The 53,404-nt window shown below is 67.3% G+C and carries 60 protein-coding genes, 1 tRNA gene and 1 pseudogene (1 of these 62 cut by a window edge); 34 read left to right on the top strand and 28 right to left on the bottom strand.

Features of this window, described 5'->3' with window-relative positions; translation table 11 throughout:
• The 5 genes from CEF10_RS06690 to CEF10_RS06670 form a co-directional block, all read left to right on the top strand.
• Positions 1–665, top strand: the 3' portion of a protein-coding gene (locus tag CEF10_RS06690; RefSeq protein WP_101067355.1) for an Ldh family oxidoreductase. Its footprint begins 319 nt before the window's first position; only the last 665 of its 984 coding nucleotides appear in the window; the start codon falls outside the window, past its left edge; its stop codon occupies positions 663–665.
• An 87-nt stretch (positions 666–752) separates the two neighbouring features.
• Positions 753–1,175 carry a c-type cytochrome gene (locus tag CEF10_RS06685; RefSeq protein WP_232796426.1) on the top strand — a complete coding sequence of 141 codons (423 nt, stop codon included), beginning with the start codon at positions 753–755 and terminating at the stop codon, positions 1,173–1,175.
• 68 nt (positions 1,176–1,243) lie between these two features.
• A complete protein-coding gene (locus CEF10_RS06680; RefSeq protein ID WP_101067353.1) occupies positions 1,244–1,648 on the top strand; it encodes a c-type cytochrome in 405 nt (134 codons plus the stop codon).
• A 61-nt stretch (positions 1,649–1,709) separates the two neighbouring features.
• Positions 1,710–2,111 (top strand): DUF4864 domain-containing protein, encoded by a 402-nt coding sequence (locus CEF10_RS06675; protein ID WP_101067352.1) that lies wholly within the window; start codon positions 1,710–1,712, stop codon positions 2,109–2,111.
• 168 nt (positions 2,112–2,279) lie between these two features.
• A complete protein-coding gene (locus CEF10_RS06670; RefSeq protein WP_101067351.1) occupies positions 2,280–4,571 on the top strand; it encodes a glycosyl hydrolase family 28-related protein in 2,292 nt (763 codons plus the stop codon).
• Between the two features lie 16 nt (positions 4,572–4,587).
• Here CEF10_RS06670 and CEF10_RS06665 read toward each other — a convergent pair whose 3' ends face one another.
• Positions 4,588–5,244, bottom strand: a complete 657-nt coding sequence (locus CEF10_RS06665; protein ID WP_101067350.1) for a hypothetical protein — start codon at positions 5,242–5,244, stop codon at positions 4,588–4,590.
• Positions 5,245–5,356: 112 nt separating this feature from the next.
• On the opposite strand from CEF10_RS06665, the gene CEF10_RS06660 reads away from it, so the two are divergent.
• The 7 genes from CEF10_RS06660 (at position 5,357) to CEF10_RS17165 (ending at position 11,080) form a co-directional block, all read left to right on the top strand.
• Positions 5,357–5,677, top strand: a complete 321-nt coding sequence (locus CEF10_RS06660; protein ID WP_101067349.1) for an antibiotic biosynthesis monooxygenase family protein — start codon at positions 5,357–5,359, stop codon at positions 5,675–5,677.
• 68 nt (positions 5,678–5,745) lie between these two features.
• Complete coding sequence (locus tag CEF10_RS06655) at positions 5,746–6,153, top strand: universal stress protein (protein ID WP_101067348.1); 408 nt, start codon at positions 5,746–5,748, stop codon at positions 6,151–6,153.
• 28 nt (positions 6,154–6,181) lie between these two features.
• Complete coding sequence (locus tag CEF10_RS06650) at positions 6,182–6,772, top strand: rhodanese-like domain-containing protein (protein ID WP_101067347.1); 591 nt, start codon at positions 6,182–6,184, stop codon at positions 6,770–6,772.
• Positions 6,773–6,843: 71 nt separating this feature from the next.
• Positions 6,844–7,080: a TFIIB-type zinc ribbon-containing protein gene (locus CEF10_RS06645; protein ID WP_101067346.1), complete on the top strand. Its 237-nt coding sequence runs from the start codon at positions 6,844–6,846 to the stop codon at positions 7,078–7,080.
• Between the two features lie 153 nt (positions 7,081–7,233).
• Positions 7,234–9,156 carry a hypothetical protein gene (locus CEF10_RS06640; RefSeq protein ID WP_101067345.1) on the top strand — a complete coding sequence of 641 codons (1,923 nt, stop codon included), beginning with the start codon at positions 7,234–7,236 and terminating at the stop codon, positions 9,154–9,156.
• Positions 9,153–10,256, top strand: a complete 1,104-nt coding sequence (locus CEF10_RS06635) for a hypothetical protein (RefSeq protein ID WP_101067344.1) — start codon at positions 9,153–9,155, stop codon at positions 10,254–10,256. Before CEF10_RS06640 ends, CEF10_RS06635 begins: the two co-directional genes overlap by 4 nt.
• A 95-nt stretch (positions 10,257–10,351) precedes the next feature.
• Positions 10,352–11,080, top strand: a complete 729-nt coding sequence (locus CEF10_RS17165) for a hypothetical protein (protein WP_232796425.1) — start codon at positions 10,352–10,354, stop codon at positions 11,078–11,080.
• Here the strand turns inward: CEF10_RS17165 and CEF10_RS06620 are convergent.
• The 11 genes and pseudogenes from CEF10_RS06620 to CEF10_RS06565 form a co-directional block, all read right to left on the bottom strand.
• Positions 11,077–11,577 carry a YdcF family protein gene (locus CEF10_RS06620; protein ID WP_101067343.1) on the bottom strand — a complete coding sequence of 167 codons (501 nt, stop codon included), beginning with the start codon at positions 11,575–11,577 and terminating at the stop codon, positions 11,077–11,079. The genes CEF10_RS17165 and CEF10_RS06620 overlap by 4 nt on opposite strands.
• Complete coding sequence (locus CEF10_RS06615; protein WP_101067342.1) at positions 11,574–11,786, bottom strand: DUF2905 domain-containing protein; 213 nt, start codon at positions 11,784–11,786, stop codon at positions 11,574–11,576. The genes CEF10_RS06620 and CEF10_RS06615 overlap by 4 nt, the downstream gene beginning before the upstream one ends.
• Before the next feature lie 47 nt (positions 11,787–11,833).
• Positions 11,834–11,909 (bottom strand) — tRNA-Ala (locus CEF10_RS06610).
• 125 nt (positions 11,910–12,034) lie between these two features.
• Positions 12,035–12,394 carry an SPW repeat protein gene (locus CEF10_RS06605; RefSeq protein ID WP_101067341.1) on the bottom strand — a complete coding sequence of 120 codons (360 nt, stop codon included), beginning with the start codon at positions 12,392–12,394 and terminating at the stop codon, positions 12,035–12,037.
• A 120-nt stretch (positions 12,395–12,514) separates the two neighbouring features.
• Positions 12,515–12,781 carry a hypothetical protein gene (locus CEF10_RS06600; RefSeq protein WP_101067340.1) on the bottom strand — a complete coding sequence of 89 codons (267 nt, stop codon included), beginning with the start codon at positions 12,779–12,781 and terminating at the stop codon, positions 12,515–12,517.
• Between the two features lie 11 nt (positions 12,782–12,792).
• Positions 12,793–13,257 (bottom strand): aminoacyl-tRNA deacylase, encoded by a 465-nt coding sequence (locus CEF10_RS06595; protein ID WP_101067339.1) that lies wholly within the window; start codon positions 13,255–13,257, stop codon positions 12,793–12,795.
• Positions 13,258–13,937: 680 nt separating this feature from the next.
• The gene (locus tag CEF10_RS06585; RefSeq protein ID WP_101067338.1) at positions 13,938–15,017 is read right to left on the bottom strand and encodes a bestrophin-like domain; all 1,080 of its coding nucleotides are present in this window, start codon (positions 15,015–15,017) and stop codon (positions 13,938–13,940) included.
• 197 nt (positions 15,018–15,214) lie between these two features.
• Complete coding sequence (gene uvrB, locus CEF10_RS06580; protein ID WP_101067337.1) at positions 15,215–17,410, bottom strand: excinuclease ABC subunit UvrB; 2,196 nt, start codon at positions 17,408–17,410, stop codon at positions 15,215–15,217.
• Positions 17,411–17,469: 59 nt separating this feature from the next.
• Positions 17,470–17,577: a DUF2474 family protein gene (locus tag CEF10_RS06575; RefSeq protein ID WP_101067336.1), complete on the bottom strand. Its 108-nt coding sequence runs from the start codon at positions 17,575–17,577 to the stop codon at positions 17,470–17,472.
• Positions 17,577–18,579: pseudogene (cydB, locus tag CEF10_RS06570) on the bottom strand (cytochrome d ubiquinol oxidase subunit II). The gene CEF10_RS06575 and the pseudogene cydB overlap by 1 nt, the downstream one beginning before the upstream one ends.
• Before the next feature lie 14 nt (positions 18,580–18,593).
• On the bottom strand, positions 18,594–20,006 hold the full coding sequence (locus CEF10_RS06565; protein WP_101067476.1) for a cytochrome ubiquinol oxidase subunit I: 1,413 nt from the start codon (positions 20,004–20,006) through the stop codon (positions 18,594–18,596).
• A gap of 172 nt (positions 20,007–20,178) precedes the next feature.
• Here CEF10_RS06565 and CEF10_RS06560 point away from each other — a divergent pair, with 172 nt between their 5' ends.
• From CEF10_RS06560 to CEF10_RS06540, 5 genes are all read left to right on the top strand, one after another.
• Positions 20,179–20,490 carry an ETC complex I subunit gene (locus tag CEF10_RS06560; RefSeq protein ID WP_101067335.1) on the top strand — a complete coding sequence of 104 codons (312 nt, stop codon included), beginning with the start codon at positions 20,179–20,181 and terminating at the stop codon, positions 20,488–20,490.
• Between the two features lie 205 nt (positions 20,491–20,695).
• The gene (gene ppk2 / locus CEF10_RS06555) at positions 20,696–21,601 is read left to right on the top strand and encodes a polyphosphate kinase 2 (protein ID WP_101067475.1); all 906 of its coding nucleotides are present in this window, start codon (positions 20,696–20,698) and stop codon (positions 21,599–21,601) included.
• A 71-nt stretch (positions 21,602–21,672) separates the two neighbouring features.
• Complete coding sequence (locus CEF10_RS06550; RefSeq protein ID WP_101067334.1) at positions 21,673–22,314, top strand: DUF1007 family protein; 642 nt, start codon at positions 21,673–21,675, stop codon at positions 22,312–22,314.
• On the top strand, positions 22,296–23,183 hold the full coding sequence (locus CEF10_RS06545; RefSeq protein WP_101067333.1) for a nickel/cobalt transporter: 888 nt from the start codon (positions 22,296–22,298) through the stop codon (positions 23,181–23,183). Before CEF10_RS06550 ends, CEF10_RS06545 begins: the two co-directional genes overlap by 19 nt.
• A gap of 41 nt (positions 23,184–23,224) precedes the next feature.
• Positions 23,225–24,613 carry an MATE family efflux transporter gene (locus CEF10_RS06540; protein WP_101067332.1) on the top strand — a complete coding sequence of 463 codons (1,389 nt, stop codon included), beginning with the start codon at positions 23,225–23,227 and terminating at the stop codon, positions 24,611–24,613.
• Between the two features lie 45 nt (positions 24,614–24,658).
• On the opposite strand, the gene CEF10_RS06535 is transcribed toward CEF10_RS06540, so the two are convergent.
• Both CEF10_RS06535 and CEF10_RS06530 read right to left on the bottom strand, forming a co-directional pair.
• Complete coding sequence (locus tag CEF10_RS06535) at positions 24,659–25,066, bottom strand: hypothetical protein (RefSeq protein WP_101067331.1); 408 nt, start codon at positions 25,064–25,066, stop codon at positions 24,659–24,661.
• Positions 25,067–25,077: 11 nt separating this feature from the next.
• Positions 25,078–26,280 (bottom strand): pyridoxal phosphate-dependent aminotransferase, encoded by a 1,203-nt coding sequence (locus tag CEF10_RS06530; RefSeq protein ID WP_101067330.1) that lies wholly within the window; start codon positions 26,278–26,280, stop codon positions 25,078–25,080.
• A gap of 86 nt (positions 26,281–26,366) precedes the next feature.
• Between CEF10_RS06530 and CEF10_RS06525 the strand changes: the two genes are divergently transcribed.
• The 3 genes from CEF10_RS06525 to CEF10_RS06515 all read left to right on the top strand — a co-directional run bounded on the left by CEF10_RS06525 (position 26,367) and on the right by CEF10_RS06515 (position 27,620).
• Positions 26,367–26,771 carry a helix-turn-helix domain-containing protein gene (locus tag CEF10_RS06525; protein ID WP_101067329.1) on the top strand — a complete coding sequence of 135 codons (405 nt, stop codon included), beginning with the start codon at positions 26,367–26,369 and terminating at the stop codon, positions 26,769–26,771.
• 37 nt (positions 26,772–26,808) lie between these two features.
• On the top strand, positions 26,809–27,033 hold the full coding sequence (locus CEF10_RS06520) for a succinate dehydrogenase assembly factor 2 (RefSeq protein WP_232796434.1): 225 nt from the start codon (positions 26,809–26,811) through the stop codon (positions 27,031–27,033).
• A gap of 89 nt (positions 27,034–27,122) precedes the next feature.
• Positions 27,123–27,620, top strand: a complete 498-nt coding sequence (locus CEF10_RS06515) for a MarR family winged helix-turn-helix transcriptional regulator (protein ID WP_101067327.1) — start codon at positions 27,123–27,125, stop codon at positions 27,618–27,620.
• Here CEF10_RS06515 and CEF10_RS06510 read toward each other — a convergent pair.
• Genes CEF10_RS06510 through CEF10_RS06500 form a run of 3 tightly spaced genes read right to left on the bottom strand, consistent with a single transcriptional unit; the run spans position 27,614 to position 29,471 of the window.
• Complete coding sequence (locus tag CEF10_RS06510) at positions 27,614–28,348, bottom strand: DUF1194 domain-containing protein (protein ID WP_232796424.1); 735 nt, start codon at positions 28,346–28,348, stop codon at positions 27,614–27,616. The genes CEF10_RS06515 and CEF10_RS06510 overlap by 7 nt on opposite strands.
• A complete protein-coding gene (locus CEF10_RS06505) occupies positions 28,345–29,049 on the bottom strand; it encodes a DUF1194 domain-containing protein (protein WP_232796423.1) in 705 nt (234 codons plus the stop codon). The genes CEF10_RS06510 and CEF10_RS06505 overlap by 4 nt, the downstream gene beginning before the upstream one ends.
• On the bottom strand, positions 29,043–29,471 hold the full coding sequence (locus CEF10_RS06500) for a VOC family protein (RefSeq protein ID WP_101067326.1): 429 nt from the start codon (positions 29,469–29,471) through the stop codon (positions 29,043–29,045). Before CEF10_RS06500 ends, CEF10_RS06505 begins: the two co-directional genes overlap by 7 nt.
• A gap of 198 nt (positions 29,472–29,669) precedes the next feature.
• On the opposite strand from CEF10_RS06500, the gene thyX reads away from it, so the two are divergent.
• The 3 genes from thyX to CEF10_RS06485 all read left to right on the top strand — a co-directional run bounded on the left by thyX (position 29,670) and on the right by CEF10_RS06485 (position 31,461).
• Positions 29,670–30,575, top strand: coding sequence for an FAD-dependent thymidylate synthase (thyX, locus tag CEF10_RS06495; RefSeq protein ID WP_101067325.1), 906 nt, complete (start codon positions 29,670–29,672; stop codon positions 30,573–30,575).
• Positions 30,576–30,815: 240 nt separating this feature from the next.
• Positions 30,816–31,076 carry a hypothetical protein gene (locus CEF10_RS06490; RefSeq protein ID WP_101067324.1) on the top strand — a complete coding sequence of 87 codons (261 nt, stop codon included), beginning with the start codon at positions 30,816–30,818 and terminating at the stop codon, positions 31,074–31,076.
• A 73-nt stretch (positions 31,077–31,149) separates the two neighbouring features.
• The gene (locus CEF10_RS06485; RefSeq protein ID WP_101067323.1) at positions 31,150–31,461 is read left to right on the top strand and encodes a hypothetical protein; all 312 of its coding nucleotides are present in this window, start codon (positions 31,150–31,152) and stop codon (positions 31,459–31,461) included.
• Positions 31,462–31,480: 19 nt separating this feature from the next.
• On the opposite strand, the gene CEF10_RS06480 is transcribed toward CEF10_RS06485, so the two are convergent.
• Entirely contained in the window at positions 31,481–31,687 is a 207-nt protein-coding gene (locus CEF10_RS06480; RefSeq protein ID WP_101067322.1) for a cold-shock protein, read from the bottom strand.
• A gap of 221 nt (positions 31,688–31,908) precedes the next feature.
• On the opposite strand from CEF10_RS06480, the gene CEF10_RS06475 reads away from it, so the two are divergent.
• Positions 31,909–32,223, top strand: a complete 315-nt coding sequence (locus CEF10_RS06475; RefSeq protein WP_101067321.1) for an arsenate reductase family protein — start codon at positions 31,909–31,911, stop codon at positions 32,221–32,223.
• Between the two features lie 47 nt (positions 32,224–32,270).
• A complete protein-coding gene (locus CEF10_RS06470) occupies positions 32,271–32,639 on the top strand; it encodes a hypothetical protein (protein WP_101067320.1) in 369 nt (122 codons plus the stop codon).
• On the opposite strand, the gene CEF10_RS06465 is transcribed toward CEF10_RS06470, so the two are convergent.
• From CEF10_RS06465 to thrS, 5 genes are all read right to left on the bottom strand, one after another.
• Complete coding sequence (locus CEF10_RS06465; protein WP_101067319.1) at positions 32,572–33,174, bottom strand: DoxX family protein; 603 nt, start codon at positions 33,172–33,174, stop codon at positions 32,572–32,574. The genes CEF10_RS06470 and CEF10_RS06465 overlap by 68 nt on opposite strands.
• Positions 33,171–33,932 carry an HvfC/BufC N-terminal domain-containing protein gene (locus tag CEF10_RS06460; RefSeq protein ID WP_101067318.1) on the bottom strand — a complete coding sequence of 254 codons (762 nt, stop codon included), beginning with the start codon at positions 33,930–33,932 and terminating at the stop codon, positions 33,171–33,173. Before CEF10_RS06460 ends, CEF10_RS06465 begins: the two co-directional genes overlap by 4 nt.
• Positions 33,929–34,789: an MNIO family bufferin maturase gene (gene bufB, locus CEF10_RS06455; RefSeq protein ID WP_101067472.1), complete on the bottom strand. Its 861-nt coding sequence runs from the start codon at positions 34,787–34,789 to the stop codon at positions 33,929–33,931. Before bufB ends, CEF10_RS06460 begins: the two co-directional genes overlap by 4 nt.
• A 78-nt stretch (positions 34,790–34,867) precedes the next feature.
• On the bottom strand, positions 34,868–35,170 hold the full coding sequence (locus tag CEF10_RS06450; protein ID WP_101067317.1) for a BufA1 family periplasmic bufferin-type metallophore: 303 nt from the start codon (positions 35,168–35,170) through the stop codon (positions 34,868–34,870).
• A gap of 205 nt (positions 35,171–35,375) precedes the next feature.
• Entirely contained in the window at positions 35,376–37,322 is a 1,947-nt protein-coding gene (gene thrS / locus CEF10_RS06445; RefSeq protein ID WP_101067316.1) for a threonine--tRNA ligase, read from the bottom strand.
• Between the two features lie 190 nt (positions 37,323–37,512).
• Between thrS and CEF10_RS06440 the strand changes: the two genes are divergently transcribed.
• The 3 genes from CEF10_RS06440 to CEF10_RS06430 all read left to right on the top strand — a co-directional run bounded on the left by CEF10_RS06440 (position 37,513) and on the right by CEF10_RS06430 (position 39,498).
• Positions 37,513–38,265, top strand: coding sequence for an alpha/beta fold hydrolase (locus CEF10_RS06440; protein ID WP_101067315.1), 753 nt, complete (start codon positions 37,513–37,515; stop codon positions 38,263–38,265).
• A 202-nt stretch (positions 38,266–38,467) separates the two neighbouring features.
• Complete coding sequence (locus tag CEF10_RS06435; protein WP_101067314.1) at positions 38,468–39,199, top strand: alpha/beta fold hydrolase; 732 nt, start codon at positions 38,468–38,470, stop codon at positions 39,197–39,199.
• 8 nt (positions 39,200–39,207) lie between these two features.
• Positions 39,208–39,498, top strand: a complete 291-nt coding sequence (locus CEF10_RS06430) for a hypothetical protein (RefSeq protein ID WP_101067471.1) — start codon at positions 39,208–39,210, stop codon at positions 39,496–39,498.
• A 24-nt stretch (positions 39,499–39,522) separates the two neighbouring features.
• Here the strand turns inward: CEF10_RS06430 and phaZ are convergent, their stop codons facing one another.
• A complete protein-coding gene (gene phaZ, locus CEF10_RS06425) occupies positions 39,523–40,794 on the bottom strand; it encodes a polyhydroxyalkanoate depolymerase (RefSeq protein ID WP_101067313.1) in 1,272 nt (423 codons plus the stop codon).
• A 106-nt stretch (positions 40,795–40,900) separates the two neighbouring features.
• Here phaZ and CEF10_RS06420 point away from each other — a divergent pair, with 106 nt between their 5' ends.
• The 4 genes from CEF10_RS06420 (at position 40,901) to CEF10_RS06405 (ending at position 45,019) form a co-directional block, all read left to right on the top strand.
• Positions 40,901–42,706, top strand: a complete 1,806-nt coding sequence (locus CEF10_RS06420; RefSeq protein ID WP_101067312.1) for a PHA/PHB synthase family protein — start codon at positions 40,901–40,903, stop codon at positions 42,704–42,706.
• A gap of 143 nt (positions 42,707–42,849) precedes the next feature.
• A complete protein-coding gene (locus CEF10_RS06415; RefSeq protein ID WP_101067470.1) occupies positions 42,850–43,296 on the top strand; it encodes a phasin family protein in 447 nt (148 codons plus the stop codon).
• A gap of 172 nt (positions 43,297–43,468) precedes the next feature.
• On the top strand, positions 43,469–44,050 hold the full coding sequence (phaR, locus tag CEF10_RS06410; protein ID WP_101067311.1) for a polyhydroxyalkanoate synthesis repressor PhaR: 582 nt from the start codon (positions 43,469–43,471) through the stop codon (positions 44,048–44,050).
• Between the two features lie 6 nt (positions 44,051–44,056).
• Positions 44,057–45,019: a LysR family transcriptional regulator gene (locus CEF10_RS06405; RefSeq protein WP_101067310.1), complete on the top strand. Its 963-nt coding sequence runs from the start codon at positions 44,057–44,059 to the stop codon at positions 45,017–45,019.
• 10 nt (positions 45,020–45,029) lie between these two features.
• Here CEF10_RS06405 and CEF10_RS06400 read toward each other — a convergent pair whose 3' ends face one another.
• Together CEF10_RS06400 and metF are read right to left on the bottom strand one after the other, a co-directional pair.
• Positions 45,030–45,521: a PaaI family thioesterase gene (locus CEF10_RS06400; protein WP_101067309.1), complete on the bottom strand. Its 492-nt coding sequence runs from the start codon at positions 45,519–45,521 to the stop codon at positions 45,030–45,032.
• Positions 45,522–45,593: 72 nt separating this feature from the next.
• Positions 45,594–46,460 (bottom strand): methylenetetrahydrofolate reductase [NAD(P)H], encoded by an 867-nt coding sequence (gene metF / locus CEF10_RS06395; RefSeq protein ID WP_101067308.1) that lies wholly within the window; start codon positions 46,458–46,460, stop codon positions 45,594–45,596.
• A gap of 100 nt (positions 46,461–46,560) precedes the next feature.
• Here metF and CEF10_RS06390 point away from each other — a divergent pair, with 100 nt between their 5' ends.
• Positions 46,561–47,487 (top strand): LysR family transcriptional regulator, encoded by a 927-nt coding sequence (locus tag CEF10_RS06390; protein ID WP_101067307.1) that lies wholly within the window; start codon positions 46,561–46,563, stop codon positions 47,485–47,487.
• Between the two features lie 113 nt (positions 47,488–47,600).
• A complete protein-coding gene (locus CEF10_RS06385) occupies positions 47,601–51,272 on the top strand; it encodes a glycosyltransferase (RefSeq protein WP_101067306.1) in 3,672 nt (1,223 codons plus the stop codon).
• A 19-nt stretch (positions 51,273–51,291) separates the two neighbouring features.
• On the opposite strand, the gene CEF10_RS06380 is transcribed toward CEF10_RS06385, so the two are convergent.
• Positions 51,292–52,236, bottom strand: a complete 945-nt coding sequence (locus CEF10_RS06380; protein WP_101067305.1) for a sulfotransferase family protein — start codon at positions 52,234–52,236, stop codon at positions 51,292–51,294.
• 149 nt (positions 52,237–52,385) lie between these two features.
• Positions 52,386–53,090, bottom strand: a complete 705-nt coding sequence (locus CEF10_RS06375) for a sulfotransferase family protein (RefSeq protein WP_101067304.1) — start codon at positions 53,088–53,090, stop codon at positions 52,386–52,388.
• Positions 53,091–53,404 lie beyond the last annotated feature (314 nt).

Raw genomic sequence — 53,404 nt, 5'->3', positions numbered from 1 at the left:
TGGCCAGCCTCGCCGTCGGGCATGCGCACACCTGCACGTCGGTGGGGTTCTTCACCGAGCAGATCGCGCGCGCCGGGCTGATCGGGATGGGCATGACGAACGCCTCGCCCATTGTCGCGCCCCCGGGCGGCAAGACGCGGGTCATCGGCACCAACCCCATCGCCTTTTCCGTGCCCGACGGGCAGGGCGGGGTGGCGATGCAGTTCGACCAGTCCACCACCACCGTCGCGCTGGGCAAGATCACCATGGCCCGCGACGCGGGCGAGCGCATCCCCGAGGGCTGGGCCGTGGACGCCGACGGCTACCCCACCACCGACCCGGAGGCCGCGCTGGGCGGGTCGCTGGTCAGCATGGGCGGTTACAAGGGGTGGGGATTCGGTTTGATGGCCGAGCTTCTGGCCGCGGGGATGACCGGCAGCGTCATCAGCCGCGACGTGCAGCCCCTCAAGGCGCCGCGGGGTGCGCCGCACGACCTTGGCCAGTTCTACCTCCTGATGGATCCCGACGACCCGGACGCCTTTCACGACCGGGTGGCGCGGGTCGCGGCGGCCGTTGGACAGGACGAAGGCGCGCGGATGCCGGGGCAGGACAAGCGCGAGGACAACCCGGTGACACTGGACGACGGCCTGTGGAGCCGTGTTCGCGCGCTGGCAGGGGCGACGTGATCCAGATCAATGCGCCGTGCCGGGCCCGGCTTTTGGATGAAGGTAGCCACCACGAGGGAACAGCCCATGCCGTCAAAACCTGCAATCGTGTTTCTCGCTCTCCCGCTGGTGGCGCTTGCCGGTTGCCTTGGTGCCCCCGAGCCCGACCGCGCGGTTGATCTTGATCCGGCCGCAAGCGTCTCGCGTGGGGCGGTGTCCTACCAGAACTACTGCGTGGCATGCCACGGGCGCGATGGCACCGGCGACGGGCCCTACGCCGCGCAACTGCCCGTGCCCGTTGCTGATCTGACCGGGTTGTCCGCCGACAACGGGGGCACCTTTCCCCACGCGCGCGTCATGGCGCAGATCCACGGCTATCCCGGCCGTTACCAGGGGCAGGTCATGCCGGAGTTCGGTCCTCTTCTGGCAGGCGAAACGGTGCAGTGGCGCGATGCGGACGGCACCATGGTGCCGACGCCGCGCGCGCTCGTTGACCTCGTGAATTATCTGGAGACGATTCAGGATGGCTGATCGCGCGGCGTGCGGTCACCGGAAGACGCGCCCGGGCGACCGGGCGACAGGGAACAAGGAGAACGACGATGCAGAGATTTCTGGGGGCCGCGGCGGTCATGGCCGGCCTCGTTGCCGGCGGGGCCGCGGCGCAGGATGCAACCGAAGGTCAGGCGCTGTACGAGGAATTCTGCGCCGCCTGCCACGGCATCGAGGGCACGGGCGAAGGCCCCATGTCCGCCGTCCTGATGGTTTCACCAACCGATCTGACCGCGCTTTCGGCGCAGAACGGCGGCGAATTCCCGCTGTCGCGCGTCGTGCGGCGCATCGACGGGCGCGATCCGCTTGTCGCGCACGGCAGCCCGATGCCCGTCTACGGCGATTTCTTCGAGGGCGAGGATACATCGCTGAAGACGGCCAGCGGCCAACCGATCATGACCAGCGTTCCAGTCGCGGATCTGGTGGCTTATCTCGAGACATTGCAGGATCAATAGGGAAAGGCGCCTTTGAAAGGTCGCGCCCGCGGGCTACCTCTCTAATGATGGAGGGTTCGCCATGCGACATGTTCTGCGTTCAATCGTGCTTCTTGCCGGGCTGGCGATGCCGGCCCACGCCGACGAAAGCGCCATCCGGTCGGTGATCTCGCAACAGATCGACGCCTTTCTGGACAGCGATCTGAAGGAGGCCTTCACCTACGCCAGCCCGACGATACGCTCGCGTTTCGGTACGCCGGAACGCTTCGGCGCCATGGTGCGCAGCGGGTACCCGATGGTCTGGCGTCCCGAGGACGTGCAGTTCCTCGGCGCCGAGACCGTCGGCGGGCGTTTCTGGCAAAAGGTCCTGGTGCGCGATTCGGAGGGAACGCCCTTCGTGCTGCGTTACCAGATGGTCGAGACGGAAAACGGATGGAAGATCAACGCTGTGCGGGTTGAGCGGCCGCCGGCGGGCATGGTCTGACCGCTTCGGTGCGGGCCACCACCGTCACGGTGCCCTCAGCACCGGTTAATGCTCATTCATCTATTGCCTTGCGCCGTCCGGGGTGCCCCGGGCTGGCGAAACTCGTGGCATCCGCGCCCGCCGGCGACACATGCGCGCGGCGAAGGCCGGATGCGGAAAGGGAACTGGATGAACAAGGCGATTACCGATGGCGTGATCTTCATGCCCCCGGCCTTCGCGGACGGCCTCGACGTCTGGTCGAGCGGCAACGGCACGCCCGGCTCGGACACCTACGAAAACGCGGCCAACGCCGCCATCGTGCCTGCCGACCAGGATTTCGGCGGCGCGCTGGAACTGGTCAAGACCGACGCGGTGCAGCGGCTGCGCTACATGGGCGAAACACCGCTTCTGCCGGGGTGCTACCTGCGCGTGCGCGCCCGCGTGAAGGCCGTTAGTGGCAACATGCCCGCGGTGCGGATCGCCGCCTGGGCCGGCGGTGCCGGGGGCGTGCACGTGGAGGACGTGACCGAGGTCGGCCCCTCGACCACGCTCGATACATACGGCCGGGTGGTCGAGGTCTCGGCCATCGTGGGCACCGGCCAGCGCGCCGGCGTCGACATGGTCTGGGGGCCGGCAGCGCAATACGGTCATTTCGGGCTGGATCTGACGGGATTGAACGGCGGCACGGTCCGCGTCGACGACCTGATCATCGAGGATGTCACCCACGTCTTCCTGCGCGAGATGATGGACTGGGTCGACGTGCGCGACTACGGTGCCCTCGGTGACGGCGTGACGGACGATACCGCCGCCTTCGAGGCCGCCGACGCCGCCGCGCAGGGCGGTTCGGTCGTCGTGCCGCCGGGCAGCTATCACCTTGCCGACAGCGTGACGATGCAGGCGCCGACGCGGTTCGAGGGCACCGTGACCATGCCCGACGACAAGATCCTGACCCTGACGAGGAACTATCACCTGCCGGCCTACATCGACGCCTTCGGCGACGAGGAACTGGCGTTCAGGAAGGCGTTCCAGGCGCTGCTGAGCAATGCCGATCATGAGTCGCTGGATTTCCGTGGCCGCATGATCACCATCAACGAACCCATCGACATGCAGGCGGCCGTGGCCAACCGCACCACCTACGCGCAGCGCCGGCACCTGACCAACGGCCAGATCTCGGTCAACCCCGGCGCGGCGTGGGACACCGAGGTGGTGACGTCACAGGCGAGCTATTCGCCGACCGATCCCCTCACGCTGTCCAACGTGCCGAACGTGGCCAACGTGCCGGTCGGCGCGCTGGTGGAGGGCAACGGCGTGGGCCGCGAGGTCTACGTCAAGGCGCGCAACGTGGCCGCGCAGGAACTCACGCTGAGCGTGCCGCTTTACGATGCCGCCGGCACGCAGACCTATACGTTCCGCCGCTTCAAGTTCATGCTGGATTTCAGCGGGTTCGAGAAACTCAGCAAGTTCGCGGTCTCGAACATGGAATTCCAGTGCGGGGGACGGTGCAGCGGTATCCTCCTGCCCACGGCCGGCATCGGGTTCCACCTGCGCGACTGTTTCGTCACCAAACCCAAGGACCGCGGTGTGGCCAGCCACGGCAGCGGCGACCAGGGGCTGCTGGTGGATCGCTGCCAGTTCCTGTCCGACGAGAACCAGGCCGAGGCCACGGCGCGCACCTCGATCGCGCTGAACGCCAACGCCAAGGACATCAAGCTGCGTGACAACCGGGTCGTGCGCTTCCGCCACTTCGCCGTGATCTCCGGATCCAGCCCGATCATCTCGGGCAACCACTTCTTCCAAGGCGACGGCGAACCCAACGGCGTGCGCACGGCCGGTCTGGTGATCGCGCGGACGAACGCGCGGGCGACGATCGGCAACAACTACATCGACAACTGTTTCATCGAGTGGACGAACGAGCACGATCAGGCGCCCGGGTTCTCGTCTGAGTTCTCCTTCAGCGGGCTGAGCGTGACCGACAACATCTTCCTTGCCGGCCACGTGGCCCCCTGGTTCAAGTACATCGTCGTGAAGCCGCACGGCGCGGGGCATTTCCTTGATGGCGTGCAGGTCACCGGCAATTCGTTCCGGGTGATCGGGGACAAGATCGACCGCGTGGATGGCGTGGACACCAGTTTTGCCGATCTCGATTACAACCGGGTGGCCAACATCGCGTTCCACAACAACAGTTTCAACCTGATCGAAAACCCCGTCGCGAACCCGCTGGTGTTGAAGTACTCGCAGAACGACACCGCCAAGACATGGGTCATCGACTGTGCGAACAAGCTGCCCTTCGACGGCTGGACGCAGACGGTGGAGGCCGCGATTCCCGCCGGTCCGCTGCGCGACGACAACAACGACATCCATTTCGGCGCGCCCTACTACGAAACCAAGCAGGGGCCGGACCGTGACCGGGTCAAGCTCCAGTGGGAAAGGCCCGTGAAGGGGACCGCGATCGTCACCATCCGGATCGACGACGTGTTCTGACCGCCCGCGCGCGTCTTCAGAACGAATGCCAGGTTCCAAGCTTGAGGGCGACCGAATCGTCGCCCTCGATCCCCGTTGTCACGCCCACCTCGATGTGGCGGCCGGGGCGCTGCTCGAACAGGACGGATGGCGCCAGCCGGGCATAGCCCGACCCGCCGTCATCCCGCCCCGTCTGCATCTGCACGACCATTTTCGTGCGGGTGCCTGTGTTCAGGCCGACGGTGAAATCGGCCTTCAGGTCGATCGCCCCCGTCTCGAGCGAAACCTCGCCCAGCGTCTCGACGGTCAGCCAGCCTGCGCGATCGCCCAGTGAAATGCCGCGCCCGGCCGAGAAACCGGGCCGCACCACGGCATGGTCGTCGATCTGCCCGACGCCGAGCTGATAGGCCATCCGGGTGTCCGCCGGCGTGCGTTCAAACGGCAGGCGCAGGAACCCCACGGCCTTGTGCGTGTTCGTGCTGCCGTATCCGAGGTCCACGCCGAGCGTGGTGCGTTGCGTCAGCCCGTATTCCCCGTATAGCGTCGTGTAGCTGTCCTCGCCCGCGCCCGGACCGTCGACGGCCAACCGGCCGGCGAGGGCGGTGAAGAACGCCCCCTCCTCGCGGGGCCAGGGGCCGGCGGCGGCGTGGCCCGCCAGAAACATGATCACGGTGGCGACAAGGGTGCGCGGCATGGGTTACCTCCGCCTTAACCGTGGCGGAAAAGGGTAAAGCAGCGGTTAATTCCGTCGGGATTTGCCCGGGACGATCAAGGTGCTAGGCTGGCGGTGACGAAGGAGGTGCGCCATGCCCGAGATCAAGAAGACGACCGACCGCCAGACTGTCATCACCACGTTCGAGATGACGCCGGGCACCTGTCAGGACCTGCTTGAGGAACTGACGAAGGCTTACGAGGAGTTCATCTCCAGGCAGCCGGGGTTCATTGCCGCGGGGCTTCACGTCAACGATGCGCAGACGCGGATCGCCAACTACTCGCAGTGGGAGCGGCGCGAGGATTACCTCGCGATGCTGCGCAGCGACGAGATGCGCCAGCGCAACCGGCGGATCAACGAACTTTGCAAGAGCTTCGCGCCGGTCATGTATGACGTGGCGGCGACCTTCGACTGACCTGTATCAATGCCCCCGTCCGGGGCGCCTGTCATCATCTCCCGACAAACCACAGCAGGAGCTGGCCGATGTACCAGAATATTCTCGTTCCGATTTCCTTCGACGAAGACCGCGACTCTGCGGGCGCGATCGAGGTCGCCCGCACGCTTGCCGGCGAGAAGGGGCACATTACCCTGATCCACGTGATGGAGGAGATCCCGGGATACGCCATCTCCTACATGCCGCCCGAATACCTGGCCGAGAGCCGTCAGGCGATCGAGGCCGAGCTTTCGGACATGGCAGAGCCGTTGCCCAACGCGCAGGGCGTGCTGGTCGAGGGGCATTCGGGGCGCACGATCCTCGACTGGGCCCAGGAGCATAACGTCGACTGCATCGTCATCGCCAGCCACCGCCCCGGAATGCAGGACCTGCTGCTGGGCAGCACCGCGGCGCAGGTCGTGCGCCATGCCAGCTGTGCGGTGCACGTGTTGCGCTGATCCGCGAAATCCGAAGGGAGGAGAACCCATGCGTCTTTTCATCGCCGCCTTGGCCGCGGCTGTCATCACCGCGCTGCCCGGGCACGCGCAGGAACCGGTCAACATCCGCCCCGACACGCCCACCGTCACGGTCGAGACCGAAGACGGCCCGGTGGAGATCGGCCGGATCCAGGATAACGACAACCACGTCACGGGCGAATGGGCGCGCACCTCGCGGCCCTGTCCGCCGTTCTGCATCCAGCCGATGACGCCGGCGGAGGGCGTTACCACCATCGGCGAGTTGGAACTGATCGAGATGCTCCAGGATCCCGAGGCGATCGTCGTCGACAGCCGCACGCGCGACTGGTTCGCCGGCGGCTCGATTCCCGGTGCGATCAACATCCCCTACCTCGAAGCCCCCGACCGGCTGGATGAACTCGGCTGCGTGATCGATTTCGACGGCTTCGACTGTACCGAAGCCAAGCCTGTGGCGTTGTTCTGCAACGGGTTGTGGTGCGGGCAGTCGCCGTCGGCCATCCGCCGCATGATCGCCGCCGGGTTCCCGGCTGACAAGATCCACTACTACCGCGGTGGCATGCAGAGCTGGCGCGTGCTGGGGCTGACCGTCACCGGCCAGTGACACAGGGCTTGCAGGGGCGGCCGTGCCGCCCCAAATCCCGAAGGACTGGATCGAACGAAAGGAGTGCCCCAATGCAGTGCCCCATCGACGGGACCGAACTGGTGATGAGCGACCGCGCCGGCGTCGAGATCGACTATTGCCCCAAATGCCGGGGCGTGTGGCTCGACCGTGGCGAACTCGACAAGATCATCGAACGCTCGGCGCCACAGGCCGAGGCCCCGCGGGGTGGTCGTGAGGATCACGACGATCGCGGGTACAAGAAGAAAAAGAAGCGGGGCGGTTTCCTCGAGGAGATATTCGACTTCTGAACACGGCCGGCGGCGTGGCGGCGGGTCCGGGGCGCCGCCTTGATCCAAGGCAAGGACCGGGCGCGCGCTCTGGCCTAGCCTTGTGCCATGTGCTGTTCCGTCCTACCACGTCTTTTCGGCGCAGTGGCGGCGCTTTGCGCCCTTGTCACCGTCATGCTGTCCGCTGGCACCCCGCCGGGCCGGGCCGCGCATACCCATGGCGACGCAACGACGGGGTATCGTGTCGATTTTCCTGAAAGCTGGCAGGTCAGCCGGCATGACGAGACAGGGTTTCATTCCATCGTCGGGCTCAGCCCGGACGACATGCTGGCCGTGTCGGTCGTGGCCGTGCCGGGCGACCGGCCGGTCACCCCGGTGCAACTGCGCCACGCGGTCGAGCCGCAGTTGCTGGCCGACAGCTTTGACGGAGGGCAGGTGCTGTATACCGGGGCGGACAGCCTTGCCGGACTGGAGGGGCTGCGCGTGGGCTACGGCGGCACCTGGGCGGCCGACGGGCGGCGCTTCCCGGCGCGGATGCAGGCATTCTATACCGCCTCCGGCAACACCGCCTTCGTCCTTTGGTGGATGACACCGGCGGAAATGGTGCCGCGCCGGCGTGCCGAGGCCGAGGCCGTGCTGCGCAGTTTCCGCCTCGCCGGACCGGCTGATACCCTGATCGAGGTCGACCCGCCCGTCGCGTCATCGTCTGTGCCGGATGCGCCGGAGCACCGGGTGGTCATCGGCAGCGCGCATCTGCCGGGCGAGACACACTACACGCTTCGCTACGCCGGCCACATCGAGAAAATCGAGGGCCGGTTGGACGGCTTCGGCGTGACCATCGACGATTACGACAAGGTGTCGGATGGCGAGGTTCGCGGATTCGTCCGCGACGGCAACGACGGGTACCGCGTGAAAGGGCAGGTGCTTTCGATCGACCTGGATGTGCCGGCCAATGCCGACATCTACATCGACGGTCGGAAAATCGGGAAAACCGGGGCGGCGGCCACCACCGAAGACGCCTGCGGCAAGCAAAAAGGGACATACGCCGATGCGGTGCGCGCGTGGCATGCCAGCGGCCGCGACGCCGGCCACCGCCGGCGGATGCTGCTGGCCCGTAAGGCATTCGAGGATTGCCTCGCTCAGGCGAGGGCCATGGAGGCCGACACCGTCGAGACCACGCACTGGCGCACCCGCGGGCTGGAGGGGCGCGACTGGGATCTCGAGGCCGCGATCACCATCTCGGGCCGTCAGGTCAGCATCGCGGCACAGACTTTCTATCAAGGCGCGTGGCGGCCGTGGCAGGGCAAGGGCACGCGCGAGGGCGACACGATCCGTTTCGATTATACCGTGGAGGACGGCAACACCTACGGTTGGCGGAACGGCTCGGGCGCGCTTTCCTTCAACGCCGACCGCACGATGCTCAGCGGACAGATGCGCTCGGACAACGCCGCATGGTCCACGCCCGTGGTGCTTTTCCGTCAGCCCGCGCCAGATGCCGCACGGGCGGCGCCGGAGCAGGGACCGCGGGGCGATGAAACGCAGGCCCCTTTGTTGGCCGTACCCGAATCCGGCACGCAGAGCCGCGCGGCGTCCGATCCCGACGACGGGCAGGCGCCGCTCGTCACCGTCGGCAAGTCGGGTCCCGACACCCCCGGTGCCCGGGCGGATGCCGATCCCTCCACGCCCGGCGGCCTGCTGCCGAACCGGGCCGATCTGCCCGCCGGGTGGTGGCTGGACGGCACGCTGCCCGAGGCGGTGCTCAGCGCGCCGCGGTCGGACGGGCTGCGCACGGCATACGCCGTCTATGCGCCCGCGGAACCGGATCCGGATGAAGCCCCGCCCGGCGTGGCCGTGCAGGTCTACATGGGTTCGGAGCAGCGCGTCGCCGCGCTGTTCGAGTCCGCTGCTGGCCGTCTTGGCGCCAAGATCCGGCGGGATGTTCACGGGCGCAAGGCGATCGCGTCGGCAGGTGCGGGCAGTTACGAAGTGCTGCGTCAGTCGGGCGGTGTACTGGTACGGGCGACCGGGGCGCCGCGCGCGCAGGTGATCGGGCTGGCGCAGGTGCCGATCATGCGTGCAAGGGAGGCAATGCAATGAGCCGCATTCTCGCAGTCCTCTGCACCGTGTTGCTGTGGGGGGGCGCGGCCTCGGCGGATCCGTCGGCGGCGCTCGCCCGGCTGGAGGCGCAGGCCGCCGCGCTCGACCGGGTGGACCGGGCGATCCGACAGGGGCGCACGGCCTATGCCGCGTTGCACGAACGCGCGGGCCGGAACATCCGCAACAACTCGCTCAAGGTGCTGATGCGCACGGCGCTGGAGGCGGCCAACCAGGACATCCCCTCGGCCGACGACCTGTTGATGGCCTCGCTCGATGCGGCCTGGCAGGTCTATGCCGACATCGAGTTCGGCGGCGAGGTCTGGCAGGTCCGTCACGAAAAAATCGACCCGCTGGCGTTGCACGACCGGGCCATGCGCCGCAGCGCCAGGCTGCGCCGGATGACCGCAGACCTCGACGCGCTGATCCGCGCGCCCCTTGACGCCTTCGACGACGATGCGCCGCCGCCGCGCTCGGCCAAGCCGTGGTGGAAGGCCCCTGACGACGAACCCGACGCGACGATCGAACGGCTTTTTCGCAAATCCAACGTGATCCACCAACTCAGCGGCCTGATCGTCAAGCAACTCGATTACGAAGCCGCGCGCGTGCGCGAGGAACAGGCCCGCGTCGACGCCGAGATCGCCGCGATGCGCGCGCGCGTCCCCCCGCAGGCGGAGGACGATACCGGGGCGGCGGGATGGCGGTTCTCATCTGTCGAGACCGGGGACGGCATCAAGACGTTCCATGGCGTGCGGTTCCGCGGCATGGCCGTGGCAGACACCAGCGGGCTCTGCGCGGCAGCGGCCTTCTGCCGCGCCCAGGGACTCGCGCACATGGTTGCCCAGCCCGCCGCGAACGTCGTGAAGCGTTGCACGTTGTTTGGGTACGAGTGGAACACCGACCCCGTGCCGCCGGAATGCCGCGGGCCGACGGTGTACTGGACCGGGCGCATCGCATGCACCGCGGAGGCCTGCAATCAGTTCCGCTCGATTACCTGCCGTGACCGGCCGGCCGAACCGAACGCGGGGGAGCCGCCGATCTGCCAGCAGCACCGTCTCAGGCTGGAACGCGAGCATGGGGCGCACGGAACCGGGGGCGACTGAATGGCCGCCGTGCGTGTGCCGGAATGGCAATGGCGGACGGAAACCGGGCCGGGCACAGGCGCTGCGCCCGGACCGCCTGAACAGGAGGAGGAAAGATGACGTTTCTCAAGGGTTTTCTGGTCGCGGTGGTGCTTGCGCTCGCCGGGCCGGCCGGGGCGGCGGACCTTGTCGCCAGCTATACCGCGCGGATCGGCAACGCCGATCTCTACAACTCCAATGGCGCGCGCCTGACCGAGGCCTGGCAGGTCCTGCGACAGGACCGTGCGAATTATCACCGCTTCGGCATCTCGCAGCCGGGGGACGAATGGGACCCGGTGTTCGGCAACATCGACAACCGGGCTGCGCTGGAGCGCATGATCATGCGCGGCGGCATGGCACCCGAGGTCCGGCGTCGGGTCATGCAGGGCGGCACGCTGGTCGACGTGCGGATCTACGGTAGCGGCGGACAGGGCCGATGGGCCGAGGTGACGCTGGCCGGCCCGGCCGGGTCCGCCGGCGCCGCGAACCTCGTTGCCAGCTATGCCGCCTATATCGGCAACGCGGACCTCTACAATTCGAAGGGGATGCGGCTGAGCGAACCGTGGCAGGTGCTGCGGCAGGACCGCGCGAATTTCCACCGCTTCGGCATCTCGCAGCCCGGGGACGAATGGGATCCGCTGTTCGGCAGCATCGACAATCGCGCTGCGCTGGAGCAGCTGGTGATGCGCGGCTCCATCGATCCCGCGGCCCGGCGCAACCTGATGCAGGGCGGTGCCACGGTATTCGTGCGCGTCTACGGCAGCGGCGGACAGGCGCAACGGGTCGACGTGACAGTGGTGCGCTAACGCCGCAGCCCGCGCCAGAGTTGGAGCGCGAGCGCCGGGATCTCGCGCAGGGCGGCCGGCACCGCGCGCGCCCAGGCGCGCGCGGAAAGCCGCGGACAAGAGATCCGCACGCGGAGCCCCAGGCCGCGGGCGGCGAGCCGTGCGCGCGGCGCGTGATACGGGTCGGTCACCACGAGAACGGAGGCGACGCCACGGGCGGCCAGCAGCGGGCGCGCACGTTCGAAATTCCCGGCCGTGGTCGCCGCGAGGTCCTCGAGCACGAGCGCCGTGGCGGGAACGCCCTCGGACCGGCAGATTTCGGCGATCGCCGCTGCCTCGGACCGGGGGGCGTCAGCCGGCCCGCCGCTGGCGAGGATCATGCCGACACGGCCCTCATGGTAAAGGGCCGTGGCGTGCAGCGCACGCCGCCGCAATGCCTCCGACGGGGTGCCGTCGGGCCGCACCGCCGCTCCGAGAACCAGTGCCGCATCGGCCCCCGGGCCCGCGGGCACGGTCATCGGCCTAGGATGTAGCGGATCACGGTGACCACGACCGACAGCACCACCGAGACCAGGATCGCGCTGGTCACCGGGATGTACAGCGTGAAGTTCTCGCGCTCGATCACGATGTCGCCCGGCAGCCGGCCCAGCCCCAGCCGCGACAGCGGCCCCCAGAGCAGCCCGGCCAGGATCAGCACGATACCGGTGATGACAAGAAAACGTGCCATGGTCCCTGATGATACCGGCGTGGCAAGAAAAGGGAAACGGTTGCACGTGGTGGAGCCGAGGGGAATCGAACCCCTGACCTCGTCATTGCGAACGACGCGCTCTCCCGGCTGAGCTACGGCCCCGCGTGCGGCATTGCACGTGCCCCGGCCGGGCAGAAAATTCAAGGGCTCGGCGCATGAAAACGCGCCGGGCGCAAGGCCCGGCGCGCTTCGGGACGCCCTGAAAAGGGCTTCGCCCTCGGGGCGGGTCAGGCCATCTTCAGGCCGCCGTGGCTATACAGCGACCATGCGGCCAGGGCGATCGCCAGCACGCCCACGACGACGAACGTCCAGGTTGCCGCAGCGGTCCCGGCAACGCCGAGGACCCAGGGCGACACGATCAGCCACAGGCCGATGACCATGCTCAGCCACTCTTCCCATTTGCGGAAGTTGACCAGAGCGGCCAGGCCCATCAGCGCGATCAGCGCACCGATGACGATCGCGTTGCCCATCGCGGCGTTCAGGCTCGCGAACTGCAGAACCCAGGGCGATGCGATCAGCGCCAGCCCCAGGATGATGTTCAGGGCGTCGGCCCAGTATTGCTTTGCGGTTTTCACGATCTCTGCCATGATACAACCTCCCTTCTACAGGAACCTGCTCTGACACTCGCGGGGCCGTGATGCCCCGGCGCAGAGCCCCGGAGTCCCGGGGCTCTCCACATGACGATCTGGGAAAAACCCGCGGCGATTTCAAGAGGCTGGCGCGCGAGCGGTGACGCGGAACCGCCCTGGCGCGGGGGTGCCGACGGCCAACTGCCAGCCCCGGGCGCCGATCCGCGTGCCGGCGGCGGTGGTATAGTGGGCAAGCCGCAGCAGCCCGCCGGCGAGCGTGCCCTCGGCCGCGCCGCCGTCGGCAAAGCGCACCACCGCGGCGCCGCCCTTGCCGGGGTTGCCCGACAGAACGCGCCCCGTGGCCCCGGGATAGAGGTGGCTGTGATCCGCCTCCAGCTCGATCATCCCGGCGCCGGTCAGTGGCAGACCGCGCCCTCGCGGGCATCGGCCATCAGCACGTCGAAATCGGCGCCGCGCATCCGCACCAGCGTTTCATGGTCGCCGGCCTCGAACCAGACGGTGGCGAGGCCCTTCAGGCGCTCGTCCAGCACGGTGGGCAGGTCATGGGGCGCGCCCACGGGCGGGACGGCGCCGGTGGCGCAGTCATCGAAGACCGCGGCCACCTCCTCTTCCGAGGCCAGCACGACGGGGGTTTCGAGGATCCATTGCAGCCCGTGCAGGTCGACCTGCCGGGTGCTGGGCACGACGGCCAGCGCGCGCCCGCGGTCCATGTCGACAAGCACCGACTTGGCAAGGCAGTCGCCGGGCACATGCGCGGCCTCGGCCGCCTCGGATGCGGTGGTGGTGTGCGGATGCGTCACGACGTCATAGGGCAGCCCGCGGGCGTCGAGATGCGATTTCAGGCGGGGTGCGATGGTCATGATGTCCTCCCTCGTGGCGAGGGCGCCCCGACCGCGGCCCGTCACCGGCGCACGCGGGGCGCCGTGGTGAGTGGCGCCATTGTGCGCGCATGGGGCGGGTCTTGCAAGGCGGGGGCGTGCGATGTGCGGCGGCCTGCCCCGGTCACACCGCGCGATGTCCTGCCGTAGGGCAGGGGGCATCCCGCCGCCCCGGTGGGCCGGGCGCATGGCGGGGAGAGGCCGCCCTGTGGCGGACGGGCGTCGTTGCAGCATGGACGGCCCCCAGCGCCGGGGGAGGGCGAGTGCACGGATTGGCCCGCGCCGTGGTCGGGTGGGTTCGAGACCCATCCTGCGGGTGCCGGCAATCCGGTGAAGCACGGGCGTGTCGCGCAGGCGATGGCGTGGCCGATTTTCTCGATCCACCGGGATATAAGGCTGAGGCGGGTTGACCCGGGATGTGCGGGCGGCGTGGTGGAGGGGAATTGGGGGATTAGTGTGGGCAATTTTGCCCACCATGGATGGTGGGGATGTGCCGGGGTGGTGCGCAGGTTCCCGGAAGTGCGTCGGGTCGGTGGGTAGCCCATGGGCGCGGTGGGCAGAACTGCCCACCCTACGCTTGCTGCCCGAACCGGTTGACCCGCGCGAGGACGGCGCAACGAGATCAGGTCGAAAAACGCGGATTCGAGGAAAAACAACACTGGTCATGCAACAGCGTGGCTTATGAGAGCGTCCGATCTCGCATCCGTGCCCTTTGCCAGTTTTTTTCGCACGCTGTCGACTGCCTCCAGCTTGATTGCCCAGTACCCGTCAAAGGGAGAACTTAGATCAAGAAGTGTCATGAAGATCGAAGTATAGAAGGTCGGAAGCAGAAACACGTAGACATAATCGATACTGAGTTCGCCCGTCGCGTTACCAAAAAACGAAAGTACCATGGTGGTCGACATCAAGAACATTATTACCAGGATAAACGGTGACATTCGTTTCTCGATGCAAACCGCCCGTTTGCTACGAAGCGTTGCGACTCGGGTCAGAGCTTTCATCACTTCCTCAAGCGCAAATTCGTCGTTCTTGTCGCCAATCTTCAAATCCGATACAACGGCAATCCCCTCTTCGAGGATTTCTTCATTTCTGGCGGCAGTTACAACTCGCCCGTCTTTTAGGATATTTTCTACGTACTCAAGAAGCAGAGAGCGCAATCTATGAACGGCCAAATAGTTCGCCTCCGGTGCGCCGCCGGACATAAAATATTCCGTGAAATCCGCAATCGACCGGATCGTACCGGCTTCTTCGTAGAGAATATGCTTCAATTCATCGAAATCGGACAGCCCTTTCCAAAGAAGAAACGCAGCACATACCGCATAAAGTACGGTTACTGAATCCTTGAAAATGGGATTGACTTGGAAAAGGGCTTGGTCGATGCTTTCACCAGCCGCCCCAAAACTCTCGATGCCCTGTTTGTCAAGGTAGCTTGCCAATCCACTGGCGTTGCTTGTCTCCAATAGATGTGGAAAATAGTGAAATAACGCAACGCAAAACAGGCCGACGGATATTGGAAAAAGAATTCGAACGTTTAATGTATATGAAAGGCTGCTTGTACGTGGCAAAAAGGAAAGAACCAGCGGAAAACCAATAGCCAACACGACATACCAAGTGGTAACGTCCGCCCTCTCGGCAATCCAGGCAGTAGCTAGGACCACGGCAAGGTGGATTGCGTAGATTGAGTTGATCCTTGTTCTTTTCATCCCAAGCCCCGTTTTCTTGCAACCATAGGTCGTACGCATTGAAAATGCTAGTCCCTGTTACCATCCGAATTTCTGGATCGTGCACCCATTGGAGTACACAAAAAAACAAGCAAGCGTAGGGTGGGCAGTTCTGCCCACCGCCCCGGCGCAATTCCGATCCCCCGGTCACCACCGCGAAACATCTTCGCCATCCGTGGTGGGCAATATTGCCCACCCTACCGCCCGAACGTCCGTCGTCACCGCTCCCTCTTCTTCACCCCACCCCGCTGCCCCGGCTTTCCGGCCGTTGAGCGGCCCTTGGCGCCCACGGCCTCCTCGGCGGCCTTCTCCACCGCCTGTTGGCGCGCGAGCGGGTCGTCGTGCACGGCGAGGTCCACGGCCTCCAGCCGCTTGACCTCGTCGCGCAGGCGGGCGGCCTCCTCGAACTCGAGGTTCTCGGCCGCCTTGCGCATCTCGGTGCGCAGCCCCTCGAGGTGCGCCTCGAGGTTGGCGCCATGCGTGGGCTTGTCGACCTTGGCGGTCACGCGGTTCATGTCCACGTCGCCCTCGTAGAGGCCGGCGAGCACGTCGTCCACGTTCTTGCGGATGGTCTCGGGCGTGAGCCCGTGTTCGGTGTTGTAGGCGATCTGCTTGGCGCGGCGGCGCTCGGTCTCGTCGATGGCGCGCTGCATGCTGCCGGTGACCTTGTCGGCGTACATGATGACGCGCCCGTCGGCGTTGCGCGCGGCGCGGCCGATGGTCTGGATCAGCGAGGTTTCCGAGCGCAGGAAGCCCTCCTTGTCGGCATCCAGAATGGCCACCAGCCCGCATTCGGGGATGTCCAGCCCCTCGCGCAGCAGGTTGATGCCCACCAGCACGTCGAAGGCGCCGAGGCGCAGGTCGCGCAGGATCTCGATGCGCTCGATCGTGTCGATGTCGGAGTGCATGTAGCGCACCTTGACGCCCTGTTCGTGCAGGTACTCGGTCAGGTCCTCGGCCATGCGCTTGGTCAGGGTGGTGCACAGCGTGCGATACCCGGCGGCGGTGACGCGCCGCACCTCGTCGAGCAGGTCGTCGACCTGGGTGGTGACGGGGCGCACCTCGACCTGCGGGTCCAGCAGGCCGGTGGGGCGGATCACCTGCTCGGTGAAGACGCCGCCGGTCTGTTCCAGCTCCCACGCGGCCGGCGTGGCCGAGACGAAGACCGACTGCGGGCGCATGGCGTCCCATTCCTCGAACTTGAGGGGGCGGTTGTCCATGCACGAGGGCAGGCGGAAACCGTGTTCGGCCAGCGTGAACTTGCGGCGGTAGTCGCCCCGGTACATGCCGCCGATCTGGGGCACGCTGACGTGGGATTCGTCGGCGAAGACCAGCGCGTTGTCGGGGATGAACTCGAACAGCGTGGGCGGCGGTTCGCCCGGCGCGCGCCCCGTGAGGTAGCGGCTGTAGTTCTCGATGCCGTTGCACACGCCCGTGGCCTCCAGCATCTCGAGGTCGAAGTTGGTGCGCTGCTCCAGCCGCTGGGCTTCCAGCAGCTTGCCCTCGCCCACGAGCTGGTCGAGGCGCGTGCGCAGCTCCGCCTTGATGCTGGCGATGGCCTGCTGCATCGTCGGCTTGGGCGTGACGTAGTGGCTGTTGGCGTAGACGCGGATCTTGTCGAAGCCGCCCGTCTTGGCCCCGGTGAGGGGGTCGAACTCGGTGATCGCCTCCAGCTCCTCGCCGAAGAACGACAGCTTCCATGCCCGGTCCTCGAGGTGCGCCGGCCAGATCTCGAGGCTGTCGCCGCGCACGCGGAAGGTGCCGCGCTGGAACGCCTGGTCGTTGCGCTTGTACTGCTGGGCCACGAGGTCGGCCATGACCTGCCGCTGGTCATATTCCTTGCCCACGATCAGATCCTGCGTCATGGCCGAGTAAGTCTCGACCGAACCGATACCGTAGATGCACGACACCGAGGCGACGATGATCACGTCGTCGCGTTCCAGCAGTGCACGGGTGGCCGAGTGGCGCATCCGGTCGATCTGCTCGTTGATCTGCGATTCCTTCTCGATGTAGGTGTCGCTGCGCGGGACGTAGGCCTCGGGCTGGTAGTAGTCGTAGTAGGAGACGAAGTATTCCACCGCGTTGCCGGGGAAGAAGCCCTTGAATTCGCCGTAAAGCTGGGCCGCCAGCGTCTTGTTGGGCGCCAGGATGATGGCCGGGCGCTGGGTTTCCTCGATCACCTTTCCCATGGTGAAGGTCTTGCCGGTGCCGGTGGCGCCCAGCAGCACCTGGTCGCGTTCCCCGGCCTGCACGCCCCGGGACAGTTCGGCGATGGCCGTTGGCTGGTCGCCGGCGGCGGTGAACTCGGTCTCCATCACGAACCGCTTGCCGCCCTCCAGCTTCTCGCGGCGCGTCGTCTCGGGCGCGGCGTTGGCGAGCGCCGGGGCGCTGCGGTCGGAATGGGCGTAGGGCATGGACGGGCCTCCTTCGTTCGCCCCTAGACTTGACCCCTTTTCCCGGCGGTTCAACCCGGTCAGGCGATCATCAGGCGGATGACCCAGGCCACGATCGCTAGGGTGCCCACAGAGGCCGCCCAGAGGGCGACGAACCACGCCAGCCGCCGGACCGTGTCACGCCGCATCAGTGATACCCCGCGTCCGGGTCGACCTTGCCTCGGAACACCCAGTAGGCATAGGCGGTGTAACCCAGGATCACCGGGATGAGGATCACCGTGCCCACCAGCGCGAAGGCAAGGCTGCTGTCGGGCGCCGCGGCCTCCTGTATGGTCAGCGCCGGCGGCACCATCATCGGGTAGAAACTGATGCCGATGCCGACGAAGCTGATGACGAACAGCGCGAGGCTGGCCAGGAAGGGCGCGCGGTCGCTGCCGGTCATCAGCCCCCGGAACAGGAGCATCGCCGCGAGGAACAGCATCACCGGCACCAGCGCCGAGTAGAGCGCGGCGGGAAAGCTGAACCAGCGGTCGAAATAGACCGGGTCCTGGAACGGGGTAAGCAGGCTGACCACGCCGATCAGCCCCAGCGTGGCCGCGCCGAGCGGCCAGGCGAGGCGGCGCATGGCGCGCTGGAGCGCCCCTTCGGTCTTCATCACCAGCCACGTCGCGCCCAGCAGCGCGTAGCCGATCACCAGCGCCACGCCGGTGAGCAGCGAGAACGGCGTCAGCCAGTCCCACCAGCCGCCAGCGTAGGCGCGGTCCGCGACCTCTATGCCCTGCACCAGCGCGCCGAGCGCGATGCCCTGGCAGGCCGCCGCGACGGTCGAGCCGCCGATGAAGGCCGCGTCCCAGACCGGACGCCAGGCTTGCGTGCGCCAGCGGTACTCGAACGCCACGCCGCGGAACACAAGCGCCAGCAGCATCAGCACGATCGGCATGTAGAGCGCGGGCATCACCACCGCATACGCCAGCGGGAAGACCGCGAACAGCCCCCCGCCCCCCCATCACCAGCCAGGTCTCGTTGCCGTCCCAGACGGGCGCGACCGAGTTCATCATCACGTCGCGCTCCTCCTTGCTGCGGGCGAACGGGAACAGGATGCCCACGCCCAGGTCGAAACCGTCGAGGATGACGTAGGTAAGCACGGCGAAGGCGATGATCGCTGCCCATATGGTCGCGAGATCCAGCATGGCTCAGCCTCCTTTCATTCGCCGGGAACGGCGTTCGGGTCGAGCTGTGGTGCCGGGGTAATGCCGCTGCCGCGCAGCGGACCCTCCGCGGCCGGGTCGGCCCCGGTGTCGCCCGGCGCCTTGCCCATCAGCCGCAGGATGTAGACCGTCCCGGCGCCGAAGATGAAGAAATAGACCACGATGAACACCAGAAGCGAGGTCGCCACCGCCGGCGCCTCCACCGGCGAGAGCGAGTCGGCGGTGCGCATAAGCCCGTAGACGGTGAAGGGCTGGCGGCCGACCTCGGTCGTGATCCAGCCGGCAAGCACCGCGACGAACCCGGCGGGGCCCATGGCCACGGCCGCGCGCTGCAGCCAGCGGCCCTCGAACAGCGTGCCCTTCCAGCGGCGCCACAGGCTCCAGGCGCCCAGGCCCAGCATGGCGAAGCCAAGCGCCACCATCACCCGGAACGACCAGAAGACGATGGCCACCGGCGGCTCCTCGTCATCGGGGACGGTGTCGAGGCCGGGCAGGGGGGCGTCCAGATCGTGCTCGAGGATCAGCGAGGAGAGGCCGGGGATCTCGATGGCGTGGTCGATCTCCTTGTTGTCGGGGTCTGGGATGCCGAACAGGATCAGCGGCGCGCCCTCGGGGTGCGACTCGTAATGCCCCTCCATCGCCATGACCTTGGCCGGCTGGTGCTCCAGCGTGTTGAGCCCGTGCATATCGCCGGCCACGATCTGCAACGGCGCGGTGATCGCCACCATCCACAGCGCCATAGAGAACATCTTGCGGCTGGCCGCCGTCGCGCGGTCGCGCAGCATGTGCCAGCCCGCGGCGCCCGCCACGACCAGCGCGGTCGTCAGGTAGGCGGCCAGCACCATGTGCAGCAGCCGGTAGGGGAAGGAGGGGTTGAACACGATCGCCCACCAGTCCTCGGGCACGAACTGTCCCGCCTCGTTGATCGAATACCCCGCGGGGGTGTGCATCCAGCTGTTCACGCTCAGGATCCAGGTTGCCGACAGCAACGTGCCGAAGGCGACCATCGCCGTGGCGAACATGTGCAGCCGCGCGCCCACCTTCTCGCGCCCGAACAGCATGATGCCCAGGAAACCGGCCTCCAGGAAAAAGGCAGACAACACCTCGTAGGCCATCAGCGGCCCGATCACCGGGCCGGCGCGGTCCGAGAACACGGACCAGTTCGTGCCGAACTGGTACGACATCACGATACCCGACACCACGCCCATGCCGAAGGCCACCGCGAAGATCTTTTTCCAGTAGTCGAACAGGTGAAGGTAAGTGCGGTCGCGCGTGCGCAGCCATTGCGCGTTGAGCACCGCCAGGTAGCTCGCCAGCCCGATCGAGAAGGCCGGGAACACGATGTGGAAAGAGACGGTGAAGGCGAACTGTATCCGCGCCAGCGTCTCGGCCGAGAATGCCTCGAGCATGGGGGCCTCCATTCGATGCCCTTGTTCATATGTTGAAATTAGAATGTATGTTTGCACGGCAAGGGGACGGCCGCGGCCCGCGTCCGGATGACGCGCCCCGTGGCCCCGGCCCCTTGCCCCGCCGGCGTGAATGGCCGATATTGTGCCCGGTGACAGACAGCAGGGGAGCGCCATGACCGCGCGTATCTACAGGCCGGCCCGCAACACGATGCAATCGGGCAACGCCCGCACCAAGCACTGGGTGCTGGAGTTCTTCCCCGACACGCGGCGCGAGGTCGATCCGCTGATGGGCTGGACCTCGTCGGCGGACACGCAGGCCCAGGTGCGGTTGACGTTCCCCACCCGGGAAGCCGCGCTGGAATATGCCCGGGAGCATGGCATCGATGCCGTGGTGCAGGAGCCGCACCGCCGCCGCCCCAACGTGCGCCCAGGAGGCTACGGCGAGAATTTCTCGGCCAGGCGGCGCGAAACCTGGACGCATTGACGTTGCATTCGCAATGAAACTTGACACCGATCAACGCGGCTGACGCCGGTTCGCGATAGCCTTTCGCATATCTTGTGAAAGGAAGAGCATGACGAAACCGACGACTGCCGCCACGGCGCCCGTTTCCGGAAATGAAAACGTTGCAGACGATGCAGGGCCCGGCGCCGTAACGGGCGGGTCGGCGGTTGCGGTGGGGGGCGCCACGATGCCGACGCCCGGAGATGGCGATGAAGACACCGGTCGCGACATCAAGGCGACCGATCGCGTGGCCGACCTGCGGCAGGCGTTCGAGAACGGCGATTATCCCTACGACAAGAAACTCGGCCGCCGCGCCTACGAGCGGCAGAAGGCCCAGTTGCAGGCCGAGCTGCTGAAGGTCCAGCTCTGGGCGCAGGAGACCGGCCAGCGGTTCGTCCTTCTGTTCGAGGGACGCGATGCCGCCGGCAAGGGCGGTACGATCAAGCGCTTCACCGAGCATCTCAATCCCCGTGCGGCCCGCGTCGTCGCGCTCAACAAGCCCACCTGGGAGGAGAAGGGGCAGTGGTTCTTCCAGCGCTACATCGAGCATCTGCCGACGGTGGGCGAAATGGTGTTCTACGACCGTTCCTGGTACAACCGCGCGGGTGTCGAGCGCGTGATGGGCTTCTGCGAGCCCTGGGAATACCTGGAGTTCATGCGCCAGACGCCGGACCTCGAACGGATGCTGGTGCGCTCGGGGATCCGGCTCTTCAAGTACTGGTTCTCGGTCACGCGCGAGGAGCAGCGCCGCCGCTTCGCGGCGCGGGCGAACGACCCGCTCAAGCAGTGGAAGCTGTCGCCGATCGACAAGGAAAGCCTTGACAAGTGGGACGACTACACCGAGGCGAAGGAGGCGATGTTCTTCTACACCGACACCGCCGACGCGCCGTGGACGGTCGTGAAATCCAGCGACAAGAAGCGCGCGCGCCTCAACTGCATGCGCCATTTCCTGAACGCGCTCGATTATCCCGGCAAGGATCCGAAGGTGGTCAAGGGCCCCGATCCGCTGATCGTGTCGACGGCACAGCACGTGTTGCACGGCGCAGATCACATCCTCGGCAAGTCCCTGCACCCGGAAGTGCGAAAGGTCTGACACCCGCCCGCGGGCTGCAAATCGCGGCACGATCTTGCCGTCCTGACACGTGCGTCTTAAGACGGAGGCAGATGCGGGGACTGTTGTTTGTCATCTGCGGGGCTTGGCTGGCCTGCGCATCGTCGGGTGCGCGGGCCCACCCGCATGTCTTCGTGGACGTGGCCCTGCGCTTCGAGGCCGACCCGCGGGGCCGGGTGACGGGGGTCGAGGTCACCTGGAGCTACGACGCGTTCTATTCCCTTCTGGTCCTGTCTGACCGAGGGCTGGACGCGGACGGGGACGGTGCCCTGACGCCCGGGGAACGTGCGCGCCTCGAAGGGTTCGACCTCGTGGACTGGCCCGACGGCTTCGATGGCGGCCTTTTCATCACGCGCGATGGCGGACGTGTCGCGCTGTCCGCGCCGCGTGCCACGGGTGTGCAGCTGCGCGACGGCCGTCTGGTTTCGTCCCACACGCGCGACCTCGGGCCGATCGCGCCCGATGGTTTGGTGATCCGGCCCTATGACCCCAGCTACTATGCCGCGCTGACGCTGACAGACGTGCGCGGGCTGCCCGGTGGCTGCGCGACGGATGTGGAGGCTGCCGACGACACGGCGGCGGACGCGAAGGTCGCCGACCTGATGGGCACGCCGACCGAGGCGGGGTTCGCCGAGGTTAAGGTCGGCCGCTTCTACGCCGATACGCTGACGGTATCATGCGCGCCGTCCTCCTGATCGCCGGCCTTGCGCTGCTCGCGGTGGCCGGTTGGCTGTGGGGCCTGGGCGGGGCGGCAGAGGTCGCGCGCTGGGCGGCCGAGGGCCAGAGCGAGGTGCAGACCGCGCTGGCGGGGGTCCTGCGGGATCTGCGCGCCGGCGACACGGCCGCGCTGAGCGGCCTTTTGGGGCTGTGTTTCGCCTACGGCTTCCTTCACGCGGCCGGGCCGGGGCACGGCAAGCTGCTGATCGGTGGCTACGGTGTGGGCCGCAAGGTGCCGCTGCTGCGGCTGTCGCTGCTGGCGCTGGGCGGCAGCCTTGCCCAGGCGGCGACGGCGGTGGGGCTTGTCTACGCGGGCGTGCTGGCCTTCGAACTGACGCGCCAGCGCATGGTGGGGCTGGCCGAGCAGGTCATGGCCCCCGCCAGCTACGGTGCCATCGCCCTGATCGGGCTCTGGCTGGCGGCACGGGGCGCGCGCCGGCTGTTGGCGGCGCGTCGCGGGCCGGCCGCCGCGCCGGGCGCGTGCCAGGGCTGCGGGCACCGACACGGGCCGACGGCGGACGAGGTGGCGCGCGTACACGGGGCGCGTGACGCCGTGGCCCTCGTCGGCGCGGTGGCGCTGCGGCCCTGCACAGGCGCGCTGTTTCTTCTGATCGTGACATGGCGCATGGGGCTGGAAGGCGCCGGCATCGCCGGTGCCTTCGTCATGGGGCTGGGAACGGCGAGCGTGACCGTGGCGGTCGCGGTCGCCGCGGTCACACTGCGCGAAGGGCTTGTCGCGCGCCTTGCGGCGCGCGCGCCCGGGGCGACCGCTCTGCCGGTGATCGAGATCGGCGCGGGGGCCGTGGTGGCGCTTCTGGCCGCGCAGCTTCTGGCCGCCGCGCTCTGAGCGGGCTTGCGCCCGTCGCGTGCCGGCCCTAAGCGGCGGGTATGCGACGCGTTGTCCCATACCGCCAACACGCGCGGGCCGTCTTCAGGCTAGGGCTGCCACTGGTCGGCAGCCACCTTGCGCAGTTCGCGATCACGCTGACCGACACCCTCATGCTGGGCTGGTACGGCGTCGCGGCCCTGGCCGCCGGCGTGCTGGGGACCGAGATGTTCTTCGTCCTGTTCATCATGGGATCGGGCTTTGCCTGGGCGGTCATGCCCATGGTGGCCTCGGCCCGCGCGGCGGGTGACGAAACGCGGATCCGGCGCGTCACGCGGATGGGGCTTTGGGCGTCGGTCCTGTTCGGGTTGGCGGCGCTGCCGGTGCTGCTCACGAGTGCGCCGATCCTGCGCACGCTGGGCCAGGCGCCCGCGACGGCGGCGCTGGCCGGCGACTACACCCGGATTGCCGGCTGGGGGCTGGTGCCGGCGCTTCTGGTCATGGTGCTGAAGTCGTACCTCGCGGCACTGGAACGCACGCAGATCGTGCTGTGGGTGACGCTGGGTGCCGTGGCGGTGAACGCTGCCGCGAACTACCTGCTCATCTTCGGCAACCTCGGCCTGCCCGAGATGGGCATACGCGGCGCCGCCGTGGCGTCGCTGGTCGTGCATGGCGGGTCGCTGGCCGTCCTTGTGCCGATCGTGCTGCGCCTGGCGCCCGAGCATGCCCTGTTCGCCCGGTTGTGGCGCCCCGACGGCACAGCGCTGGGCGAGGTCTTCCGCCTGGGCTGGCCCATCGGGATAACCAACCTCGCCGAGGTCGGATTGTTTGCCGCGACGTCGGTGATGATGGGCTGGTTGGGCACGCTGCCGCTGGCCGCGCATGGTATCGCGCTGCAGATCACCTCGGTCTTCTTCATGGTTCACCTGGGGCTGTCGAACGCGGCGACCGTGCGCGCGGGGCAGGCGGTGGGCCAGGGCGATGCTGTCCAGCTGCGCGACGGGGCGCGGGTGGTGATCGCCGTGTCCGGGCTGGCGGCGCTGATCACGGTGGCGGTGTTCCTTCTGCTGCCCGAGCATTTGATCGGCCTGTTCCTCGACCCCGGCGACCCCGACCGCGACGCAGTCATCGCCATCGGCACCGGGCTGCTTGCGGCCGCGGCGCTGTTCCAGTTCGTGGATGCGGCCCAGGTGCTGGCGCTGGGCCTGTTGCGCGGGGTCCAGGACACCCGCGTGCCGATGGTGATCGCCGCGCTGGCCTACTGGGCCGTGGGCGTGCCCGCCAGTTACGCGCTGGGGTTCATGGCAGGCATGGAGGGCGTGGGCGTCTGGCTGGGGCTGGCGATCGGGCTGGCGCTGGCGGGGGTTTTCATGATGGCCCGTTTCTGGCGCCGGGCGCACCGCGGTGCCCTTGGCATGTCGGCACCGCCCGGCGCGCGCGAGGCCTCGTGAACGCTATCGAAACCTGGGTTGCGCGAAAGAGCCTTGCCGGCTGCCTCAGGAATCGCCCCGCCCCATCCTTTCGGCCTTCTTGCGGACCAGCACGCTGCGCAGGTCGTGCATCGCCAGAAGAAGCGAATCCGTCACCGCCTCGAGCTGGTCGTCGGTCGCGCGGCTTTGCGCCCAGTGCGCAGTGGTGTTGAGGTGATCGACCGTGCGCAGGATGTCGTCGATCGCGCGTTCCTCCAGCACCTCCTGCCGGTCCTGCATCCAGTCGCGGATCGCCTGAAGGTCGCGCTCGGACAGTTCGCGCTCGCCGTGGGGCTTGATCTGGCCGTTCCGGATGTTGACCACGGCGATCTGGTCCATCTCGATGCGCCGCTGCCGGTTCTCCGTGTCCACGCGAAAGACGAAGGCGCCGTTTTCCCGGACGCGGAAGTAGTACTCGGGCAGGTCTCCGGCCATCAATCGCCCCCTCAGCTCAGTGCCGCACAGAACCCCCGGATGCGGTCGCACGCCTCTTCCAGCGCGGCGTCCGAGGTAGCGTAGCTGACCCGGAACGCCGGTGAAAGCCCGAAGGCCGCGCCGAAGACGACCGCCACGCCGGTTTCCTCCAGCAGCGCGGTGGCGAAGGCCTCGTCGCTGTCGAGCAGCGTGCCGGCCGCGCTCTTGCGGCCGATCAGGCCGACGATCGAGGGGTAGACGTAGAACGCGCCCTGCGGCCGCGGGCATTCGATGCCGGGGCAGGCGTTCAGCCTGTCCACGACAAGGTCGCGCCGGCGCCGGAACACCCGGTTGTTGTCGGCGATGAACCCCTGCGGCCCGGTCAGCGCCTCGACGGCGGCCCACTGGCTGATGGTGCAGGGGTTCGAGGTGGATTGCGACTGGATCTTGCGCATCCCCGCGATGAGGTCTTCCGGCCCCCCCGCATAGCCGATGCGCCAGCCGGTCATGGCATAGGCCTTGGATACCCCGTTGACGGTCAGCGTGCGCCCGTAAAGCCGCGGTTCGACCTGCGCGGGCGTGCAGAAGGCGAAGTCGTCATAGGTGAGGTGTTCGTAGATGTCGTCGCTGAGGACGTGCACCTGCGGGTGGCGCAGCAGCACCTCGGCCAGCGCGGCCAGTTCCGCCCGGGTGTAGCCCGCCCCCGTGGGATTCGACGGCGCGTTGAAGACCAGCCACTTGGTCCGCGGGGTCAGCGCGGCCTCCAGCGCCTCCGGGGTCAGCTTGAACCCGGTGTCCAGCCCGCAGGAAACCGTCACCGGCGTGCCGCCGGCCAGCAGCACCATGTCGGGGTAGCTGACCCAGTAGGGCGCGGGAATCACCACCTCGTCGCCCGGCTCCAGCGTGGCCATCAGCGCGTTGTAGAGCACCTGCTTGCCACCGGTGCCCACGCTGATCTGGGCCGGGGTGTAATCGAGGTCGTTGTCGCGGGCGAATTTTTCGCGGATCGCTTCCTTCAGGTCCGGGATCCCGTCGGGGGCGGTGTATTTCGTGCGCCCGTCGCGGATCGCGCGGATGCCCGCCTCCTTGATGTGCTCGGGCGTGTCGAAGTCGGGCTCGCCCGCGCTCAGGCCGATGACGTCGTGGCCTTGCGCCTGCATTTCGCGCGCCCGCGCGCTCATCGCGATGGTGGGGGACGGTTTGACGCGCGATAGTGTCGCGGAAAGCAAGGACATCACGGCCTCCGGTTTGTATTGGACAGGGGATTGTCTTAGGGTCCGCCCCGACGACGATCAAGCGCGATCACCGGAAAGGACTGACGATGGACACCGAAAAGACCGAAGGCTGGTTCGACCCCGAGGCGACGACCTTTGGCGACCGCGTGGCAGGCGCGCGCGAACAGGCGGGCATGACGCAATCCCAGCTCGCCAAGCGGCTGGGCGTGAAGCTCAAGACGCTCAAGGGCTGGGAAGAGGACCTGTCGGAACCGCGCGCCAACAAGCTTTCGATGATGGCCGGGCTGCTCAACGTCTCGCTGCTGTGGCTGCTGTCGGGCGAGGGGGACGGCCCCGACGTGCCCGGCGAGGAGGGGGAGCTTTCGCGCGATGTGATGGACATGCTGACCGAGATCCGCGACGTGAAGACCCAGCTGGCGCAGGCGGCCGACCGCCTCGGACTGCTGGAAAAGAACCTGCGCATGACCCTCAAGGATGAAGCGGGTGAGTGACGCCGAGGACCGCGCGACGCGGCTGAAGCGGCTGCACATGCGCGCGATGCGCCGCGGCACCAAGGAGATGGACATCATCATGTCACGCTTCGCCGGCGCCGAGCTGGAGGGGCTGGACGCCGCCGGCCTGGATACCTTCGAGGCGCTCCTGTCGGAGAACGACCAGGATCTTTACCAGTGGGTGACCGGCCAGGCGCGGCCGCCTGCCCGGTTCGACGCCATGGTGAGCCGGATCGCCGAGGTGTCCGCGCGCCGGGGCTGACGCGCGGCCGCGGGGCGGGCCGCGTTTTACGGATTGTTGGGCTTTTTCGTTCAGTGTCCCTGTCCGAGCGTCATCGCACGGAGAAGGACATGAGCTTGCATACCAATGTCAGCCCGGTGGCCGACCGCGGCTTCATGCAGGGCTATCTCGACACGCTGGCGCTGGTGGAGCGGCTCCACCGCCTGCTTCTGGACGTCATAAAGGACGAATTCGAACGCCTCGGCGTGCTGGACGTGAATGCCGTCCAGGCCCTGCTGCTGTTCAACATCGGCAACAACGAGGTCACCGCCGGCGAACTCAAGACGCGCGGCTACTACCAGGGCAGCAACGTCAGCTACAACCTCAAGAAGCTGGTCGAGATGGGATACATGCACCACCAGCGGTGCGAGATCGACCGCCGCGCCGTGCGCGTGCGGCTGACGGCCAAGGGACGCGCGATTCGCGACATCGTCGCGGCGTTGTTCGAGCGTCATGCCAAGGGGCTGGAATCGCGCGGCGTGCTGGGCGCCGACGGGATGGACCAGATCACGACCGCGCTCGGCCGCGTGGAGCGCTACTGGTCCGAGCAGATACGTTACATCTATTGATGTGCCGGCGCGGGCAGCTGCGACACCGCGGCCGGGCGCATCTCTCGAACGAGTTTCCGGGTCATCGCCGCGCGAAAATCGTCGAAGTCCCGCGCCGTTTCCACGAAGGCGCCGGGGCCGCGGCTGACGAAGGTGCGGTAGTAATCCAGCAGGCTCTTGACCCGGCTGAGGTCCTTGGTGACGTTCGCGCGCCCCGCCGGGCCGATCACCAGCCCGTTGACGGTGACGCCCGACAGGGCGCTGGTGGACAGATCGCGGGGATGCGGCCCGCGGTTCGACGGCCCGTCGCCCGAAACATCCAGGACGTGCCGCCAACACCCCGGTCGGCGCGCCAGCAGTTCGGCGCCGAACAGCATCGCCTGCCCGATCGCGGTGTCGGGATCGTCATGCAGGCTGCTTGTCCCGCGCAGGTGCCGCGCGATCCGGCGCAGGTCGGCCGGCCCACGCAACGCCGTCCAGTTCACCAGCAGCCGCTGCTGGCCCGGCCCGCCCCATTCGTAGACGGCCAGTGCCACCTCGGCCCCCGGCACCGCCAGCGCGGCGGATTGCACCGACGGCGACTCGACCGCCGCCGCAAGGCCGTCGAGCTGCAACCGGTATTCCCGCGCGTCCACCGAGCCGGAAACGTCCAGCGCCAGAGCCAGGGCCAACCGGCACTCCGCCGCCGCCGTTACCCCCGGCCACAGCAACGCGCACAGCGCGATGGCGAGATGGCGCGCCGCCCTCACCCGCGCGGCCCCCGCGCCGGCCGCGCACCGCCCAGCACGATGTCGTTGATCTCGCGGAACAGCTTGCGCGTCATCGCAGCGCGGTAGTCCGCGAAGCCGCGCGCCGTCACCATGAAAGCGCCGGGGCCGTGCAGCACCTCGTCGCGATAGAAGGCGCGCACATCCGCGTCGTCGCCCAGGATCACCAGCCCGTTGACCGTCACGCCTTCGAAGGGGAAGTGCCGGTACGCGTGGCGCGGCCCGTAGCGGAAGTTGTTGACCCCGTCGCCGGAGACATCCACCACCCGCCGCGCGCATCGCGGCGCGCGCGCCAGAAGGCCCGCGGCGTATCCCAGCGCCTGGCCCATGGAGGTGGGAAAGTTCTCATGCGCCCGCGTCATGCCGGCGAGCGCGGCAACGGCGCGGTCGATGTCGCCCGGCCCGCGTAGCGCCGTCCAGTCGAGGTGCAGCGCCTGCTGCTCGAAACCGCTCCACTCGAACGCCGCCAGCGACACGTGCCCCGGCGCGCCCGACAGGATCGCGTGGCGCACCTCGGGCGCGTCCAGCGCGGCGGCCAGACCGCGGCGTTGCAGGTCGTACTCGGCCGCGTCCACCGAGGACGAGACATCGAGCGCCAGAACCAGCGCCAGCCGGCAGGCCGCGCCCGCGGCGCCGGCCCCGGCGCCCCATAGCGCCAGGGCAAGACAGGCCAGCCTCACCAATGGCCCGTGTTCTCCATGCTGGCCCAGGGCTCGGCCGGTTCCTGCGGCTCGCCCATCTGCAACAGCTCGATCGAGATGTTGTCGGGGCTGCGCACGAAGGCCATGCGCCCGTCGCGGGGCGGGCGGTTGATGGTCACGCCGTTGTCCATCAGGTGCTGGCACATGGCATAGACATCCTCCACGGCATAGGCCAGGTGCCCGAAATGCCGGCTGTCGTCGGGCAGGGCGTCGTCGCCGTCCCAGTTCCAGGTCAGCTCGATCGGGCATTCCTCCTGCCCCGGCGGCGCCATGAACACCAGCGTGAAGCGGCCGCCCTCCACGTCCATGCGGCGCGTCTCCTCCAGCCCCAGCAGGTTGTAGAAGGCGATCGATTCGTCGAGTTCCTTCACGCGGACCATGGTGTGCAGGTAGCGGATCTTCATGGCGACACTCTCCGTTGGTGATGCGCCGGCCCGCGGGCCGGGCCGGTGTCCCTCGTCATCCTAGGCGCGTGGCGCGCGGCGTCCACCCCGCGCGGTGCGGGGGATGCGCGGCAGGGGCATCCATGGCGGTTCCGCCCGGGGCGGCACCCAGATATAGTGGCAGACGACTCGCAAATGTCGCCAGAAGGATTCGCCTCCATGCCGCTCAGCCCCGACCAGCAGGCCGAAATCGACGCCCAGCGCGCCGCCCCGCGCGAGACGCTGCGCACCACCGCCCCGGGGATGGAGGCGCACCTTTACACCGCCCACCCCGTGCTGGACCACGGCTTCGTGCGGGTGATCGACTACATGGGCGACGACGCCGCGATCTGCCAGGCCGCGCGGGTAAGCTACGGCCGCGGCACGAAGTCGGTCAGCAACGACGCCGGCCTGATCCGCTACCTGATGCGGCACTGGCACTCCACGCCCTTCGAGATGTGCGAGATCAAGCTGCACGTGAAGCTGCCCGTGTTCGTGGCGCGGCAGTGGGTCCGGCACCGCACCGCCAACATCAACGAGTATTCCGCGCGCTACTCGATCCTCGACCGCGAATTCTACATCCCCGCGCCCGACGCGCTGGCCGCGCAGTCAACCACCAACAGCCAGGGCCGGGGCGAGACGCTCGACGGCGAGGAGGCCGCGCGCGTCCTCGACATCCTGCGCGGGGACGCCGCCCGCTGTTACGACCACTACGAGGAAATGATCGCGACCGAGGGGCAACAGGGCCTCGCGCGGGAACTCGCGCGGATGAACCTGCCCGCCAACGTCTATACCCAGTGGTACTGGAAGACCGACCTGCACAACCTGCTGCACTTCCTGCGCCTGCGCGCCGATACCCACGCCCAGTACGAAATCCGCGTCTACGCCGAGGCCATCGCGGCCATCACCGCCGACTGGGTGCCACTGGCCTACAAGGCGTTCGAGGACTACCGCCTGGGCGGCGCGACGCTGTCGGCCACGGCCCTCGATTGCATCCGCCGGATGCTCAGGGGCGAGGAGGTGACGCAGGAAACCTCCGGGATGTCCAAGGGGGAATGGCGGGAGTTTCGAGAGGTGATTGAATGACGCGTGACAAAGGCTTTGTGAATTGAAGAATTTGGCGGACAAGTTGGTTGTTTTCGTCCTGATTCAAGGTCGCGGCAACGGCAGCAACGGACGTTGATACGTGCCCGTCGTTATGCACCGGAAGTGCCGCCCACCCGCATTGCGTAGCGAAGGGCTCACCGCAACACACGCCCCTTTGACACACGCCCCGCACCGCGTAGCATGATCCCGCCAAGACATTTTCAAGGAGCGAGGGAACTCATGGTCAGGACATCCGTCATCGCCGCCGTCGCCGCGGCCGCGTTCGCCGCGCCCGCGGGGGCCGGGGACGTCACGCTTTACCCCTGGGCGACGCACCAGCCGAACCATTGCCCGCAGGGGCTGCAGCCCGTCGTGCTCAACGGCGTGATCTGCTGTGGGCAGCCGGACACGCATGTCTCCTACCAGCAGGTGATGAAGCACCCGGTGCAGCGCGCGCGCCGTGACTGGCGCTATTGCCCCGAGGGCGAAAAGGGCTGCTGAGCCCGCGCCCGCGGCGGCGCCTGTCGATCGGTTGTATATACACGCGCTGTCATGAAACTGTTACACTGCGGGCATGATTACCCGCAGCCCAACGATTCGCGCCGCGGCGCTGGCCGTTGTCCTCGCCCTGCCGGCGGTGCCCGTGCCGGCGGCCTCGCCCATCGCCGAGGTGATCTGCGAACCCACCCCGCGGATGGAGCGCAAGCTGCGCCGCGAGTTCGGCGAGACGCGCGTCGCCCGCGGCCTGCGCGGGGTCGAGCAGGTCATGGAGGTCTGGACCGACGCGCGCGGCGACTGGACGCTGGTCGTGCGCTACGCCTCGGGCACCTCCTGCATCGTCGCCATGGGCGAGGACTGGCAGGGCATGCCCGAGACCCCGGCCTGAGCCGGCCGCGCCGCGCGCCTCAGAGCAGTTTGAGGTCGCCCGCCATCTGGCGGCCGTCGCGGCCGTCCTGCATTTCGAATGAGACCTTCTGGTTGTCGGCCAGCCCGGTCAGCCCGGACCGTTCCACGGCCGAGATGTGCACGAAGACGTCCTTGCCGCCCCCGTCCGGTTCGATGAAGCCGTAACCCTTGGTGGTGTTGAACCATTTCACGGTGCCCGTCGGCATGCCGCTTCTCCTTCTCCTTCACGTCCCCGGATTGATGCCGGGCCATGTCACGCCGGCCCTCGCGCGGTCCGGCCTTTGACGTCTGGAGACCTCGAAGTCCGGGCCGAGAAGCCCGATGTCACGCCCCGATGATTGCACGGACAATGTAAAAAGCAAGCGAAAGCGCGTGACCTTCGCGTGCCGCTGCGCTATCGCGGCGACACGGGTTCGAGGGGCATGCGATGGTCATTTACGGGCTGAAGACCTGCGATACCTGCCGCAAGGCGCGCACCGCGCTGCCCGGCGCGGCCTTCGTCGACGTGCGCGCGGACGGCGTGCCGGCCGACGTGCTGGCCCGCGCGCAGGCGCGGTTCGGCGCGGCGCTGGTCAACACCCGCTCGGCCACCTGGCGGGGGCTGGGGGAGGGTGAGCGCGCCCGCGACCCGCTGGCGCTGCTGGCCGACCACCCCGCGCTGATGAAGCGCCCGCTGATCGACGCGGACGGCACGCTTTACCTGGGCTGGGGGGCGGACGTGCAGCGCGCGCTTGTTGGATAGGCCGCGCGGATGATTATCTGGGGCGTTGAGTGGAAAAGGGGGTGGCCATGCGCAACGCGGCACTGATTCTGGGCGTGATCGGCGGGCTCTGGGCCATGCTGGTCGGATTCTTCAGCTACGGCTACACCGAGGCGATCCAGCAATGGGGCGAGATCGAGGGGCTGGCCCACCAGGTCGAGAACCCGCAGCTGATCCGCACCGTCAGTTTCATCGCGCCGTTGCTGGCCATCGCGGGCGGCGGCATGGCGCGCATCCGCGCGCTGTGGGCAGGGATCCTGATGCTCGCGTCGGCGGGGGCCATGCTTTACGCCTTCGATTTCAACGTCTTCACGATGTTCCCAATCGGCTTCACGGCGCTGGGCGGCCTTCTGGCGATCGCGGCGGGGAAGCCCGACGAGCCGAAAAGCCACTTCTGAGCAGGGCGTCGGCCGACAGCGACCCGGCCCCCTTGACCACCAGAACCAGCAGCAGGAATACCCAGAGCGCGCGCTGGTCGAGGATCACCCCGTCGGGTGCCTTGTCGAACCAGGCGCCCAGTGTTTCCGGTTCCTCGATCGCCCCGTGTCCATAAAGGTCGGTCAACGTCTGAACGCCGATGAAACCGATCATCCCGACGCTGGCCAGCCGCGTCAGCAGCCCTGCCACGATCAGCGCGGGCAACAGGAACTCGGCCCAGGTGCCGGCCAGCACGACCGCCGTGTGCAGGGCCGACAGCTGGCCGGTGTCATAGCCCACCGCGGCCATGGCCCGCGGAAATATCTGGGCATAGGCGCCCATGGCCGGCGAAAACAGACCCGTGATCCCTTCGCCCAGCTTGGTCAGACCCGAGACCCAGAAATAGCTCAGCAGGATCGCGGCGAAGAGCAGCCGGGCGAGGGTCGGCAGCAGCCAGTCACCGGCGCGGTCGAGGGCTGCGAAGACGGCATCATGAAGGGCAACAAGGCGTGTCATGGTGTTTCTCCCGGTGTGATCTCGGTGATGGCGCCGCCCGACAGCAGCAGCGCGAGGGTCTGCGCGAGGTCGAAGTCCGCGGCCTCGGCCAGCGCGGCGTCATGCGCCGCGCCCAGGGTGTGGCCCGCGGCCACGGTGGTCACGAAACCGGCCGCGCCCGGGGGCAGCGTCGTCATCTGCGGGTCGTACTCTGGGCGCTGGATCAGGACGTCCTGCGGCTGCGCGGGCGGCTTGGGCGCGCCCGGTTCAAGCGCGTAGGCCCGGATGGCATGCACCGGCCAGTTGGAGCGGACCAGCCGTACCGCGGGGGCGAGCGTCAGCCGACTTTGCATCAGGGCGTCGGGTGCCAAAGCCTCGAACACGGCCGGGTCCACCGGGGCGGCGTCGGCGGCGTGGTAGGCCGCGCGCAGCGCCTGTTCCAGCCGGGCGACATCGCCCAGGTAGCCCAGGTGGCCCAGCGGTTCGAAACCGTCGAGAAAGGCGGGCAGGCCGGCGCCGTATTCCGCGATCATCGGGCGCGCCGGCGGGTGCCGCCGCAGGAAGATCCCCATGACGTTGCGGAAGTTCGCCGGCCCCAGCAAGCTGGCGACGGCGGGAAAATTGGCCTCGAGCGCGTCGGTCAGCGCGACGGCGACATTGTTTCGGTAGACGGCGAAGCGCCCGCCCGCAGGGCGCCCGTGCCCGTCGGTCAACCCCGCCGGCGCGGGGCGCGCGCCGTCAAGCAGGGCGTCGTGAAGCTGGGCCTGCGACACGGTCATGCCGGCACCCGCGCGAGCGCGGCTTCGGCGCGTCCGGCCTCGCCGGCAAGGACGGGCCAATCCGGTACGTCGGTGTCCCACTCCACCAGCACGGGCCGCGGGCCGGTGCGCGCCAGCGTGTAATCCAGCAGGGTCCAGACCGGGTCGGCGATCTCGCGGCCGTGGCTGTCGATCAGCAACGGCGCCCCGTGGTCGTCGCTGTCCTCGTCGTGCCCGCCCAGGTGGATCTCGCCCACCCGGTCGAGCGGGAAGGCATCGATGTAGGCGCGGGGCTCATAGTCCAGGTTGGTGGCCGAGACGAAGACGTTGTTGACGTCCAGCAGCAGGCCGCAGCCGGTGCGGTGCGCCAGTTCGGCCAGGAAGTCGGTTTCCGACCAGGTGCTTTCGGCGAAGGCGAGGTAGCTTGACGGGTTTTCCAGCAGCATCTGCCGGCCCAGCATCTGCTGCACCTGGTCGATGTGAGCGGCGACGCGCGCCAGCGTCGCGTCGGTGTAGGGCAGCGGCAGCAGGTCGTTGAGGAAATGGTCGCCGTGGCTGGACCAGGCAAGGTGCTCGGAAAAGCTGGCCGGTTGCAACCAGTCGCACAGCTGCTTCAGGCGGGACAGGTGGTCGGCGTCCAGCGGCCCTTCGCCGCCGATCGACAGGCCCACGCCGTGCACGGAAACGGGAAAGCGCGCCGACAGGTGGCGCAACTGCGCGATCGGCCGCCCGCCCGCGCCCATGTAGTTCTCGGCATGGATTTCCAGCCATGCGACGGGGGCGGGGTGATCGGCGATGTCGCGGAAATGCTGCGGCTTGTAGCCGACGCCGGGGGCGGCGGGCAGCTGGCCGGGATAGCGGGGCGTTGCGTCTAGCATGGCGAACCTCTGGCGCGTGAAAAAGGCGGGATGCACGGGGCGCGCGCGCTTGGCCCCCCGTGCGTCCGTCGTGACCGGTCAGGACGGCAGGTCGCGGTCCAGCGGCTCCAGCGAGCCCTCGCGCGGGGTGCCGTCGGCCATGTCGGGCAGGTCGATCTCGGTGCAGGTGCCCTCGTCGACCAGCGTCCACGCGTTGCCCTGGTAATCGACGGTCGATGTGCCCGCACAGGTCGTGCCGGCGCCGGCCTTGCAGTCGTTTTCGCCGGCCAGCGACACGCCGTAGCACTTGACCTTTTCCTCGGCCGCGGCGGGGCTGGTGTACGCGGCGAGCGCCGCAGTGACTGCGCCGGCGACGGCGACGGTTTTCATCGTGTTGAACATGGTCCATTCCTCCTCAGGGATTGCGGTATTCGGTTTGCGAGCCGCCCTTGGACGGCAAGGCAAACGCTACGCGCCGCGCCCCGGCACGGGCCATTCACGAGCGCGTGCCGCACGCGCGCGTGATCGGCTGCGAGCGATCCGTTATCTGAGGTGGGACGTTGGGGCCCATTCGGTGCCGCCCGGCGGCGTGCCGGGCGGGGAAATGTTACAGAAGGTCCGGCGGCGTGGCCTCGGTCGACAGCGCGTTCACGATTTCGTCGAGGGTCTGGACAGTCGATTGCTTGCTGCCCAGGCGCCGCGTGGAGACGGTACGGTCCTCCACCTCCTTCATCCCGCAGGCGAGGATCACCGGCACCTTGCCCACGGAATGCTCGCGGACCTTGTAGTTGATCTTCTCGTTGCGGGTGTCGGTCTCGGCCCGCACGCCGGCGGCGGTCAGGGCCTCGGCGACCTCTGCGCAATAGTCGTCGGCCTCGGACACGATCGAGGCCACCACGACCTGCCGCGGCGCCAGCCAGAAGGGCAGGCGGCCGGCGTGTTCCTCGATCAGGATGCCCAGGAAGCGTTCGAAGCTGCCCAGCACGGCACGGTGCAACATGACGGGGCGGTGCTTGGCCCCGTCTGCCCCGATGTAGGTGGCATCCAGCCGCTCGGGCAGCACGAAGTCCACCTGCAGCGTGCCGCACTGCCAGTCGCGCCCGATGGCGTCGGTGAGCACGAATTCCAGCTTCGGGCCATAGAACGCCCCTTCGCCCGGGTTCAGGTCGAACTCGCAGCCCGCCGCGATGGTCGCGGCCTTCAGCGCCTCCTCGGACTTGTCCCAGACCTCATCCTCGCCCGCGCGGGTCTCGGGCCGGTCCGAGAACTTCACCGCGAAGCTTTCGAATCCCAGGTCGCGATAGATCTCGGACAGGAACGCGATGAACTTCGCCGTCTCGGCCTCGATCTGGTCCTCGCGGCAAAAGATGTGCGCATCGTCCTGCGTGAAGCCGCGCACCCGCATCAGCCCGTGCAGCGCGCCGGAGGGTTCGTAGCGGTTGCAGCTGCCGAACTCCGCCATGCGCAGGGGCAGGTCGCGATAGGACTTGAGCCCGTGGTTGTAGACCTGCACGTGGCACGGGCAGTTCATGGGCTTGAGCGCGTTGACCGATTTCTCGCGCGCGTGCTCCTCGTCGACCTCGACGATGAACATGTGGTCCTGGTACTTCTCCCAGTGGCCGCTGGCCTCCCACAGCTTGCGGTCGACCACTTGCGGCGTGTTGATCTCGACGTAGCCGCCGCGCGTCTGGCGGCGGCGCATGTAGTCCTGGAGCGTGGTGTAGATGCGCCAGCCGTTGGGATGCCAGAAGATCTGGCCCGGCGCCTCCTCCTGCATGTGGAACAGCTCCATCTCGCGGCCCAGGCGGCGGTGGTCGCGCCGCTCGGCCTCCTCGAGGAAATGCAGGTAGGTCTTGAGATCCTCGCGGGTCTTGAAGGCCACGCCGTAGATGCGCTGGAGCATCTTGCGCGAGCTGTCGCCGCGCCAGTAGGCACCGGCCACGCTCATCAGCTTGAAGGCGTCGGCGGGCAGCTGGCCGGTGTGCTGCAGGTGCGGGCCGCGGCACAGGTCCTGCCAGTGGCCGTGCCAGTACATGCGCACCGGTTGGTCCTCCGGGATGGCCTCGACCAGCTCGACCTTGAATGGCTCGCCGTTCGCCTCGTAGTGGCGGATCGCGCGCTCGCGGTCCCAGACCTCGGTGGTGACCGGGTCGCGGCGGTTGATGATCTCCTTCATCTTCGCCTCGATCCGGCCCAGGTCCTCGGGGGTGAAGGGCTCGTCGCGGTCGAAATCGTAGTACCAGCCGCGCTCGATGACGGGGCCGATGGTCACCTTCACCTCGGGCCAGATCTCCTGCACGGCGCGGGCCATGACGTGGGCAAGGTCGTGGCGGATGAGCTCCAGTGCCGCGTCGTCGTCCTTCATGGTGTTGATCTGGATCTCGGCGTCGTGCTCGATCGGCCACTGCAGGTCCCAGTGGGTGCCGTCGACCGTGGCCGAGATGGCCTTCTTGGCCAGCGAGTTGGAGATGTCGGCGGCCACCTCGGCGGGGGTGACACCGGCCGCGTAGCTGCGCTGGTTGCCATCGGGGAATGTCAGGGAAATCTGGGCCATCGGCCTCAAGCTCCTCGTCGGTTCGGCGCCCACGGAACGCCCGGTTGCGGGTATGTGATCTGCGCCCCTAATCGCGCGGGGGGCGGGCGGAGTCAAGCGCGCCGCACCGCCGCATGTGCCACGGTTTGCGGTCCGCGGCGTTCGGGGGCAGGATGCGCGCGACCCCACGCAAGCGACCAGGAGGCCCGGCATGTCCGACCCGCAGTATCTGACCACTCCGCAAGGCCGCAAGCTGGCCTACCACCGGCACGACGGCGCGGGCCCCGGCGTGGTGTTCCTGGGCGGGCTGCGCTCGGACATGGAGGGCACCAAGGCGTTGCACCTGCATGACTGGGCGCGGGCCACGGGCCGTGCCTTCCTGCGCTTCGACTATTCGGGGCACGGGCAGTCGTCGGGGGAGTTCGAGGCGGGCTGCATCGGCGACTGGGCCGAGGATGCCGCCGCCGCGATCGACGCGCTGACGGACGGCCCGCAGGTGCTGGTGGGCAGTTCGATGGGTGGCTGGGTTGCGCTCCTGATGGCGCGACGGGCCCCCGCGCGGCTGGCCGGCCTGGTCACAGTGGCCGCTGCCCCCGACTTCACCGAGGACGCGATGTGGGCAGGATTCGACGACGCGCAGCGCCGCGCGGTGATGGAAGACGGGCAGGTCGCCCTGCCCAGCGAGTACGGCGCGCCGATGATCATCACCCGCCGTATGATCGAGGACGGTCGCGATCACCTGGTTCTGCGGGATTCCCTCGCACTCCCCTTTCCGGTCAGGTTTCTGCAAGGAACGGCAGATGATGATGTGGATATGTCGGTTGCGACGACTCTTTTGAATCACGCACAGGGCCCCGATATGCGCCTCACGCTGGTCAAGGGGGCCGATCACAGGTTCTCCGACGCCGACTGTCTCGACCTGATCGTGAAATCTGTCGAGCAGGTAATTGAAAAATCGGCATGAATCCCGCCACTGCGAGATCATGCCGAGAGAGCCTGGCGTGCCCGTCCCCGCCCCCTTATCCGGCAGGATGCGGCGTGATTGCAGGATATTGGCCGATCCTGTTGATGTCCGGGCGGCGTGCTGGCCCCTGGCATCCGGTGAAAGGGATTGATCCTGCGCCCGCCTGTGGCAAGCTGCGCCCGAGGCGAGGGCGGCGGACATCATGACGAACGTGCAGGGGTATCTGGACGACCCGTTGGTTCTGTTGCCGGGCATGATGTGCGATGCGCGCGTGTTCGGCCCCCAGATCGACGCGCTGAGCACGGTGGCCGCGGTGACCGTCGCGCCGATCACCCGCGGGGAGCGCATCGAGGAAATCGCGTCGGGCCTGCTGGACCTTCTGCCGGCGCGTTTCGCGCTGGCGGGGCTGTCGATGGGCGGGATCGTCGCGATGGAGATCTTGCGCCGCGCACCTGACCGGGTGTCGCGGCTGGCGCTGCTGGACACCAACGCGCTGGCCGAAACCCCGGCCTCGGCCGCGGCCTACGAGCCGCTGGTCATCAAGGCGCGGTCCGGCAGCCTTGCCGAAGTGGCCGGGGCCATGATCGGGCCCGGCACGCTGGCCCCCGGCGCTTGTCGCCCGGACGTGATGAAGCTGATGGCCGAGATGGCCGAGCATGTCGGTGGCGCGGCGGTCGTGCGCCAGATCCGTGCCCTGCAGCGGCGGCAGGACTACCAGGCAACGCTGCGGCGCTGCCGGGTGCCGGCGCTGGTTCTGTGCGGCGCGCATGACACCCTGACCCCGCCGCGCCGGCACGAGCTGATGGCCGCGCTGATTCCCGGCGCCGAGCTGGAAGTGGTCGAGGACGCTGGCCATTTGCCGACGCTCGAAACGCCGGACGCGGTGACCCGTGCCCTGGCCGGTTGGGCGGCGCGGCGGCCCGCGCCGCAATAGGCCGCGCGATGGGTCGGACCCGCGACCGGCAGACCGCCAAGGCCCGGGTGCGGCGGCTGCGACGCCGCATCCAGGTCTGGACGGCGCGGCACCTGCCGCCGGGAACGCGGCTTCTGGCCGGGTTGATCCTGATGGGGGGCGGCGTCCTGGGCTTCCTGCCGGTCGTGGGGTTCTGGATGTTCCCGCTTGGCGTGGCGGTCGCCGCACTCGACGTCGTGCCGATCATCCGCTGGCTGCGCGGGGAGCGCGCGTGGAGACGCCGCTCGGCACGGCCGAAGAAAGACGGCGACGACGCCTAGCCGCGCGCAGCGCCGCCGGCCCGTTCAGGCAGCCGAGTTGCTGTTGGCCGCCTTGGGGGCGTGCCGGCCGCTGTTGGCGTCGATGAAATCCAGCACCAACGGGCGGATGTTGTTGCGCCAGCTCTTGCCGGCGAAGATGCCGTAGTGCCCCGCCTCGGGTTCGACGTGGCTGGCCTTTTTCGAATCGGGCAGGCCGGTGCACAGGTCGAGCGCCGCAACGCACTGGCCGGGCGCCGAGATGTCATCCTTGCCGCCCTCGACCGTCTTGACGGCCACGTCGGTAATCGCGCCGATATCGACCTTGTGCCCGGCCACGGTGAATTCGTTGCGTGCGATCTCGCGCCCCTTGAATATCCGTTCGACGGTCGAGAGGTAGAATTCCGCCGGCATGTCCATCACGGCGAGGTATTCGTCGTAGAACCTGTTGTGCGCGTCGTGATCGCCCGCGTCGCCCTGCGCCACCCGCACGATCTGGTTGCTGAAGGCGCGCGCGTGCCGTTCGGCGTTCATCGACATGAACGAGGCGAGTTGCAGAAGGCCCGGGTAGACCATGCGGCCCACGCCCTTGTACTTGAAGCCCACGCGCTGGATCATCGTTTCTTCCAGCTGGCCCATCGTGACGCGGCGGCCGAAGTCGGTGACGTCGGTCGGCGTGGCGTCGGGGTCGATCGGCCCGCCGATCAGCGTGAGCGATTGCGGCTGCGCCGTGGGATCCTGTTCGGCCAGGTAGGCCGTGGCGGCCAGCGTCAGCGGCGCGGGCTGGCAGACTGAAATGACGTGGGTGTCCGGCCCCAGCTGGCGCATGAAATCCATCAGGTAGAGGGTGTAGTCCTCGACGTCGAACTTGCCCTCCGACACGGGGATGTCGCGCGCGTTGTGCCAGTCGGTGACATAGACCTCGCAGTTGACGATCAGGCTTTTCACCGTCGATCGCAGCAGCGTCGCGTAGTGCCCCGACATCGGCGCCACCAGCAGCACCTTGCGCGGCAGGGGATCGCGGCCGGCCACGTTGAAGTGGACCAGGTCGGCAAAGGGTTTTTCGAGAACGGTCTCGATGTTGACGAGGTGGTCCTTGCCGTCCTCGCAGGTGAAGGTGCGGATCCCCCAATCGGGCTTGGCGACCATGCGCTGGAACGTGCGCTCCGTCACCTCTCCCCAGGCGGCCATCCATTGGAATGCCGGGTTTGGCACCATGCTGAAAACCGGATAGGATGCGAGCGAAAGGGCGGTCGCGCCGAGCCACTGGTTCGCGTTGCGGCAACTCTCCATCAAGTCGTAGGTGGCCATGTAACGCATTGTCGTCTCCTTTCGGGCCCGGCTTCCGGTCCATTCGGGCACGTTGCCGTGCCCTCAGCCAACCGATAATGCTGCGCAGCAGAAAGTCTAGGGGGAAATCGTCAAGATGGCAACGCAAGAGGAAGACACAGATCAGGACGAGGCTGCGAACCTCGAGAAACTCAACGAGAATCTGGCCCGTGTCGAGCAGCTTTCGCAACGCCTCATCGCCGCGCTGGCATCGAAGAATCCGCCGAAATCGACGTTGAATTCCCCGTCCCAGGAGCTTTTCGCGAAAGCCGCGACGAACTACTGGACCGAGATGCTGGAAAACCCCGGCCGCATGTTCGAGAACCAGCTCGAATACTGGGCCCAGTCGGTGCGCCATTTCATGGACGCGCAGCAGATGATGGTGCAGGGAACCGCCCCCGAAAGCGCGGAGGACGCCCCCGAGGACAAGCGGTTCTCGAACCCGCTGTGGCAGACGCACCCCTATTTCAACTACGTAAAGCAGCAATACCTGCTGAACGCGCGCGCGATCGAGCAGGCGGTCGCGGACATCGACGACCTCGATCCGACGGAGAAGCGGCGGCTCGCGTACTTCTCGCGTCAGATCATCGACATGATGTCGCCCACCAACTTCCTGGGCACGAACCCCGACGCGCTGGAGCGCGCGGTGGAAACCGAGGGCGAAAGCCTGGTGAAGGGGCTGGAAAACCTGGTGGCCGACCTGGAGGCCAACCAGGGCGAGATGGTCGTTCGACTGGCCGACGAGACCGCGTTCGAGCTGGGTGGCAATATCGCCACCACGCCCGGGCAGGTGGTCTATCGCAACGAGATGATGGAGCTGATCCAGTACGAACCGGCGACCGAAGAGGTTCACGAGACGCCGCTGGTGATCTTCCCGCCGTGGATCAACAAGTACTACATCCTCGATCTCAAGGCGAAGAACAGCCTGATCAAGTGGATCACCGAACAGGGCTACACCCTGTTCGTGGTCTCTTGGGTGAACCCGGATGCCTCTTACGCCGATGTCGGCATGGAGGACTACATCGAGGAAGGCTTCCTGCGCGCGATCGAGGAAGTCAAGGCGATCACCGGGCAGAACCGCGTCAACGCCGTGGGCTACTGCATCGCGGGCACGACGCTGGCGCTGACGCTGTCGCTGATGAAGAAACGCGGCGACAAGTCGGTGAAATCGGCCACCTTCTTCACCGCGCTCACCGATTTTTCGGATCAGGGCGAATTCACGCCGTTCCTGCAGGATGATTTCATCGATGGCATCGAGGAAGAGGTCTCCGAGCAGGGCGTGCTGCGCGCCTTCATCCTGTCGCGGACGATGTCCTTCCTTCGCTCGAAAGATCTGGTCTACGCGCCGGCGGTGCGCAGCTACATGATGGGCGAGACGCCGCCTGCCTTCGACCTGCTCTACTGGAACGGCGACGGGGCGAACCTGCCGGGCAAGATGACGGTCGAATACCTTCGGGGCCTGTGCCAGGACAACCGTTTCGCCGAGGGCGGCTTCGAGTTGTGCGGCGAAACCCTGAACGTGCGCGACGTGGACGTCCCGCTGCTGGCGGTGACCTGCGAGACCGACCACATCGCGGCATGGCGCGACTGCTACCGCGGGGTCCAGATGATGGGCTCGAGGAACAAGACCTTCATCGTGTCCGAGTCGGGCCATATCGCCGGTGTGGTCAACCCGCCCAGCAAGAACAAGTACGGCCATTACACGAATTCCGATCTGAGCCTGCCGGCCGAGGACTGGCTGGCGCAGGCCGAGTACCACGAAGGGTCCTGGTGGCCGCGCTGGGAGGCGTGGCTGCGCAAGCGCTCGGGCAAGAAGATCGCGGCCCGCATCCCGGGCGATTCGGAGCACCCGCCACTGTGCCCGGCGCCCGGAACCTACGTGAAGCAGAAGGCAAGTTCCTGAATTTCAAATATTTCACCGCGTTCGCGAAGATTTTGCTGCAACGCAGAAAAAATCCTTGAAATGCTGCGGTGCAGCATGCATATTGTTTGCAGATGCTGAACGGCGGGATCGGCCCGCCGCGTGAACCGAAAAGGATCGAAGCAATGGCAAAAGCTCAAGACATGAACACGATGATGAAAGACATGATGGGCGCATTCCCCGTCGACACCAAGGCGATGGAAGACGCGTTCCAGAACCAGGCCGCGCTGAACGAGAAGCTGTCGGGCGTCGCGCTCGAGGCCGCCGAGAAGTCGGCCGAGATCTCGAACAAGTGGACCAAGGAGACGCTCGCCAAGCTCAGCGAGATGACGAAGGCCAAGACCGAGCCCGCGGACTACGCCAAGGCAATGACCGACTTCACCTCGGCCAACGCCGAAGTGGCTGCCGAGAACATGGCCGCCTTCGCCGAGATCGCCAAGAAGGTCCAGACGGACACCGTCGAACTGATGATGTCGGCCGGCAAGGAAATGCAGGAAGACGCTGCCAAGGCCGTCAAGAAGGCGACCGATGACGTCAGCTCGGCCGCCAAGAAGGCAAGCGCCGCCAAGTGATCGGGCGGCGCCCCCGGCGCCGATCCCTGTATCGCGGTCGCAGGCATCCCGTCCCCATCTCCTCCCTGCATTGGGATGCCTCCCGCGAAAGGGCGAGCCGCATGGCTCGCCCTTTCATTTTGCCGGCCATGGGTCTAGGCTTGCTGCAGCGCTGCATTTTGGAGGACGACCCGTGGCCCAGACCGACAAGCCGCTGCTGATCAAGCGATATGCCAGCCGGCGGCTCTACAACACCGAAACCTCCGATTACGTCACGCTCGACGATATCGCGCGTTTCATCCGCGACGGCCGCGAGGTGCAGATCGTCGATCTGAAATCCGGCGACGACCTGACGCGCCAGTATCTTCTGCAGATCATCGCCGAACACGAAAGCCGCGGCGAAAACGTGCTGCCGATCAACGTGCTCACCGACCTGGTGCGCAGCTACACCACGCAGGCCACGAGCGTGGTGCCGGATTTCCTTGCCGCGAGTTTCGAGATGCTGCGCAATGGCCAGTCGCAGATGCTCGAGAACATGACGCGGGCCAATCCGCTGGCCGCGATGCCGGGAATGGAGGCCATGCGCGCCCAGCAGGAGGCCTTCGTGAAGGCCATGACGGGCGGGCTGTCCGGCGGGTCGACGGGCCCCGCCGCCGGGGACGACACGCCCGGGGCGCAATCGGGGGACGACGCTGGCGCGGAGGACGAGAACCTCGACGAGATAAAGAAGCAGCTGGCCGAGTTGCAGGAAAAGCTGTCGAAGATGGACAAATAGGCCGCCATGGTCGACAGCCCCGGCCGGATCACCCTTTGGGGAATCGAGGTCTTCATGGCCACGGCCGACGAGCGCTCGATCTCGGCCGCCGCGCGCCGGCTGGGCGCCAGCCCGTCCGCCGTCAGCCAGCAACTGACCAACCTCGAGGGCGCGCTGGGCGCTACCCTTTTGCAGCGCAATGCGCGGCCCGTCCGCCTGACGCCGGCCGGAGAGATCCTGCATCGCCGCGCCAAGGTGATCCTGAACGAGGCGGCGCAGGCCCGTGCCGAGCTTGCGATGTCCGACCTGTCGGCCCTCACGCGGTTCCGTCTGGGCATGATCGAGGATCTCGAGGCCGACGTCACGCCCCAGCTTCTGACCCACCTTGCGGCGGAGCTGAGCGGCTGCCAGTTCCTGCTGGAGACCGGCGCCAGCCACGCGCTGCATGATCAGCTCGACGCCCGCGCGCTCGACGTCATCGTGGCCGCGGAGCTGGGCGCCGAGGACTGGGCCGAGGTGCACCCTCTGCTGCGCGAAGGTTTCGTCGCCGCCGCGCCCCGCGGGGAGATCGACCCCGGCGGCGACGTGCTGCGTCAGCTCAAGCGGCTGCCACTGGTGCAGTATACGCAGCGCCACTACATGGGCCGGCTGGTCATGGCGCACCTGGCGCGGCAGAACCTCGCGCTGGCGCACCGGTTCGAACTGGACAGTTATCATTCCATTCTTGCGCTCGTGGGTCAGGGTGCGGGGTGGACGATCCTCACGCCGCTGGCGCTGATGCGCGCCAGGCGTTTCGCCGAACGCATCGACGTGCTGGAACTGCCGTTCGAACCCTTGTCGCGGACCATATCGCTGACCGCGCGGCGTGACATCCTTCAGTCGATGCCCGCCCATGTCGCGGACACACTCAAGCCGATCCTGCGGCGCAACATCGTCGAGCCGGCCATCGCGCGGCATCCCTTCCTCGAGAGCACGCTGAAGATTCTCTGACCGGGGCGGATCAGCGCGCGGGCGCAGCCATGATCATGCAGGTGGTCGATCCGGTGCCGTAAAGCCGCCCGTCGTCGATGCCGCGGATCTCGCCATTTGCCACGCCCGTCGACCGGCCGGCGTGCGCCACCGTGCCCGTGGCCGTCACGCGCGTGCCCAGCGGGATCGTGCGTGTGATGTTCACCTTGTATTCGAGCGTGGTATAGACCGACCCCTTCGGCACGCGGGTCATCACCGCGCAAGCCATGCAACTGTCGAGGATCGCGCCATACCAGCCGCCGTGCACGCCCCGCATCGGGTTGGTCGATGTGAAATCGGGCGCACCTTCGAACACGACGCGCCCCTCCTCGGCCAGAACCGGCCAGAAACCCAACGCAGCCCCGATCGGTGGCCCGGCCAGGCGGCCGGCCACCATGTCCTGCATGAACTCCAGGCCCGACCGCGACAGAAGGTCGTCCATGGCGGGCAGTTCGTCCAGCGTTTCAGCGACGCGGCGGGTCATGTGCGCTCCCCGGTGTTTCCTGCCGCACGCTAGGTGCCGGTCGGCCGGGGCGCAAGCGCGCGGCCGCGCGGTTCACGCGACGTCGCGCAATTCCACCTTCGGCGTCACGCCCAGCGCGTGGCAGACGTCGCGCGTCAGCTCCGGGCGGTTGAGCGTGTAGAAGTGGAGCGTGTCCACCCCGCCGTCGATCAGCTCGCTGCACAGTTCCGTGGCGAGCGCGGTGGCCAGGAGGTCCTGCCGGTTGTCGCGGGTTGCCTTGTCGAAAGCTTCGTCCAGCCAGCGCGGGACGCGCGTGCCGCAGGCCTTGGCGAACCGGCGCACGCCGGTCCAGTTCTCCACCGGCATGATGCCGGGGATGATGGGGGCGTCGATCCCGGCCTTCTCGCAGGCGTCGCGGAAGCGGAAGAAGCTTTCGGCCTCGAAGAAGAACTGGGTGATCGCTTCGGACGCGCCCGCGTCGAGCTTGCGCTTGAGCCAGGTGACATCCGTCCCGGAGTCGGCGGCCTCGGGATGAACCTCGGGGTAGGCGCCCACGCGGATCGTGAACTTGCCGGTGTCGGCCAGCGCCTCGATCAGTTCGACCGAGTTGGCGAACCCGTCCGGGTGCGGGGTGAACCCGTCCGCATCCTTCGGCGGGTCGCCGCGCAGCGCCACGATCTCGGACACGCCGGCGGCGTGAAATTCGTCGGCGATCTGCAGCGTCTCGTCGCGCGTGGCCTCCACGCAGGTCAGGTGGGCGGCCACGTTCAGGCCGGTCGCGTTGTGCAGGGTGCCGACGGCCTCGCGCGTCAGCTCGCGGGTTGTGCCGCCGGCGCCGTAGGTCACCGAGACGAAGCGCGGATCGAGCGGCGCGAGCGTGTTGACGGTATCCCACAGGCGAAAGGACGCCTCCAGCGACTTGGGCGGGAAGAATTCGAAGGAAACCTCGGGTTTGGGCATCGTTACAGTCCTGTGTTCTTTGGGTTGGCGCTGTTGTCTCACGCGCACTATTGTGAGACAACCTCATAGTATTCATGGTTTCTATGAGGATGGCTCACAAATGCATATTGACCTGCGCCACCTTCGCACGATCCGCGCGATCAGCCAGGCAGGCGGGCTGGCACGGGCCGCCGAGTCGCTCAACATCACCCAGTCGGCCCTGAGCCACCAGATAAAGGGGCTGGAGGATCAGGCGGGCGTCGAGCTTTTCGTGCGCCGATCCAAACCGTTGCGGCTGTCGGCGGCGGGCCAACGCCTGTTGCGCGTCGCCGAAAAGGTGCTGCCCGAGATCGAGGCGCTGGAGACCGAGTTCGAGGGCCTGCGCGACGGCAGCGCGGGGCGCATGCACATCGCCATCGAGTGCCACGCCTGCTTCGAATGGCTGTTCCCCGTGCTCGAGCGCTTCCGCCGCAGCTGGCCGGAGGTGGATATCGATATCCGCCCCGGGCTGGCCTTCGACGCGTTGCCCGCCCTGCGCACCGAGGAGGTCGACCTGGTGGTGTCGTCCGACCCCGAGGACCTGCCCGGCGTGACCTTCCTGCCGTTGTTCGACTACGAACCCGTCTTCGTGGCGGCCCGCCAGCACCCGCTGGCCGCGAAGGATTTCGTCGAGGCCGAGGATTTCCGAGAGGAGACGCTGATCACCTACCCGGTCGACCGCGCGCGCCTCGACGTCTTTTCCGAGCTTCTCACGCCCGCCAAGGTCGAGCCGCGCGCGGTGCGGCAGGTCGAACTGACGGCGGTGATCCTGCTGCTTGTGGCCTCGAACCGCGGCGTGGCCGTGCTGCCCGACTGGGTGGTGCGCGCGCAGCGCGGCGGCGATTTCGTCACGCGCCCCATCACCGCAAAGGGGCTGACCAAGCGCCTCTACGCCGCCGTGCGCACGGAGGATGCCGAAAAACCCTTCATGGCGCACCTGGTCCGGCTGGCGCGCGACATTCCCGTGCGCATGCAGCGTGGTGATGCACAGGACGCGCAACCGGCCTGAGCAAGGGTGCTGCCGGCTTGCATTGTTTCGCGATTTCGATCACTCAAGGCACGCGATCGGCTGGGGGCTGCACCGCCCGTGCCCGAATTTGAACGACCGGAGATCTTTCGAGAATGAATGCGCCTTCAAGCACCGCCGGTGAACTCGATGTCCTGTTGGTTCTCGGCACACATCGCAGCGGGACCTCGATGATCGCGCATGGACTGTCCCGACTGGGCGGACATCTCAGCAGTTCCCTTGTCGGTGCATCGGAGTCGAACCCGGCCGGTCATTTCGAGGATGCCGAGATCGTCGAGCTGACGAAGGCGATTGAGGCCAGGATCAGGCGTCCGCATGCCGACGTTCGCGGCGTGCTGCCCGCGGCCGGCGTGCTGGGCCGCACGGACCTTTCCGAGGAAAAACGCGCGCTGGAATCCATCATCCTGCGCAACGTCAGGGAGGCCCCCGCCCCCTGGATCGTGAAGGACCCCAGAACGCAACGCCTCCTGCCATTGTGGACCGAGATCCTCGATGCCCACGGATTGCGCCACGCGGCCGTGACCTGCCTGCGCAACCCGTCGGCGGCATGTCATTCGCGGGCCAAGCGCAACAATATCGGCTTCGACGTGGCCCAGTTCCTGTGGATGACCGAGATGGCCGAGTTGCTGGTGAACACGGGCGGCGATCCGGGCCAGGTGATCGAATTCGAAACGCTGGTCGAAAGCCCGCTGGATTGCCTTGCCGCCGCCAGCGCCGGCCTGCCGCCGAGCATGCGTCACGACGGCCCGGACCTGGCCGAGCGGGTGTCGGGCCTGGTCGAGTCGGATTTGGTGCATTTCGCGCGCGAGCGTGATCCGAAGATCCTCGCCGAGACGCAGGATTTCTACGAGGACCTGCGGGCGCTGGGGACGGCCGAAACCGAGGCGCGGCGCGAGGCGCTGCGCGCGCGCCTCATGAAGGTCGCCGAAAGCCACCTGCAGAAAATGGACAGCCTGTCGGGTTTCGTCATGGACAAGGAGTGGCTGCTCGACCGGCTGATCCACACGGACCGTCAGATGGTGAAGGCGCAGCGCCAGCTGCGCAACAAAAAGGCCGCAACGCCCCCGCAGCCCGAACGGAGCGCGGCCGACAAGGCCCCCGACGCGGACGCACCGCACGGTGGCCTTTACCGGACCGGCCCGTACCACCCCGATGCCGAAACGGCGGTTTTCCCGAACCTCCAGGCGCCGCGCTGCGACGCGCCGGCGCGGCCGCTGGACGTCTGCATCGTCACGCAGGACATTTATGGCCCTGTCAGGAACGGCGGGATCGGCACGGCCTATCGCTACGTGGCCGACCTGCTGGCGGGGGCTGGGCACAACGTCACGATTCTTTATGCGCACGGAACGCACTGCGAGAACGGCACCATCGAGGACTGGGTCGACTATTACGCCGAGCGCAACATCACCTTCGTACCGATGCCCCAGCCGGATGTCCCCTCGCTCGAGGGGCCGCAAGGCAAGTTCACCAGACGTCCGCGCGAGGTCTACGAATGGCTGCTGACGCAATCGTTCGACGTGGTGCATGTCTCCGAGTGGCGGGGTCTGGGTTACTACGCGATCCTCGCCAAGCACCTCGGGCTGGCGTTCGCCGACACCACCTTCGTTGTACAATGCTCATCGCCGACGCTGTGGAACAAGCTCGGCGGAATGACGACCTATGAGGGCGGGCTGCATGACGCCGCGCTGTCCTTCATGGAAAAGCGCAGCGTGGAACTGGCTGATACGGTCGTCAGCGGCAGCCTGCACCTGCTGCGCTGGATGCTGGGCAAGGGGTACGACATCCCGCGTGCGCGCACCTACATGCAACCCAACATCATGCTGACCTCGACGTTGCCGCCGGCGGAGACGACGCGCGAACCCGGCACGCGCGTGCACATCGACGAGATCGTGTTCTTCGGCCGGCTGGAGCCGCGCAAGGGATTGTTCATCTTCTGCAACGCCATCGACAACCTGTTCAAGTCGAAGGCACGGAAGCCCAAGAAGGTCACCTTCCTCGGCAAGCCGGCCAAGGTCGTCGACGGCGAGGCGATCATCCGCCGCCACGCCGAGAAATGGGGCTGCGAGGTCGAGATCCTGACCGACAGGAACCAATCGCAGGCGCTGGAATACCTCGGCGGCGAGGGACGGCTCGCGGTGATCCCGTCGCTGCTGGAGAATTCGTCGTTCGCGATCTACGAGTGCCTGATCTACAAGATCCCCTTCGTTGCCAGCGACCGCGGCGGAAATGCCGAGCTGATCCACAAGGATTCGCACGAGGACGCGGTCTTTGCCATCGAACGCTCGGACCTGGCGCGCTGCCTGAAGCGCGTCATGCGCAAGGGCGCGGTCGTGCCTAAGCCGTCGTTCGATTACGAGGAGAACAACCGCACGTGGCTTGACTGGCATGCCCGGCTGCTGGATGCGGATACCAAGGCCCGGCACAGCGCCGCGCCGCCGCAACGGTTCGCGCAGCTTGCGCCCGAGGAATACCCGCTGGTGTCCGTCTGCATCGCGCATTACGAGCGGCCCGACTTCATCGACAACGCGATCCTGTCGGTCAAGGCCCAGACCTATCCCAACATCGAGGTGATCCTGGTCGACGACGGCAGCGAATCCGCTGCCGCCAAGGCCAAGCTGGACGAGATCGAGACGGAGTTCGCCAAACACGGCTGGCAGGTCGTCCGCAAGCAGAACGAATACCTCGGCGCCAGCCGCAACACCGCCGCCGCGCACGCGAACGGCCAGTACCTGCTGTTCATGGACGACGACAACATGGCCAAGCCGCACGAGGTGGAACGCTTCGTGCAGGTGGCCCTGGACACGGGCATGGACGTGCTGACCTGTTTCTCGGATTCCTTTGCCAACGAGGACAACAGCTATCCGCCCACCCCGATCGCGCGGATCACGCCGCTGGGGCCCGACCCGGCGTTCGGCATGTTCCGAAACGGGTTCGGCGACAGCAACTGCTTCGTCTCGAAGGCCGCTTTCGACGCGCTGGGCGGGTTCACCGAACACTACCGCGTGGGGCGCGATGACCAGGAGTTCTTTGCGCGCGCCGTCCTGCGCGGTTACCGGCTGGAGGTGCTGCCGGAGCCGCTGTTCTGGTACCGCAAGAACCCCGTCGAACAGAGCATGAAGTCCACGAACGTCAGCGTTTCGGCGGGCCAGATGCGGGTGCTGGAGACCTATATCGACAACGCGCCGGCGGCGTTTTCCAACGTGTTCATGCTGGGCCTGGCCTTCTTCAACCAGTTGGACGAGGCCCGGGCCGACCTCAAGGAGAAGTCACGGATCGCCGGCAACCGTATCCGCTGGCACAACGAGTCGCTGCAGCCCGATCCGGGGGCGAACGGGGCCCGGATGCGCCTTGGCCTCGATCCGTTGGAAGGATTGATGGGCGCGGCGATACCGGCACCGGGCGAGGCCGACGTGGATCTGACGGTGGTCGTGGACGGCGAGGAGATCGACCGCTTCCCGATGCAGCGCCGCGGCGGGGTCGTCTTCGCCGCCTGGCCCATCCCCCGCAGCCTTGAGCCCCGGGCCCGCGAAACGCGCTTCGTGAAACTGCTCGCGGGAACCGAGGACGACCGGATGGAGCGCGTGATCAAGCTGACCGGCGTGAAGGGGGCCTACACGCGCATATTCTCGAAAAAGGGGATCGAGGCCTGGCCCGGCGGCGAACCGCCGGCGCCGCCCGCGCCCGGTGTTCCGCCAGCCCGTCCCGCGCCGTCGCTGGCCCGGCGCGGCGTGCGCAAACTGCGCCGGATCCTGTCGCGGACGGCGTGAGCCCGCCCGCCGACCGGGTTCAGTTGATGTGGCTGGGCAGGACGACCTCGTAGTCGTTGAGGTGCACGTTGTCCCAACTGGACAGATCGACGCCGAACGTGCTCTCGAGGTGCTCGCGAATCGGGCGGGCATGTTCTTCCTGGATCCGGTCGCGCAACTCGGCGTCGGGCGGGGTCAGCCAGTGGGCTTGCCGGTGGCCCAGACGCGAGATCGTGTCGTATTCCCGGTCGTCGGGGCCGTAGGAATGGGACCGCTTCTTGGTCGAACAGAAATAGGCTCGGTTGGCCGGGATATGGTAGGTGTTCCCGGAAATCTCGAGTTCCCAGTCCTCCGGGCGGGGCTGGATTATCCGCGGGACGAGCCCGGAATTGACCGAAACATCCCCCTTTGGATCGTAATAGGATTTATCGGATTCGATGCCGAGGAAGTCATACACCTTCTGTTCGAACAGGTAGTTGCCGGCGAAGTCGTCCTCGTAGACCAACAGCAGGATGTTCTCCGGCCCCCCCAGACGCTCCACCAGGTCCTTGATGCGTTCACGGGGGTTGCGGAAATAGACGCCGCGCGCGAATTCTTCGGAAAATGATTGCGGAATGTAGTCATTGCCAAGGTAATTGCCGATCTTGAGCACCTGCATGTAACGCGAATAGAACTGCGATAGCGGGTGGCGAACGGACAGGATGATCTTTGGCGGCTTGCCGTCATAGAATTCAAGGATGCGGTCGGTATGCAGGGCCTTGCCGTAATAGGAGGGGCTTATGTCGCCCACCCATTCCTCGCCGTCGTAGCCGTCGAACATCTCGTCGTAGAACGCTTCGCCGCGAGCGTAATTCGCGTCGAGCTTGAAAAAATCCAGTTCCTTGCGCCGCGACGAAAGAAATATTCGCGGGTGCCGCTTGATGACCCTGTGCATCAGGCTCGAGCCGGTCTTGCCGAGGCCGACGAAAAGGAAATTGGGTTTCATGCTGGTTTCGCTCCGGGCAGGCTTCAGGTTTTCAGGGTTCACTAGCCAGCGCGCTGGCGCTTGTCGACATTTCGCGAAGAAAAAGGATCAAATCCGGCGGCCGCGCCGGGCTGGAAATCCGGCGGCCGCGCCGGGCTGGACGGGGTCCGTCAGTAGCTTGCGTCGGCCAGGTCATAGCCGAATGCGGTCATGTCCTCTTGATAGATTTGGGCGATCCGGTCGCGCAGGCGCGGGGAGATCGTGACCGCCTTGGCCTTCCCCCCGGAGGCGTTGACACGCGGCAGACTGCACGGCAGGCCCAGCCGGTCGGCGATGCCGCTCCAGTCCTCGGACAACCGCTCGATCTTGGCCACGGTGTGGTAGTTGAACAACCCCGGATGAAGAAGCCCGGTCTGCGAGCGCCAGTGCCGGTTGCGCTCCGCGTCGGGCTGCTGGGTCACGACGTCCACGAATTCCTCAATGGACACGGGCCGGTCTTTCGTTTCGCCTAGCTGGCGCAGCACCTCCGCACGGTAATCCCGGCGCTTGAGCTTGTTGCGGAAGCCGGACACGAAGCGGTCCACCGGGTGGCGGACGATGCAGAAGCGGTAATAACGGTCGTCGCGCAGGATCTCCGCGATCTCGCGCGCGGGTCGCTTGAAATGACGGCGCGCCATGTCGTGGATTTTCCGCTCGCTCACCTCGCTCAGTTCGCGCTCCGCGCGCAGAAGGGCCAGCTTGACGGAACTCGAGGCGACCTTCGGCGTGCTGACATAGACGCACCGGCAGGTGTCGGAAACGATGACGTTCCGGGCGAGTTCGCCTGTTAGGCTCTGCCTGAGGGTCGTCGTCTCGTGCGGCGCGGCTGACGGCATGCTCGTTCCTGGTCTGGCGGTGCGGCGCGTTGCAATCGGGGTGTGCCGTCCGCCCCGCCACGCGCGCGCGCTCGGTGAGCCGGAACGTTCTCCTGCCCTGTAGCCAAGCGCCCCCCGGCTGTCAATCTGCTCTCCGCTGGGGCAGCGCGCGCACCGGCGCGCTGGCGCGCCTGACGATGTGGTACCCGCGGCCGGAGTTTTGCATTCCCGACGAAGGTGGTGTGGCCACCGTTGCTCCCAGCAAAATAAGGATATTGGCAGGTCGAGTCCCGGTCAACAGGCACCATGTGGTCTACGGTATGGTCTACGGTTCG

Source organism: Roseovarius salinarum (assembly GCF_002834145.1).
In the GTDB taxonomy this organism is placed as follows: Bacteria; Pseudomonadota; Alphaproteobacteria; order Rhodobacterales; family Rhodobacteraceae; genus Roseovarius; species Roseovarius salinarum.
The sequence above is the reverse complement of the archived record's forward strand: the minus strand, read 5'-3'. Positions and strand labels throughout refer to the sequence as shown.

What these genes read in the sequence shown, in the direction of transcription:
- CEF10_RS06680 (WP_101067353.1), top strand. Translation starts at nt 1,244, where the DNA reads ATGCAGAGATTTCTGGGGGCCGCGGCGGTCATGGCCGGCCTCGTTGCC.
- CEF10_RS06675 (WP_101067352.1), top strand. Translation starts at nt 1,710, where the DNA reads ATGCGACATGTTCTGCGTTCAATCGTGCTTCTTGCCGGGCTGGCGATG.
- CEF10_RS06670 (WP_101067351.1), top strand. Translation starts at nt 2,280, where the DNA reads ATGAACAAGGCGATTACCGATGGCGTGATCTTCATGCCCCCGGCCTTC.
- CEF10_RS06665 (WP_101067350.1), bottom strand. Translation starts at nt 5,244, where the DNA reads ATGCCGCGCACCCTTGTCGCCACCGTGATCATGTTTCTGGCGGGCCAC.
- CEF10_RS06660 (WP_101067349.1), top strand. Translation starts at nt 5,357, where the DNA reads ATGCCCGAGATCAAGAAGACGACCGACCGCCAGACTGTCATCACCACG.
- CEF10_RS06655 (WP_101067348.1), top strand. Translation starts at nt 5,746, where the DNA reads ATGTACCAGAATATTCTCGTTCCGATTTCCTTCGACGAAGACCGCGAC.
- CEF10_RS06650 (WP_101067347.1), top strand. Translation starts at nt 6,182, where the DNA reads ATGCGTCTTTTCATCGCCGCCTTGGCCGCGGCTGTCATCACCGCGCTG.
- CEF10_RS06645 (WP_101067346.1), top strand. Translation starts at nt 6,844, where the DNA reads ATGCAGTGCCCCATCGACGGGACCGAACTGGTGATGAGCGACCGCGCC.
- CEF10_RS06640 (WP_101067345.1), top strand. Translation starts at nt 7,234, where the DNA reads ATGCTGTCCGCTGGCACCCCGCCGGGCCGGGCCGCGCATACCCATGGC.
- CEF10_RS06635 (WP_101067344.1), top strand. Translation starts at nt 9,153, where the DNA reads ATGAGCCGCATTCTCGCAGTCCTCTGCACCGTGTTGCTGTGGGGGGGC.
- CEF10_RS17165 (WP_232796425.1), top strand. Translation starts at nt 10,352, where the DNA reads ATGACGTTTCTCAAGGGTTTTCTGGTCGCGGTGGTGCTTGCGCTCGCC.
- CEF10_RS06620 (WP_101067343.1), bottom strand. Translation starts at nt 11,577, where the DNA reads ATGACCGTGCCCGCGGGCCCGGGGGCCGATGCGGCACTGGTTCTCGGA.
- CEF10_RS06615 (WP_101067342.1), bottom strand. Translation starts at nt 11,786, where the DNA reads ATGGCACGTTTTCTTGTCATCACCGGTATCGTGCTGATCCTGGCCGGG.
- CEF10_RS06605 (WP_101067341.1), bottom strand. Translation starts at nt 12,394, where the DNA reads ATGGCAGAGATCGTGAAAACCGCAAAGCAATACTGGGCCGACGCCCTG.
- CEF10_RS06600 (WP_101067340.1), bottom strand. Translation starts at nt 12,781, where the DNA reads ATGATCGAGCTGGAGGCGGATCACAGCCACCTCTATCCCGGGGCCACG.
- CEF10_RS06595 (WP_101067339.1), bottom strand. Translation starts at nt 13,257, where the DNA reads ATGACCATCGCACCCCGCCTGAAATCGCATCTCGACGCCCGCGGGCTG.
- CEF10_RS06585 (WP_101067338.1), bottom strand. Translation starts at nt 15,017, where the DNA reads ATGCGTACGACCTATGGTTGCAAGAAAACGGGGCTTGGGATGAAAAGA.
- uvrB (WP_101067337.1), bottom strand. Translation starts at nt 17,410, where the DNA reads ATGCCCTACGCCCATTCCGACCGCAGCGCCCCGGCGCTCGCCAACGCC.
- CEF10_RS06575 (WP_101067336.1), bottom strand. Translation starts at nt 17,577, where the DNA reads ATGCGGCGTGACACGGTCCGGCGGCTGGCGTGGTTCGTCGCCCTCTGG.
- CEF10_RS06565 (WP_101067476.1), bottom strand. Translation starts at nt 20,006, where the DNA reads ATGCTCGAGGCATTCTCGGCCGAGACGCTGGCGCGGATACAGTTCGCC.
- CEF10_RS06560 (WP_101067335.1), top strand. Translation starts at nt 20,179, where the DNA reads ATGACCGCGCGTATCTACAGGCCGGCCCGCAACACGATGCAATCGGGC.
- ppk2 (WP_101067475.1), top strand. Translation starts at nt 20,696, where the DNA reads ATGCCGACGCCCGGAGATGGCGATGAAGACACCGGTCGCGACATCAAG.
- CEF10_RS06550 (WP_101067334.1), top strand. Translation starts at nt 21,673, where the DNA reads ATGCGGGGACTGTTGTTTGTCATCTGCGGGGCTTGGCTGGCCTGCGCA.
- CEF10_RS06545 (WP_101067333.1), top strand. Translation starts at nt 22,296, where the DNA reads ATGCGCGCCGTCCTCCTGATCGCCGGCCTTGCGCTGCTCGCGGTGGCC.
- CEF10_RS06540 (WP_101067332.1), top strand. Translation starts at nt 23,225, where the DNA reads ATGCGACGCGTTGTCCCATACCGCCAACACGCGCGGGCCGTCTTCAGG.
- CEF10_RS06535 (WP_101067331.1), bottom strand. Translation starts at nt 25,066, where the DNA reads ATGGCCGGAGACCTGCCCGAGTACTACTTCCGCGTCCGGGAAAACGGC.
- CEF10_RS06530 (WP_101067330.1), bottom strand. Translation starts at nt 26,280, where the DNA reads ATGTCCTTGCTTTCCGCGACACTATCGCGCGTCAAACCGTCCCCCACC.
- CEF10_RS06525 (WP_101067329.1), top strand. Translation starts at nt 26,367, where the DNA reads ATGGACACCGAAAAGACCGAAGGCTGGTTCGACCCCGAGGCGACGACC.
- CEF10_RS06520 (WP_232796434.1), top strand. Translation starts at nt 26,809, where the DNA reads ATGCGCGCGATGCGCCGCGGCACCAAGGAGATGGACATCATCATGTCA.
- CEF10_RS06515 (WP_101067327.1), top strand. Translation starts at nt 27,123, where the DNA reads ATGAGCTTGCATACCAATGTCAGCCCGGTGGCCGACCGCGGCTTCATG.
- CEF10_RS06500 (WP_101067326.1), bottom strand. Translation starts at nt 29,471, where the DNA reads ATGAAGATCCGCTACCTGCACACCATGGTCCGCGTGAAGGAACTCGAC.
- thyX (WP_101067325.1), top strand. Translation starts at nt 29,670, where the DNA reads ATGCCGCTCAGCCCCGACCAGCAGGCCGAAATCGACGCCCAGCGCGCC.
- CEF10_RS06490 (WP_101067324.1), top strand. Translation starts at nt 30,816, where the DNA reads ATGGTCAGGACATCCGTCATCGCCGCCGTCGCCGCGGCCGCGTTCGCC.
- CEF10_RS06485 (WP_101067323.1), top strand. Translation starts at nt 31,150, where the DNA reads ATGATTACCCGCAGCCCAACGATTCGCGCCGCGGCGCTGGCCGTTGTC.
- CEF10_RS06480 (WP_101067322.1), bottom strand. Translation starts at nt 31,687, where the DNA reads ATGCCGACGGGCACCGTGAAATGGTTCAACACCACCAAGGGTTACGGC.
- CEF10_RS06475 (WP_101067321.1), top strand. Translation starts at nt 31,909, where the DNA reads ATGGTCATTTACGGGCTGAAGACCTGCGATACCTGCCGCAAGGCGCGC.
- CEF10_RS06470 (WP_101067320.1), top strand. Translation starts at nt 32,271, where the DNA reads ATGCGCAACGCGGCACTGATTCTGGGCGTGATCGGCGGGCTCTGGGCC.
- CEF10_RS06465 (WP_101067319.1), bottom strand. Translation starts at nt 33,174, where the DNA reads ATGACACGCCTTGTTGCCCTTCATGATGCCGTCTTCGCAGCCCTCGAC.
- CEF10_RS06460 (WP_101067318.1), bottom strand. Translation starts at nt 33,932, where the DNA reads ATGACCGTGTCGCAGGCCCAGCTTCACGACGCCCTGCTTGACGGCGCG.
- bufB (WP_101067472.1), bottom strand. Translation starts at nt 34,789, where the DNA reads ATGCTAGACGCAACGCCCCGCTATCCCGGCCAGCTGCCCGCCGCCCCC.
- CEF10_RS06450 (WP_101067317.1), bottom strand. Translation starts at nt 35,170, where the DNA reads ATGTTCAACACGATGAAAACCGTCGCCGTCGCCGGCGCAGTCACTGCG.
- thrS (WP_101067316.1), bottom strand. Translation starts at nt 37,322, where the DNA reads ATGGCCCAGATTTCCCTGACATTCCCCGATGGCAACCAGCGCAGCTAC.
- CEF10_RS06440 (WP_101067315.1), top strand. Translation starts at nt 37,513, where the DNA reads ATGTCCGACCCGCAGTATCTGACCACTCCGCAAGGCCGCAAGCTGGCC.
- CEF10_RS06435 (WP_101067314.1), top strand. Translation starts at nt 38,468, where the DNA reads ATGACGAACGTGCAGGGGTATCTGGACGACCCGTTGGTTCTGTTGCCG.
- CEF10_RS06430 (WP_101067471.1), top strand. Translation starts at nt 39,208, where the DNA reads ATGGGTCGGACCCGCGACCGGCAGACCGCCAAGGCCCGGGTGCGGCGG.
- phaZ (WP_101067313.1), bottom strand. Translation starts at nt 40,794, where the DNA reads ATGCGTTACATGGCCACCTACGACTTGATGGAGAGTTGCCGCAACGCG.
- CEF10_RS06420 (WP_101067312.1), top strand. Translation starts at nt 40,901, where the DNA reads ATGGCAACGCAAGAGGAAGACACAGATCAGGACGAGGCTGCGAACCTC.
- CEF10_RS06415 (WP_101067470.1), top strand. Translation starts at nt 42,850, where the DNA reads ATGGCAAAAGCTCAAGACATGAACACGATGATGAAAGACATGATGGGC.
- CEF10_RS06405 (WP_101067310.1), top strand. Translation starts at nt 44,057, where the DNA reads ATGGTCGACAGCCCCGGCCGGATCACCCTTTGGGGAATCGAGGTCTTC.
- CEF10_RS06400 (WP_101067309.1), bottom strand. Translation starts at nt 45,521, where the DNA reads ATGACCCGCCGCGTCGCTGAAACGCTGGACGAACTGCCCGCCATGGAC.
- metF (WP_101067308.1), bottom strand. Translation starts at nt 46,460, where the DNA reads ATGCCCAAACCCGAGGTTTCCTTCGAATTCTTCCCGCCCAAGTCGCTG.
- CEF10_RS06390 (WP_101067307.1), top strand. Translation starts at nt 46,561, where the DNA reads ATGCATATTGACCTGCGCCACCTTCGCACGATCCGCGCGATCAGCCAG.
- CEF10_RS06385 (WP_101067306.1), top strand. Translation starts at nt 47,601, where the DNA reads ATGAATGCGCCTTCAAGCACCGCCGGTGAACTCGATGTCCTGTTGGTT.
- CEF10_RS06380 (WP_101067305.1), bottom strand. Translation starts at nt 52,236, where the DNA reads ATGAAACCCAATTTCCTTTTCGTCGGCCTCGGCAAGACCGGCTCGAGC.
- CEF10_RS06375 (WP_101067304.1), bottom strand. Translation starts at nt 53,090, where the DNA reads ATGCCGTCAGCCGCGCCGCACGAGACGACGACCCTCAGGCAGAGCCTA.